The 55,999-nt window shown below is 56.0% G+C and carries 63 protein-coding genes (2 of these 63 cut by a window edge); 50 read left to right on the top strand and 13 right to left on the bottom strand.

Going from position 1 to position 55,999, the window contains the following annotated elements; genetic code table 11:
* The 4 genes from H7B67_RS01655 to H7B67_RS01640 all read left to right on the top strand — a co-directional run.
* Positions 1-594, top strand: the end of a protein-coding gene (locus H7B67_RS01655; RefSeq protein WP_185118059.1) for an ABC transporter substrate-binding protein. Its footprint begins 795 nt before the window's first position; 594 of the gene's 1,389 nt are visible here — the last part of the coding sequence; the start codon falls outside the window, past its left edge; the stop codon is at positions 592-594.
* A gap of 106 nt (positions 595-700) precedes the next feature.
* The gene (locus tag H7B67_RS01650; protein ID WP_185118058.1) at positions 701-1,567 is read left to right on the top strand and encodes a carbohydrate ABC transporter permease; all 867 of its coding nucleotides are present in this window, start codon (positions 701-703) and stop codon (positions 1,565-1,567) included.
* Positions 1,564-2,394 (top strand): carbohydrate ABC transporter permease, encoded by an 831-nt coding sequence (locus H7B67_RS01645; RefSeq protein ID WP_185118057.1) that lies wholly within the window; start codon positions 1,564-1,566, stop codon positions 2,392-2,394. The genes H7B67_RS01650 and H7B67_RS01645 overlap by 4 nt, the downstream gene beginning before the upstream one ends.
* Positions 2,395-2,423: 29 nt before the next feature.
* A complete protein-coding gene (locus H7B67_RS01640) occupies positions 2,424-5,315 on the top strand; it encodes an alpha-L-rhamnosidase (protein WP_185118056.1) in 2,892 nt (963 codons plus the stop codon).
* An 86-nt stretch (positions 5,316-5,401) separates the two neighbouring features.
* Here H7B67_RS01640 and H7B67_RS01635 read toward each other — a convergent pair whose 3' ends face one another.
* Complete coding sequence (locus tag H7B67_RS01635) at positions 5,402-5,896, bottom strand: DinB family protein (protein ID WP_185118055.1); 495 nt, start codon at positions 5,894-5,896, stop codon at positions 5,402-5,404.
* Between the two features lie 477 nt (positions 5,897-6,373).
* Here H7B67_RS01635 and H7B67_RS01630 point away from each other — a divergent pair, with 477 nt between their 5' ends.
* The 3 genes from H7B67_RS01630 to H7B67_RS01620 all read left to right on the top strand — a co-directional run bounded on the left by H7B67_RS01630 (position 6,374) and on the right by H7B67_RS01620 (position 9,473).
* Entirely contained in the window at positions 6,374-7,777 is a 1,404-nt protein-coding gene (locus H7B67_RS01630; RefSeq protein WP_185118054.1) for an MFS transporter, read from the top strand.
* A 331-nt stretch (positions 7,778-8,108) separates the two neighbouring features.
* Complete coding sequence (locus H7B67_RS01625) at positions 8,109-8,777, top strand: hypothetical protein (RefSeq protein ID WP_185118053.1); 669 nt, start codon at positions 8,109-8,111, stop codon at positions 8,775-8,777.
* 60 nt (positions 8,778-8,837) lie between these two features.
* Positions 8,838-9,473, top strand: coding sequence for a TVP38/TMEM64 family protein (locus tag H7B67_RS01620; RefSeq protein WP_245363764.1), 636 nt, complete (start codon positions 8,838-8,840; stop codon positions 9,471-9,473).
* Positions 9,474-9,485: 12 nt separating this feature from the next.
* Here H7B67_RS01620 and H7B67_RS01615 read toward each other — a convergent pair whose 3' ends face one another.
* On the bottom strand, positions 9,486-10,751 hold the full coding sequence (locus H7B67_RS01615; protein ID WP_245363803.1) for an MFS transporter: 1,266 nt from the start codon (positions 10,749-10,751) through the stop codon (positions 9,486-9,488).
* Positions 10,752-10,974: 223 nt separating this feature from the next.
* Between H7B67_RS01615 and H7B67_RS01610 the strand changes: the two genes are divergently transcribed.
* The 3 genes from H7B67_RS01610 to H7B67_RS01600 all read left to right on the top strand — a co-directional run bounded on the left by H7B67_RS01610 (position 10,975) and on the right by H7B67_RS01600 (position 13,043).
* On the top strand, positions 10,975-11,775 hold the full coding sequence (locus tag H7B67_RS01610) for an ATP-grasp domain-containing protein (RefSeq protein WP_185118050.1): 801 nt from the start codon (positions 10,975-10,977) through the stop codon (positions 11,773-11,775).
* Positions 11,776-11,805: 30 nt separating this feature from the next.
* Positions 11,806-12,666: a formyltetrahydrofolate deformylase gene (purU, locus tag H7B67_RS01605; protein WP_185118049.1), complete on the top strand. Its 861-nt coding sequence runs from the start codon at positions 11,806-11,808 to the stop codon at positions 12,664-12,666.
* Positions 12,667-12,761: 95 nt separating this feature from the next.
* A complete protein-coding gene (locus H7B67_RS01600; RefSeq protein ID WP_185118048.1) occupies positions 12,762-13,043 on the top strand; it encodes a HesB/YadR/YfhF family protein in 282 nt (93 codons plus the stop codon).
* Between the two features lie 32 nt (positions 13,044-13,075).
* On the opposite strand, the gene H7B67_RS01595 is transcribed toward H7B67_RS01600, so the two are convergent.
* Positions 13,076-13,684: a TetR/AcrR family transcriptional regulator gene (locus H7B67_RS01595; protein WP_185118047.1), complete on the bottom strand. Its 609-nt coding sequence runs from the start codon at positions 13,682-13,684 to the stop codon at positions 13,076-13,078.
* A 183-nt stretch (positions 13,685-13,867) separates the two neighbouring features.
* Between H7B67_RS01595 and H7B67_RS01590 the strand changes: the two genes are divergently transcribed.
* Positions 13,868-14,599 (top strand): glucose 1-dehydrogenase, encoded by a 732-nt coding sequence (locus H7B67_RS01590; protein ID WP_185118046.1) that lies wholly within the window; start codon positions 13,868-13,870, stop codon positions 14,597-14,599.
* Positions 14,600-14,678: 79 nt separating this feature from the next.
* On the opposite strand, the gene H7B67_RS01585 is transcribed toward H7B67_RS01590, so the two are convergent.
* Positions 14,679-15,083, bottom strand: a complete 405-nt coding sequence (locus H7B67_RS01585; RefSeq protein ID WP_185118045.1) for a MerR family transcriptional regulator — start codon at positions 15,081-15,083, stop codon at positions 14,679-14,681.
* Between the two features lie 99 nt (positions 15,084-15,182).
* Here H7B67_RS01585 and H7B67_RS01580 point away from each other — a divergent pair, with 99 nt between their 5' ends.
* Together H7B67_RS01580 and H7B67_RS01575 are read left to right on the top strand one after the other, a co-directional pair.
* Positions 15,183-16,025 carry an SDR family oxidoreductase gene (locus H7B67_RS01580; RefSeq protein ID WP_185118044.1) on the top strand — a complete coding sequence of 281 codons (843 nt, stop codon included), beginning with the start codon at positions 15,183-15,185 and terminating at the stop codon, positions 16,023-16,025.
* Positions 16,026-16,295: 270 nt separating this feature from the next.
* On the top strand, positions 16,296-16,826 hold the full coding sequence (locus H7B67_RS01575) for a YceI family protein (protein WP_185118043.1): 531 nt from the start codon (positions 16,296-16,298) through the stop codon (positions 16,824-16,826).
* Positions 16,827-16,908: 82 nt separating this feature from the next.
* Here H7B67_RS01575 and H7B67_RS01570 read toward each other — a convergent pair whose 3' ends face one another.
* Complete coding sequence (locus H7B67_RS01570; RefSeq protein ID WP_342592570.1) at positions 16,909-17,400, bottom strand: C40 family peptidase; 492 nt, start codon at positions 17,398-17,400, stop codon at positions 16,909-16,911.
* 367 nt (positions 17,401-17,767) lie between these two features.
* Here H7B67_RS01570 and yunB point away from each other — a divergent pair, with 367 nt between their 5' ends.
* From yunB to rbsK, 6 genes are all read left to right on the top strand, one after another.
* Entirely contained in the window at positions 17,768-18,682 is a 915-nt protein-coding gene (gene yunB, locus H7B67_RS01565) for a sporulation protein YunB (RefSeq protein WP_185118042.1), read from the top strand.
* A 24-nt stretch (positions 18,683-18,706) separates the two neighbouring features.
* Positions 18,707-18,904 carry a hypothetical protein gene (locus H7B67_RS01560; RefSeq protein ID WP_185118041.1) on the top strand — a complete coding sequence of 66 codons (198 nt, stop codon included), beginning with the start codon at positions 18,707-18,709 and terminating at the stop codon, positions 18,902-18,904.
* Between the two features lie 259 nt (positions 18,905-19,163).
* Positions 19,164-19,994 carry a 5-dehydro-4-deoxy-D-glucuronate isomerase gene (gene kduI / locus H7B67_RS01555; protein WP_185118040.1) on the top strand — a complete coding sequence of 277 codons (831 nt, stop codon included), beginning with the start codon at positions 19,164-19,166 and terminating at the stop codon, positions 19,992-19,994.
* A 31-nt stretch (positions 19,995-20,025) separates the two neighbouring features.
* Positions 20,026-20,784 carry a DeoR/GlpR family DNA-binding transcription regulator gene (locus tag H7B67_RS01550; protein ID WP_185118039.1) on the top strand — a complete coding sequence of 253 codons (759 nt, stop codon included), beginning with the start codon at positions 20,026-20,028 and terminating at the stop codon, positions 20,782-20,784.
* Complete coding sequence (kduD, locus tag H7B67_RS01545; RefSeq protein WP_185118038.1) at positions 20,768-21,526, top strand: 2-dehydro-3-deoxy-D-gluconate 5-dehydrogenase KduD; 759 nt, start codon at positions 20,768-20,770, stop codon at positions 21,524-21,526. The genes H7B67_RS01550 and kduD overlap by 17 nt, the downstream gene beginning before the upstream one ends.
* 149 nt (positions 21,527-21,675) lie before the next feature.
* A complete protein-coding gene (rbsK, locus tag H7B67_RS01540; protein WP_185118037.1) occupies positions 21,676-22,593 on the top strand; it encodes a ribokinase in 918 nt (305 codons plus the stop codon).
* Between the two features lie 42 nt (positions 22,594-22,635).
* Here the strand turns inward: rbsK and H7B67_RS01535 are convergent, their stop codons facing one another.
* Complete coding sequence (locus H7B67_RS01535; protein ID WP_185118179.1) at positions 22,636-23,679, bottom strand: M23 family metallopeptidase; 1,044 nt, start codon at positions 23,677-23,679, stop codon at positions 22,636-22,638.
* 109 nt (positions 23,680-23,788) lie between these two features.
* On the opposite strand from H7B67_RS01535, the gene lipA reads away from it, so the two are divergent.
* On the top strand, positions 23,789-24,676 hold the full coding sequence (lipA, locus tag H7B67_RS01530; protein ID WP_185118036.1) for a lipoyl synthase: 888 nt from the start codon (positions 23,789-23,791) through the stop codon (positions 24,674-24,676).
* Positions 24,677-24,769: 93 nt separating this feature from the next.
* Positions 24,770-25,756, top strand: a complete 987-nt coding sequence (locus H7B67_RS01525) for a YutD-like domain-containing protein (protein ID WP_221468645.1) — start codon at positions 24,770-24,772, stop codon at positions 25,754-25,756.
* Positions 25,757-26,110: 354 nt separating this feature from the next.
* Here the strand turns inward: H7B67_RS01525 and H7B67_RS01520 are convergent, their stop codons facing one another.
* Together H7B67_RS01520 and H7B67_RS01515 are read right to left on the bottom strand one after the other, a co-directional pair.
* Complete coding sequence (locus tag H7B67_RS01520) at positions 26,111-26,938, bottom strand: NAD kinase (RefSeq protein ID WP_185118177.1); 828 nt, start codon at positions 26,936-26,938, stop codon at positions 26,111-26,113.
* Between the two features lie 130 nt (positions 26,939-27,068).
* On the bottom strand, positions 27,069-28,217 hold the full coding sequence (locus H7B67_RS01515) for a nucleoside recognition domain-containing protein (protein WP_185118035.1): 1,149 nt from the start codon (positions 28,215-28,217) through the stop codon (positions 27,069-27,071).
* 459 nt (positions 28,218-28,676) lie between these two features.
* On the opposite strand from H7B67_RS01515, the gene H7B67_RS01510 reads away from it, so the two are divergent.
* Positions 28,677-29,048 carry a globin domain-containing protein gene (locus H7B67_RS01510; RefSeq protein WP_185118034.1) on the top strand — a complete coding sequence of 124 codons (372 nt, stop codon included), beginning with the start codon at positions 28,677-28,679 and terminating at the stop codon, positions 29,046-29,048.
* A gap of 52 nt (positions 29,049-29,100) precedes the next feature.
* Positions 29,101-29,802 (top strand): DUF2225 domain-containing protein, encoded by a 702-nt coding sequence (locus H7B67_RS01505; protein ID WP_185118033.1) that lies wholly within the window; start codon positions 29,101-29,103, stop codon positions 29,800-29,802.
* A 112-nt stretch (positions 29,803-29,914) separates the two neighbouring features.
* Here the strand turns inward: H7B67_RS01505 and H7B67_RS01500 are convergent, their stop codons facing one another.
* Positions 29,915-30,154, bottom strand: coding sequence for a hypothetical protein (locus H7B67_RS01500; RefSeq protein ID WP_185118032.1), 240 nt, complete (start codon positions 30,152-30,154; stop codon positions 29,915-29,917).
* A gap of 126 nt (positions 30,155-30,280) precedes the next feature.
* Here H7B67_RS01500 and H7B67_RS01495 point away from each other — a divergent pair, with 126 nt between their 5' ends.
* Both H7B67_RS01495 and H7B67_RS01490 read left to right on the top strand, forming a co-directional pair.
* Entirely contained in the window at positions 30,281-32,068 is a 1,788-nt protein-coding gene (locus H7B67_RS01495; protein WP_185118031.1) for a M3 family oligoendopeptidase, read from the top strand.
* A 264-nt stretch (positions 32,069-32,332) separates the two neighbouring features.
* Positions 32,333-32,695: an O-methyltransferase gene (locus H7B67_RS01490; RefSeq protein WP_185118030.1), complete on the top strand. Its 363-nt coding sequence runs from the start codon at positions 32,333-32,335 to the stop codon at positions 32,693-32,695.
* A gap of 62 nt (positions 32,696-32,757) precedes the next feature.
* Here the strand turns inward: H7B67_RS01490 and H7B67_RS01485 are convergent, their stop codons facing one another.
* From H7B67_RS01485 to H7B67_RS01475, 3 genes are all read right to left on the bottom strand, one after another.
* Complete coding sequence (locus tag H7B67_RS01485) at positions 32,758-33,903, bottom strand: site-specific integrase (RefSeq protein WP_185118029.1); 1,146 nt, start codon at positions 33,901-33,903, stop codon at positions 32,758-32,760.
* A 75-nt stretch (positions 33,904-33,978) separates the two neighbouring features.
* The gene (locus tag H7B67_RS01480; RefSeq protein WP_185118028.1) at positions 33,979-34,389 is read right to left on the bottom strand and encodes an ImmA/IrrE family metallo-endopeptidase; all 411 of its coding nucleotides are present in this window, start codon (positions 34,387-34,389) and stop codon (positions 33,979-33,981) included.
* An 8-nt stretch (positions 34,390-34,397) separates the two neighbouring features.
* The gene (locus H7B67_RS01475) at positions 34,398-34,802 is read right to left on the bottom strand and encodes a helix-turn-helix domain-containing protein (protein WP_185118027.1); all 405 of its coding nucleotides are present in this window, start codon (positions 34,800-34,802) and stop codon (positions 34,398-34,400) included.
* A 209-nt stretch (positions 34,803-35,011) separates the two neighbouring features.
* Here H7B67_RS01475 and H7B67_RS01470 point away from each other — a divergent pair, with 209 nt between their 5' ends.
* From H7B67_RS01470 to H7B67_RS31220, 17 genes are all read left to right on the top strand, one after another.
* A complete protein-coding gene (locus H7B67_RS01470; RefSeq protein ID WP_221468636.1) occupies positions 35,012-35,200 on the top strand; it encodes a helix-turn-helix domain-containing protein in 189 nt (62 codons plus the stop codon).
* 16 nt (positions 35,201-35,216) lie between these two features.
* Positions 35,217-35,480 carry a group-specific protein gene (locus H7B67_RS01465; RefSeq protein ID WP_185118025.1) on the top strand — a complete coding sequence of 88 codons (264 nt, stop codon included), beginning with the start codon at positions 35,217-35,219 and terminating at the stop codon, positions 35,478-35,480.
* 340 nt (positions 35,481-35,820) lie between these two features.
* Positions 35,821-35,967: a hypothetical protein gene (locus H7B67_RS01455; protein WP_185118194.1), complete on the top strand. Its 147-nt coding sequence runs from the start codon at positions 35,821-35,823 to the stop codon at positions 35,965-35,967.
* Between the two features lie 14 nt (positions 35,968-35,981).
* Positions 35,982-36,146 carry a hypothetical protein gene (locus H7B67_RS01450; protein ID WP_185118024.1) on the top strand — a complete coding sequence of 55 codons (165 nt, stop codon included), beginning with the start codon at positions 35,982-35,984 and terminating at the stop codon, positions 36,144-36,146.
* A 52-nt stretch (positions 36,147-36,198) separates the two neighbouring features.
* Positions 36,199-36,453: an AbrB/MazE/SpoVT family DNA-binding domain-containing protein gene (locus H7B67_RS01445; RefSeq protein ID WP_342592579.1), complete on the top strand. Its 255-nt coding sequence runs from the start codon at positions 36,199-36,201 to the stop codon at positions 36,451-36,453.
* Positions 36,450-38,381, top strand: a complete 1,932-nt coding sequence (locus H7B67_RS01440) for a DNA cytosine methyltransferase (protein ID WP_185118022.1) — start codon at positions 36,450-36,452, stop codon at positions 38,379-38,381. The genes H7B67_RS01445 and H7B67_RS01440 overlap by 4 nt, the downstream gene beginning before the upstream one ends.
* 216 nt (positions 38,382-38,597) lie before the next feature.
* Entirely contained in the window at positions 38,598-39,926 is a 1,329-nt protein-coding gene (locus H7B67_RS01435; RefSeq protein ID WP_185118021.1) for an AAA family ATPase, read from the top strand.
* Positions 39,926-41,023, top strand: a complete 1,098-nt coding sequence (locus tag H7B67_RS01430; RefSeq protein WP_185118020.1) for an ATP-binding protein — start codon at positions 39,926-39,928, stop codon at positions 41,021-41,023. The genes H7B67_RS01435 and H7B67_RS01430 overlap by 1 nt, the downstream gene beginning before the upstream one ends.
* Positions 41,024-41,037: 14 nt before the next feature.
* Positions 41,038-41,625: a hypothetical protein gene (locus tag H7B67_RS01425; RefSeq protein ID WP_185118019.1), complete on the top strand. Its 588-nt coding sequence runs from the start codon at positions 41,038-41,040 to the stop codon at positions 41,623-41,625.
* A gap of 9 nt (positions 41,626-41,634) precedes the next feature.
* Positions 41,635-43,215 (top strand): DEAD/DEAH box helicase, encoded by a 1,581-nt coding sequence (locus H7B67_RS01420; protein WP_185118018.1) that lies wholly within the window; start codon positions 41,635-41,637, stop codon positions 43,213-43,215.
* A 367-nt stretch (positions 43,216-43,582) separates the two neighbouring features.
* Positions 43,583-45,856, top strand: coding sequence for an AAA family ATPase (locus H7B67_RS01415; protein WP_185118017.1), 2,274 nt, complete (start codon positions 43,583-43,585; stop codon positions 45,854-45,856).
* A gap of 309 nt (positions 45,857-46,165) precedes the next feature.
* Positions 46,166-46,405, top strand: coding sequence for a hypothetical protein (locus H7B67_RS01410; RefSeq protein WP_185118016.1), 240 nt, complete (start codon positions 46,166-46,168; stop codon positions 46,403-46,405).
* Positions 46,395-46,796, top strand: coding sequence for a RusA family crossover junction endodeoxyribonuclease (locus tag H7B67_RS01405; protein ID WP_185118015.1), 402 nt, complete (start codon positions 46,395-46,397; stop codon positions 46,794-46,796). The genes H7B67_RS01410 and H7B67_RS01405 overlap by 11 nt, the downstream gene beginning before the upstream one ends.
* A 3-nt stretch (positions 46,797-46,799) precedes the next feature.
* Positions 46,800-47,021, top strand: a complete 222-nt coding sequence (locus H7B67_RS01400) for a hypothetical protein (protein ID WP_185118014.1) — start codon at positions 46,800-46,802, stop codon at positions 47,019-47,021.
* A 5-nt stretch (positions 47,022-47,026) separates the two neighbouring features.
* Positions 47,027-47,476: a hypothetical protein gene (locus tag H7B67_RS01395; RefSeq protein WP_185118013.1), complete on the top strand. Its 450-nt coding sequence runs from the start codon at positions 47,027-47,029 to the stop codon at positions 47,474-47,476.
* Positions 47,473-47,850, top strand: coding sequence for a helix-turn-helix transcriptional regulator (locus H7B67_RS01390; RefSeq protein WP_185118012.1), 378 nt, complete (start codon positions 47,473-47,475; stop codon positions 47,848-47,850). The genes H7B67_RS01395 and H7B67_RS01390 overlap by 4 nt, the downstream gene beginning before the upstream one ends.
* 37 nt (positions 47,851-47,887) lie before the next feature.
* Complete coding sequence (locus H7B67_RS31220; protein WP_185118011.1) at positions 47,888-48,361, top strand: sigma factor-like helix-turn-helix DNA-binding protein; 474 nt, start codon at positions 47,888-47,890, stop codon at positions 48,359-48,361.
* A 468-nt stretch (positions 48,362-48,829) separates the two neighbouring features.
* Here H7B67_RS31220 and H7B67_RS01380 read toward each other — a convergent pair whose 3' ends face one another.
* A complete protein-coding gene (locus H7B67_RS01380) occupies positions 48,830-49,024 on the bottom strand; it encodes a hypothetical protein (RefSeq protein ID WP_185118010.1) in 195 nt (64 codons plus the stop codon).
* Positions 49,025-49,103: 79 nt separating this feature from the next.
* On the opposite strand from H7B67_RS01380, the gene H7B67_RS01375 reads away from it, so the two are divergent.
* The 8 genes from H7B67_RS01375 to H7B67_RS01340 form a co-directional block, all read left to right on the top strand.
* On the top strand, positions 49,104-49,307 hold the full coding sequence (locus tag H7B67_RS01375; RefSeq protein WP_185118009.1) for a hypothetical protein: 204 nt from the start codon (positions 49,104-49,106) through the stop codon (positions 49,305-49,307).
* 45 nt (positions 49,308-49,352) lie between these two features.
* Positions 49,353-49,865 carry a terminase small subunit gene (locus H7B67_RS01370; protein ID WP_185118008.1) on the top strand — a complete coding sequence of 171 codons (513 nt, stop codon included), beginning with the start codon at positions 49,353-49,355 and terminating at the stop codon, positions 49,863-49,865.
* A gap of 189 nt (positions 49,866-50,054) precedes the next feature.
* On the top strand, positions 50,055-51,293 hold the full coding sequence (locus H7B67_RS01365) for a PBSX family phage terminase large subunit (RefSeq protein ID WP_185118007.1): 1,239 nt from the start codon (positions 50,055-50,057) through the stop codon (positions 51,291-51,293).
* Between the two features lie 15 nt (positions 51,294-51,308).
* Positions 51,309-52,787, top strand: a complete 1,479-nt coding sequence (locus H7B67_RS01360) for a phage portal protein (protein ID WP_185118006.1) — start codon at positions 51,309-51,311, stop codon at positions 52,785-52,787.
* Positions 52,784-54,391, top strand: a complete 1,608-nt coding sequence (locus tag H7B67_RS01355; RefSeq protein ID WP_185118005.1) for an ADP-ribosyltransferase — start codon at positions 52,784-52,786, stop codon at positions 54,389-54,391. Before H7B67_RS01360 ends, H7B67_RS01355 begins: the two co-directional genes overlap by 4 nt.
* 126 nt (positions 54,392-54,517) lie before the next feature.
* Positions 54,518-54,826, top strand: a complete 309-nt coding sequence (locus H7B67_RS01350) for a hypothetical protein (RefSeq protein WP_185118004.1) — start codon at positions 54,518-54,520, stop codon at positions 54,824-54,826.
* A gap of 75 nt (positions 54,827-54,901) precedes the next feature.
* Positions 54,902-55,549, top strand: coding sequence for a phage scaffolding protein (locus H7B67_RS01345; protein WP_185118003.1), 648 nt, complete (start codon positions 54,902-54,904; stop codon positions 55,547-55,549).
* Positions 55,550-55,555: 6 nt separating this feature from the next.
* A protein-coding gene (locus H7B67_RS01340) for an SU10 major capsid protein (protein ID WP_185118002.1) crosses the window boundary here: on the top strand, positions 55,556-55,999 show its start. 504 nt of this gene lie beyond the right edge of the window; only the first 444 of its 948 coding nucleotides appear in the window; the start codon lies at positions 55,556-55,558; the stop codon falls past the right edge of the window.

Below are 55,999 nucleotides of genomic sequence, written 5' to 3'. Positions count from 1 at the left end.
AGCTTCGAGAAGCTGGAGGAGACGGTCGGCTATTACAACAAGGACTTGCTTGCGACGACTTATGACGCCGGGCTCAAAATGCTCGCGGAGAGCAAGGGAGCCCACTACCCGATGCTGACCTTCGCCGTTCCGGCCATCGTCCAGAACAGTCCGGACCTCATCGACGATATCGGCTTCTTCGCCCAGCCGGGCGACAGCGCGGACAGCAACGGCCTCACGGTGTGGATGCCGGGCGCGGCTTATATCTACAAGAACACGAAGCATGCGGAGGAAGCGAAGCTGTTCGTCAACTTCATCGCTTCGGTCGAAGGAGTGACGGCGCTCTCCAAGGTGTCGAAGCCTTCCGGCCCGTACGTCGTCAAGGGCGCTCAGCTTCCGGACGATACGCCGCAGGTCGTCAAGGATATGCTTCCTTACTACGACAATAACCAGACGGCGCCCGCGCTCGAGTTCCTGTCTCCGATCAAAGGGCCGAGCCTCGAGCAGATCACGGTCGAAGTCGGCTCGGGCAAGCGCAAAGCGGCCTCGGCGGCCGAGCTTTACGACCAGGACGTCAAGAAGCAAGCGCAGCAGCTCGGCCTTGACGGCTGGTAATCGCATCGACCGCCGGTAATCGCGTCGCCCGCTAGCCGCGGGACCCGTCGGCCCTGACGCTTCGGCGCAGGGTCGATCGCTTCGCCGAAACGGGAGGGAGAACGGGATGTCCAAGATCTTCAAGCGCATATACACGTATCAATTCCTGCTGCCTGCAGCGATCGTCTACCTCGTTATTTTTGTCGTGCCGACCGGCTTGTCCTTCTTCTTCAGCCTGACCCGCTGGACGCTGTCCGATTGGGAGCTCATCGGCTTCGACAACTTCGTCACGTTCTTCAAGGAGCCCTCGCTCAGCATCGGGTTCCGGAACACGTTCATCTTCGCCGCCGTCACCTGCTTGGCCAAAGTCGCCGGAGGCCTTCTTCTCGGCGTCTTCCTGACGAGCAAGATTCGTTCCCGCAACTATCTTCGTTCCATCGTCTTTTTCCCGACGCTCGTGAGCACCATCGCCGTCGGCATCGTGTTCAGCATGATGATGCACCCGACGACCGGGCTTCTCAACACGACGCTGGCCTGGCTCGGCTTCGAAGGGCCGGATTGGCTCGGCGATACGCGCATCGCGCTGCTCTCCGTCGCGTTCGTGGACGTCTGGCGGGGAATCGGCTTCGCGACCGTCATCTACATCGCCGGCATTCTGGCCATCCCGGCCGAATATTCCGAAGCGCTTCAGATCGACGGCGGCAACGCCTGGAACAAGTTCTGGAGCATCATCGTGCCGCTCAGCCGTCCCGCGACCAACTCGGTCATTATCCTCAGCTTCATCGGCGGCTTGCGCTCGTTCGACCTGATCTGGGCCATGACGAGAGGGGGCCCCGGCTTCGCCACCGACGTGATCGCCTCCATCATCTATAAGCAGTATCAAGGCGGATTCTACGGACTCGCGACCGCGGGCAACGTTATCCTGTTTATTTTCGTCACCGCGCTCGTGTTCCCGCTGTCCCGCTACCTCAACCGTACGGAGGTGGACCTATGAACCGCCGCTTGAGCCGATGGAGCATCGAAGCGATCGCCGTTCTGGCCAGCGTCGTCATCTTCTGGGTTCCCCTCTACTTCGTCATCCTCACTGCCATGAAAGATCCGCAGGAAGCTTCTTTGATGAACCTGGATTGGCCGTCGAGCTTCCAGCTGTGGAGCAACATCAAGGAGGTCGTCGCCGCCCGGGACTACATGCTGCTCCGCGCGTTCTGGAACAGCTCCCTCATGACCGTTCTGTCTCTCGTTCTCATGATCGTTTTCTGCTCCATGGCCGCCTTCGTGATGCAGAGAAGGAACGACAAGGCTACCCCATGGATCAGCTTCTTCGTCCTGTCGGGGCTCATCATTCCGCCGTCCATCGTGCCGACGATCTGGGTTCTGGACGAGTTGAACCTCTTCAAAACGCTCACCGGAATCGTGCTCGTCGAAGTAGCGCTCGGGATGCCTTTCTGCGTGCTGCTCTATCGGGGCTTCATGGCCACGATCCCCCGGGAGATCGACGAGGCGGCCGTCGTGGACGGGTACGGGGGTTATCGTCTGTTTTTCACGATTATTTTCCCGTTGCTGAAGCCGGTGACCGCGACCGTCGTCGTGACGCAGGCGGTGTTCATCTTCAACGACTTCACGAACCCGCTGTACTTCTTCCCGGGCTCGAAGAACGCGACCGTGCAGCTGACTCTCTATAACTTTACTAGCCAGTTCGTGTCCCAATGGAACCTGCTGTTCACCGACATTCTGCTGATCACGATACCTCCGCTGCTATTGTTTATTTTCTTCAATAAGAGGCTTGTGGCAGGCATGACTTCGGGGTCGGTTAAAGGGTAAAAAAGCCATTCGAACGAGGAGGCACTAGGATGGGCAACTTGCAAGCGACGAATTTAACGTGCGAGTATCGCGCGAACCCTCTCGGGATCGGAGTCCTAAGCCCGAGGCTTAGTTGGCAGCTGGAATCGGACCGGAGAGGCACTCTCCAGCAAGGCTACCGGATTGTCGTCTCGGAAGACGCGGGTGCGCCGGTGACGTCCTTATGGGACACCGGCTATGTGGCGAGCGAGGAGTCCATTCAGATCGAATATGCGGGACCCGAGCTGAATTCTCGTACCCGATACCTTTGGAAGGTAAAGGTATGGGATACGGCAGGCAACGAGTCGGACTGGAGCGGATCGGCTTGGTTCGAGACGACCCTGCTCGGGAAGGAGGAATGGAAGGCGTCGTGGATCACGCCCGCGGCTTCCTTCCTCGCGCCGGAGACGGAAGCGGCCTTCCTGCTGCGGAAGGGCTTCCGCGCGGATCGCCCGATCGCTTCCGCCCGAATCTACGCGACGGCGGCGGGGGCGTACGAGCTGTACGCGAACGGCAACAGGGTTTCGGAGGACGTCCTCGCTCCCGGCTGGACCAGCTACCCGACCCGCCTGCAATACCAAACCTACGACGCGACGGACCTTCTTCGCCAAGGCGACAACGCGATCGGCATTCACCTTGGAGACGGCTGGTATCGAAGCGGAATAGGGTTCGAGGGGAGAAACTTCAAATACGGGGAAAAGAGGGCGGCTCTGCTTCAGCTGCATGTGAGGTATGAGGATGGCGGCGAGGAGATCGTCGTCTCCGACGAGTCGTGGAGCTGCGAGACGAGTCCGGTCGTCTATTCGACGATTTATCACGGCGAAGAGTACGATGCCCGGCTTGAGCAGGAGGGCTGGAGCGAAGCCGGGTTCGAGGACGGAGGCTGGGGGCCGGCCGAAGCGGCCGACCTGCCGATGGATCGGCTGGTGCCGCAGGAGAACTGGCCGACCCGCGTCACCGAGACGATCCGCCCGATTGCCGCGCTCCTGACCCCGGCCGGGGACCGCGTTCTCGACATGGGGCAGAACATGGTCGGGCGCATCCGGATGAGGGTCGAGGCTTCGGCCGGCACCCGGATCGTTCTCCGGCATGCGGAGGTGCTGGATCGGGACGGCAACATTTACTTCGGCAATCTTCGTCCCGCGAGGCAGACCGTCGTCTATACCGCCAAAGGCGAGGGACGGGAGGAGTACGCTCCTCATTTCACGTTTATGGGGTTTCGTTACGTGAAAGTGGAGGGCTATCCGGGCTTGCCCGGCGACGAGCTCCCATTGGATGCCTTCCTCGGAGAGGTGATCCACTCCGACATGGAACCGGCCGGAAGCTTCGAGACGTCCGACGATAGGGTGAACAAGCTCCAGAGCAACATTCGCTGGGGCCAGCGGGGCAACTTCCTCGACGTGCCGACCGACTGCCCGCAGCGGGACGAACGGCTGGGCTGGACGGGGGATGCCCAAGTGTTCATTCGCACGGCGCTGTTCAATTATCACGGCGGCCCGTTCTTCGCGAAGTGGCTGCGGGATTTGAAGGCCGAGCAGCATCCGGACGGAGGGGTGCCGTTCGTCATCCCGGACGTGGCCGGAGGAGCCAGCTCCGCCGCATGGGGGGACGCCGCGGTCATCTGCCCGTGGGAAGTCTATCGCTATTATGGCGACAAGCGGCTGCTGGCCGAGCAGTTCGAGAGCATGAAGGCATGGGTGGACTATATCCGTGCCCAAGGGGACAACGAATACCTGTGGAACACGGGCTTCCACTTCGGGGACTGGCTCGGCCTCGACGCCAAGGAGGGCAGCTATGTCGGCGCGACGCCTCGCGAGCTGATCGCCACGGCTTACTATGCGTATTCCTCCCGTTTGGTCGCCGACGCGGCTCGCGTTCTCGGACGCCCGGAAGAAGAAGCGAAGTACCGGGAGCTGCACGAACGAGTGGTTGGAGCCTACCGGGAGGAGTTCCTGAGCGCAACGGGGCGGGTGGCCTCGCCGACGCAGACGGCCCATGTCCTTACGCTGATGTTCGACTTGGCCGACGAAGCCGTTCGCCCGCGCATCGCGAAGGATCTGAACGACCTTATCGTGGAGAACGGCTACCACCTGACGACCGGTTTTGTCGGAACGCCTTACCTGTGCTTCGTCCTGTCGAATCATGGATACCATCAATCAGCGGTAAAGCTGCTCCTGCAGGAGAGCTATCCGGGCTGGCTCTATTCGGTGGCGATGGGCGCGACGACGATCTGGGAGCATTGGGACAGCCTCAAGCCGGACGGCTCGTTCTGGAGCGACGACATGAACTCGTTTAACCACTACGCCTACGGGGCGATCGGCGACTGGATGTACCGCAAGGTCGCGGGCCTGGACATGGCGGCCGAGGCGCCTGCCTACAAGCGAATCCACATCGAGCCGTTATTCGGCGCCCGAGCTCTTACTTACGCGAAGGCGACGCATCGGTCGCCTTACGGGATCGTCGAATCCGGCTGGACGATTCGCGGCGACGAGATCGAGGTGAACGCCGTCGTTCCGCCGAACGCGTCGGCCGAGATTATCCTGCGCGGAGCGACGGCTGCGGGGCTGACGGAGGGCGGGCTGCCGCTCTCGGAAGCGGAAGGGATTCGTTCCGTAGACGAGCAGGCGGATGGCGTTCGCCTCGTCGTCGGATCGGGCAGCTATACGTTCCGGTACGAGAATGCGGATTTGCTCAGGCAGAAATACACGGAGCATACGGTCGTGCTGGACCTTCTCAGCGACCCGGACGCGAAGGAGCTTCTGCAACGGCACTTGCCGCATCTGTTCGAGGGCGCGCTCATCAACATCGTGAAGTCCTCTTCTCTTAAGCAGCTGTCGGAGAACGGGATGGCACGGGTTCCTCGGGAGACCGTGGATGCTCTTCTGGCCGCGCTGTCGGGATAAACGTAAGAGGCAATCTCGGACCGAAAAAACGAGTCCGGGATTGCCTCTGCTTTATTGAACAATCGTTCCCCGTTTAGTTGAATACGTTACCCAAGTCTTACTAGCTTTTTCAAAAACATCATTTGTCCAATATGATAAGCATTATGGATACACAAATTTGAAACGACATTCCACCACGGAGCATTGAAGTAGGAAGGTATTCTTCTTTCCAGTTTGGACACTTCGCAATTAGCGATAATGTCACGCCATTCGGCAAAGCCATTGCTTAACTGCCGAATGGTTGTACGCCAACTTTCTTCAGTTAACTTCAGGCGATCCAATTCGAAAGTTTCTTCATTGTTTATCTTTCTGCTTTCTATCATGTCCTCGTTAATAAAACGTGATAGCCACATCTCGTTCCAGTAAATGAGGTGGTTCGCGATCTCCCAGATGGAATGGGGATGACCTTCCGTTTTCCAGACTGCCTCAGCAACCGATAGATCATCTAATATCGTTTTAGACGATTTAAACCAACTTTCCTCATCATGACAAGCCGCCAATTGATCGAGCAGAACTTCCTTCGCGCTAGTTATCTTTACCACCTCAAGTCGATTTTTTTACTCAGCATTTAATTAGTTTACAGTTTACATCTACACCTATAAAAAACAAAGACTATATTCAACAACGAGAATTAGAAACGATTATTATTTACAGAATCGATTCTTAGTTATATAATCGATATTATTCTTTGAAAAGGAGGTAATTTACATTGAGTAACAATTCGTTTTCCAAATCGCCAGAAGTCGCCTTTTTTCAGTTAACGCGTAACGACATCTCGGAGGGCCTTCCTCTGCCGCCGGAGCAATACTCAGGGATGTCGGGAGTTCATCAACGTGTATGTCCCATGTGCCAGCAGCCAAATATCATTTTGAAGCATACGATCGTTTGCGGCTGCGGGAGCAAAATCAAAAACAAAAACAAAATCAAATTGCAATAAATTTGTCAGCACTTGAAGAATTGAAGAATACAGGAGCGTTGCCTCGGCAATGCCGTTTTTCCTATAGAAATGAGGTATTCAAATGCAAAACAATCATAGCGTTCCAAAGAATAACGGAGAGTTAATGCTTGGTTTACTTGTCTTTACGCTCATTATCTCTGTTATGAATGCAACCATGTTTAATGTGGTACTTCCTAATATCAGCAAACAGTTTCAGCTTTCTCCTTCGCAAGTGAGTTGGATCATCACTGGCTATATGATCGTATATGCAATCGGCTCGGTAACATACGGGAAATTGACGGACAGGTACAGCTTGAAGAATTTGTTGACGTTCGGTCTGCTATTTTTTGCGGTTGGATCCGTTGTTGGCTTAGTGGCTACTCAATATTGGATGGTCATTGCGGCACGAATTGTACAAGCGGCTGGTGCATCGGTCATTCCGGCGATTGCTATGATCGTGCCGGTTCGTTACTTTTCGCCCGAAAGGCGCGGTCGTGCGTTAGGTACCATTGCAATCGGGTTCGCGCTGGGCTTGGCACTCGGTCCGATCGTTGCTGGTATAGTAAGCAGCGTGTGGAACTGGCGCGTTTTATTTGTTATTTCGCTTTTATCGTTGCTAACGTTGCCGATTTATCGGAGATTTTTGGATGACGCAAAGGGAGCCGCCAGCAAAATGGATTTTATGGGCGGATCGCTTTTGGCGGGCACGGTAGCCATTCTATTGCTTGCTTTGACAAAGGGAAGTAGTTGGCTTGCCTTGGCGGGTGCTTTTTCTATCCTTTTTTTCTTATTACGCATACGCTATGCTTCTGCACCGTTCATAAATCCGGTATTATTTCGAAACAAACCATTTTCATTCGGCTTAATTATTACTTTTGTAATGATCGGAATCAGTTTTGCTTTCCCATTCCTTACCCCTCAGTTGCTTTCTTCCGCGAACCATTTGTCACCGGTATTCATAGGAATAGTTATGTTGCCTTCCTCTTTAATTGCCGCATTTTTGGGTAGGCGCGGCGGCAAATTAGCGGATGAAAAGGGAAATCCGTTCCTTGTGTATACAGCAGCGGCACTGCTTATAATCGGTTTCATCTGTATGTCTTCAGTCGTAGGCATGTCACCGGTCTTTATTGCGATCTTTCTTATTTTCGGTGTCCTTGGACAATCGTTCATGCAAATTGCGATGTCGAACACCGTTTCACGAACGCTATCAAAAGAGCATATAGGAGTGGGAATGGGATTGTTCTCCATGATCACTTTTATTTCAACGGCCGCATCAACAGCTGCTATCGGCAAGATACTGGATTCTGGTATATCGACCGTTCGCTTGAATCCAATTCCGCAAAAAAGCACTACTTTCGTATATAGCAACATCTTTCTCGTACTTGCCATTCTGGTCATTGTGATGGCTGCAGTTTACTCTGTACAATTTGGACGTGGTGCAAAAACGGCTAGGGACGAAAAAATGGAAAGCGAACCGGTTACGTAATGAGTCAGACAGACCTGTTCAAGGCCCCCCAGAGGGTCAGCGTCAAACGCCAAAAAGCCGAGTGGAGCTTCGTCTCTACTCGGTCTTTTTTTCTTTTTACTCTATAATAGTTAGTAATTTACAATGAGATAAAACCGGAAACCAAAGGAGGACCCTCTGTGCAAAAAAAGCCGATTCAACGCCCTTCCATTTCCTACGTCGTATCTCCTCCGCTGCCGGACGACTAAGAGGGAATCGAATTTCTTTTCCGGGAATATAGAAGGCCGTTCCGGGTCGAACTGACAGGGTTGGAGATCGTGTTCCGAATGGACTAGAGGAGGAGGAGAAAAGGATGTACGAATGGTTGACGGAAGGAGAGCCGGAGTTCCGGAAGAGCGGGAGAGGGCCAGCGCCCGGACTCGATAGAGTTCGGTTAGAACGGAAAAGCCTCGATTCGATCGATTTCTTGAGCGCCTCGGCCGTCTTCTTCATTGCTGGCAGCGCGATCCAAGAGGAGGTCATGCTGGTGAACTTGCTTATTCGCAAGCCGAGCACCCGGAAGATGGTGATGGAGGAGATCGCGCCTCATTTTGAAGACGTCAAGCAAATCTATGTCGACGGTCAAGAGGAATCCGTTAATCTGCTCAACCTGAGAAACCGTTCGAAAGAGCTGTTCCTGAGGAATCAATCTCCGATGATGGCACTGGCTAAGGACCTCTATCGGGTGAAGGATATAAGCATGTGGCGGCACGCGGGGCGAAGGGAATTGAAGACTTACACCATCATTCCGGAAAAGCTTCAGAAAGCGAATATCCCCGATGGAGACGAACTGAGACTATTGGTAACGGAAGAGTACTTGGAGCCAAAGGAACTGCTTGCTTTCGTCCCGACGGGATGGACGTTCGCGGACGAGCTCCGAAACTCCCTGTTTCTCCGGTATTTCTCGGCGTTCGTTCCGCGAGTCTACCTTGTCGTCGACAGCAACCGCAACGAAGTCGTACTGGTCGAACTAACTTCATGATAGAATAGACGCAGAATATCGCCGACTTAGTAAACGCCCTATAGAATGGGAGCTCCCGACATGTCCTCGCTGATCGACACCCTGACGTCTTTGACAGAAGACGATATCAAACGTTATCTGCACGATTACCGCTCCCTCGGCCCGCTGCCGGGGATTGCGCTGACCTTCCTGAAGTCGTTCATTCCGCCGTTGCCTACGATCGTCATCGTCGGCGTGAACGCCGCGGTGTACGGCCTTTGGCAGGGATTCTTCTACTCCTGGCTCGGAATGATCCTGGGCTGCCTGACGACCTTCCTGATCTTCCGCAAGCTGGGGAGTCATCCTTACGCCCTGAAGTGGGCGAGCAAATCCAGCGTGCGCAAAGCGATGGTCTGGATCAGGCGCAACGCGTTCAGCTACGTGTTCCTGCTCAGCCTGTTCCCGGTGGGGCCGTTCGTCATCATCAATATCGCCGCGGCTTTGGCCCGAATGCCGCTTCGTTCTTTTCTTATCGCCATTCTGTTCGGCAAGGCCGTGATGGTCCTGTCGGTCTCCTATATCGGTTACGATCTGCACCGATTCGTCGAGGAACCGATTCGGCTGCTCTATGTATTGATCTTTGTGGCCCTTTCCTTCTTCCTTAGCAAAAAACTGGAGTCTGCCTTCACCCGTCCGGAAGCACACGAAGAGCCGCCGGGGGACCCGGCGGCTCGGTAGGAGCGCTTAAGCTTAGACGAGCTCGTTGCGAGCTTTAAGTTTACGGTACAGGATCACGCAGAACGCCGAGCAGAGCAGCGCCATGATCGCGATGAAGCCGTATCCGGCCTGAAGGCCCAGGATGCGGCTTTGTTCTGCTCCTTCTCCGGAGGAGAACAAGGCGCGCGTCCAATCGATGATCGCCCCGATAAGCAGGTTGCCGACGACGCTGCCGACCCCCATCAAGGTGACGGTGAACGTAATCGCCGTATCGGTTCCTTGCGGGTATCTCTTGGCGAGCACGGCCATCACCGTCGGATAGATCGGTGCGATGCCGACGCCGGCGAGGGCGAACAGGATGGCTCCGCCTTCCCCGACCCCGATGGCGACCAGGCTGCACACGCCCGAGAACGCGCTGAATATCAGCACGGACAGCGTGTACCCGATCCGATCGGTGACAGGACCGAGGAAGAGACGGGAGAGCATGAAGAACAGGAAGAACAGCGAGAGCATGCCGGACGCCGATTCGTTCGTCCACCCGTAGGCCTTCTCCAGATAGTTGACGAGCCAGCTTCCGACCGCCATCTCCGAGACGACTCCGCACGACAGGACGAGGACGATCAGCCAGGCGATCGGATCCTTCGCGATTTTTCGCATGGGCAGATGCTCCGTACTCTCCTGCGCCCGCTGTTCGTCCGGGAACCGTCCGAGCAGCGAGGGGATGATCGGCAGCAGGGACAACGCCAGCATCGCGAGGTACATCCCTCTCCAGCCGAACTCTCCGCCGAACAGGTGCCAGCCCATCATGGAGGCGGCGATAATGGGCGCTACCGTGGAGCTAAGCCCATAGAAGAAATGGGATAGATTCATCATCGTTCCCGTGTTGCGGGTGAAGATTCTTGCGGCCATGATGGCGAGCCCGATCTCCAGCATGCCGTTGCCGATGTACATGAGGAAGTAAGAGGCCGAGAGCGTCGCATAATTGACGGATAAGTACATGAGAATGCCCGAAATGAACATCGATCCGAAAGCGGCGATGCCGGTCCACTTGATGCCGATCTTGCGCGTGAGCAGTCCGGTGAAGGAGCAGGCGATCAGGTACCCGAGCGAGTTCAGGGACAGGAGCAAGCCGAGCTGGAATTCGTCCAAGCCGAATTCGGCTTGCATGCGCGGAATCGCGGGACCTTTGACGTTCTCGGAGAAGCCGAAGACGAGGAAGCCGCCGAAGACGACCGCGAGCAGCAGAGCGTAGTTAAAGGAGAAAGAGCGTTTCTCCGAGGGAGTTTGAGCGTGTTGCAGTTCCAAAGTCGTATCCTCCGTGTTGCCGTTATATGAACCGATTTTCCTCATCGTATCATAGGACGCAAGCCGTAGGATACGGCAAACGGCGTTAATTCTTTATTCGATCTTGGTGTCGTTCGCTTGACAGCCCATAATGCAGCTTGCCTATTTCCCGAATGCTCGATTATTGTATAATAAGTTATTAAGCCATTTCCGCACCATCGGACGGAGGATTAAGGGGATGACCGCCGTTAGGCCCTATCTGAGTTTGATTCAGAGAGCGGGAGCAAGCGTGGGGGTCTCGTTCCGAGAGATCGAAGCGGGTCAGATCTACTCTGCTTCTTATGAAGACAAGCAGTTCGCGATGTACAATGTCGATCTCGGACTAAACGACAGTTCGTCGTTTCTTATAGCCAAGAGCAAAGCCTCGACCCATTCCGTTCTCGCCTCCGCCGGAATTCCTTCCGTCGAGCATCGGTTTCTGCTGAACCCGAATTCGAAATATTCGTCGGAGGATGCGTTCCGTAAGGCGGAAAGGCTGTTCGAGCAATATGGTTCGGATGCCGTCGTTAAACGGGATGACGGAGCGCAAGGAGAGAACGTGTTCCGGGTAACGAGCCTAGGGGAACTGCGGGAACGACTGGCGCGGCTATTCTCCCTCGAGCTGAACGCCGCGATCTCGCCCTATCGGTCATCCGAATTGGAATATCGCGTCGTGGTGCTGAACGACGAAGTCCGGCTTGCGTTCTCCAAGAGCAGGACAAGCTCCTGGAAGCACAACCTGTCCGGCGGCGCTTCCGTCGGCGGGATCGAACCGTCTCTGGAAGACGCGTTGTTCAAGCTGGCTGCCGACGCCGCGAACGCGGTCGGCCTCGCCTTCTGCAGCGTCGATATCTTGAATACGTCCGAAGGGCTTCAAGTTCTAGAGGTAAACGGCACGGTTTTCCTTAGCGAGTTTATCAAGGGGAATGCCGAGCGGGAGAAGCGGGCGTTCCGGCTCTTCCAGGATGCGTTCCGAACGAAATTTCGAATGCGCGATTAAAATCTGCCAAGAGAGAGGTTAGTTTCCACTATGTCGAACGATAAAGCCGTTCTGCTCATTTCCTGTACCGACAAGCCGGGGATCGTGGCCGCCGTATCCACGTATCTGTACGAGAAGGGCGCCAATATTATTTCTTCCGACCAATACAGCACCAATTATCAGGAAGGCTTGTTCTTTATGCGGGTCGAGTTCTCGATTCCGAACCTGGACCGGCACTTCCCGGCGATAGAAGAGGATTTCCGGCCGATCGCGAACAAATACGAGATGAAGTGGAACCTGTTCCTTAACTCGAAGAAGAAGCGGGTCGCGATTTTTGTCTCGAAAGAAGATCATTGCCTGGTCGAGCTGCTCTGGCAGTGGAAGGCCGGCGACTTCGAATGCGACATCGTCATGGTCGTCAGCAACCACGAGGACCTTCGCGCCACCGCGACCGGCTTCGGGCTTCCGTTCTACCACTTCCCGGTGACGAAGGAGAACAAGCCGGAGGTCGAGAAGCGGCACATCGAGCTGCTTAAGGAGCATAATATCGACGTCATCGTGCTCGCCAAGTACATGCAGATCGTCTCTCCGGGCTTCATCGAGCCGTTCCGCAATAAGATCATCAACATCCATCACTCCTTCCTGCCGGCGTTCGTCGGCGCGAAGCCGTACGACCGCGCGTACGAGCGCGGGGTGAAGATCATCGGCGCGACCGCGCACTTCGTCACGGAGGAGCTGGACGCCGGCCCGATCATCGAGCAGGATATCATTCGCGTCAGCCACGATTATTCCGCTGCGGAGCTCAAGAGAGTCGGCCGCATGGTGGAGAGATCGGTTATCGCCCGCGCGCTCCAATGGTACCTTCAGAACCGCGTCATTATTTTCGATAACAAGACCGTCGTCTTCAAATAAGGACAAGCGCCTCTCCTTGTGGGGAGGTGCTCTCCGGCATTATAATGAGAATGGAATCGCTTCCAAAAAGCGGTTAGAGAGGGGTGTATCGCCAGGTGGAGCTCGTTATTTCGCCTACTGCGGTTTCCTGCTTCAAGAACGACTGGGGTTACAACAATGGCGACCAAGTGCGCATCTTCGTTCGGTACGTGAGCGGAGGAACGGAGCCGTACGGGTTCGGCATCATGAAGGACGATCCGATGGACCCGGCAGCCGTGGTCGAAGCCGATCGAGTCACTTTCTACATGGAGAACAAAGACGTCTGGTTCCTGGAATCGAAGCAGCTCAAGATCGATTGCCTGAACGGGGATATCGTGTTTCTGGTCGGAGATGCCTGACAGTCCATATATGAGATATGCATTCAGAGGGTTCAGCCTTGGCTCTGCGCGACGATGTCGGTGGGGCGATGGGCATGGACCCTTGTTATTTGTTCGCACATATAGTCCGCGGAGTATTTGAAGTCCGATTGAATCCAATACTTGACCGTGCCGATCATCGCGTGGATCTGATAGCTCATGGTCATCTCGTCGTCGATGGCGAGCGTGGGATCCTTGCGGTAGAAGTGGTAACGTCCCCGGAACAGCTCGAAATACATCTGCTCTAACCGTTCGTAGAGAGAATCGCTTCGGCGAATGGAGTGCAGCGCTTTGAACAGCTTTTTGTTCCTCTCGACATGCTCGAAGGAAAGACGGGTCGTGGGGGCAACCTCGTCGAGGTTGATGGACCGGACATGCCGGAAGGTCGATTCGACCGCGCTGCGGAAGCCGCCGATAGCGTCCCGGAACAGCTCCTCGAGCAATTCGTTCTTATCCTTGTAGTGGAAGTAGAACGTGCTGCGGTTATAATCCGCCCGCCCGGCGATCTCGGATACGGTAATCGAATCCGCGTCGTTGCCCTCGAGAAGCAGATCGATAAGGGCGGCTTTCAGGTCGTTCGTGGATTGCATTCGTTTGCGAAGCTGCCTTGAAGGGTTAGCCATCGATATCACGTCCTCTGCATGAATTGAGCGGAATTCCAACACTTTCGGGCGATTTGTCGGACGTCCGACACATTCGGCCGCGCTGATGATTGTAATCGTTTCCCTCTATTCCTATTATAAATTTGTCGAGTTTGGTTTCTCAACCATAGCGACCAGCCATTTGGGGAAAAGGAGACGTTGGCGATGTCCAGATTAAGCGGCAAGGTTGTTGTCATTACGGGAGCGGCGAGAGGCATGGGAGCGGCTCATGTGCGGAGATTCGTTGCCGAAGGCGCTAAGGTCGTCTTCACCGATATATTGGAAGAGGAAGGCCGCAAGCTTCAAGCGGAGCTAGGGGCGAACTCGTTGTTCATCCAGCATAACGTAACGAACGAGAGCGAGTGGAAGGCGGTCATCGAACAGGCGGAAGCGGCGTTCGGGCCGGTCGACGTTCTCGTCAATAACGCGGGAATCGACCTGCCTCCGGCGGATCTGGACGCGGTGCCGGTCGAGCAGTACCGGAAGGTGATCGACGTCAACCAGCTGTCCGTGTTCCTGGGCATGCGCTATGTCGTGCCTTCCATGAAGAAGGCGGGAGGCGGCTCCATCGTCAACGTCTCTTCGCTTGCCGGAATCGTCGGCGCTTATAAGAAGATCGCCTACACCGCGTCCAAATTCGCCGTACGGGGCATGACCAAGGCGGCCGCGCTTGAACTGGGCGAATTCGGCATCCGCGTGAATTCCGTGCATCCGGGCTTCATTCGCACGCCGATGACCGAAGCGCTCATCAATCCGGAGCTGGAAGCGAGCTTCCCGATCCGCCGCGTGGGCCAGCCGGAGGAAGTCACGAACCTGGTGCTGTACCTGGCTTCGGACGAGTCCAGCTATTCGACCGGCTCCGAGTTCGTGATCGACGGCGGCCTGGGCGCTCAATAAGAGGCTTAACATAAGCAGGCGTTGCCTCCCGTTTGAAGGGGCGATGCCTGCTTCTTGTTTGCGGAGATCGCCGAGCGAATTAATCCCGATGCTGCTTCTCCATCATCGCAAGAGCCTTCTGCGGATCTTCCTTCAAAGCCAGCCTGTACTCCAGCATCCAGTCAAGGGTTTCGAGCATCTGATCGTATTCTTCCTTCTTGCGTTCGATCTCCCTTATCTTCGAGCGTATCCATTCGATGATCTCGTCATTGGTGCGCGTCCCGGAATCGTGATCCTGCAGCACTTCCTTTAATTCCGCAAGCGAGCAGCCGATGCCTTGGAATTTCTTGACGAGCTTCAAGCGCTCGAACGCTTCTTCGGAATAGGCGCGATAGTTGTTGTCTTCTCTTCGGACATGCCGGCTGTCCAACAGGCCTTCCTTCTCATAGTAACGGATCGTATGAACGCTTAAGCCCGTTCGGTCCGCTAACTCCTGAATTTTCATCCGAATCTCTCCCCGAAAAAAAGACTTGCCTTAGAGTTCACTCTATAGTTTAAGCTCGAATTGTTCAAGCAAACAACACTATTTAAGGAGGAACTCATTATGCGCGTTTTTGTAACAGGAGCGACAGGCTACGTCGGCACCGCCGTCGTTCGCGAGCTTATCGATGCCGGCCATCGGGTCGTAGGCCTTGCCCGTTCGGATAAAGGCGCTGCCGCTCTAATGGAAGCGGGAGCCGAGGCGATCCGCGGAGCCGTCGAAGACCTCGACATCCTTCGCGGGGCCGCCGCCGATGCGGATGGCGTCATTCACTTGGCGTTCACGCCCGACTTCTCGAAATTCGCGGAAGCGCAAGAAACCGACCTGCTCGCCATCCAGGCGATGGGGGCCGCGCTCGAAGGCACGGGCAAGCCTCTTGCGATCACCGTCCACGTTGGCGGGGAGTCTTCGATCAACGAAGCCGTCGTGCTCGCCGGCCGCGGAGTACGGACGTCGATCGTGGCGCTGTCTCCGTCCGTGCATGGAGAGGGCGACAAAGCCTTCGTGCCGAGACTGATCCATATTGCCCGAGCGAAGGGCTTCTCGGCTTATGTGGGAGACGGGACCAATCGTTGGCCGGCCGTGCACCGGTTCGATGCCGCCAACCTCTACCGGCTCGCCCTGGAGAAGGCGCCGGCCGGATCGATGTTGTACGGGCGCGCCGAAGAAGGAGTGGCTTTCCGCGACATCGCCGAGGTTATCGGCCGGTACCTGAACGTGCCGACGGTCAGCCTATCGCGCGAAGAAGCGGAAGCCCACTTCGGGATGGACGTCCCCATCGCGGGTCTCGACATTCCGAGCCTTATGCCGGGGTCGGGGGAGCGAACGAAGGAATTGTTGGGCTGGAATCCGGTGCATTCCGGGCTGATCGAGGATCTTGAGCAGGGGCACTATTTTAACGAATAACCGAAAGAATGTCATTCCTAAACAACGGCAGTTCCGGACGATTCGGGTCCGGTGCTGCCGTTTTCTTATCCATGAAGGCATTGGAATGAGGAACGCCTAACGCGCATAAGCTCGGTATCGGAGCAGCGACGAAGGGAGCACAACATAATTTTCATTATTTTAAAATTAAGGGATTGACACTGACGAAAACATGGTTTATATTATGGTCATAGCAAATATAAATTAGTTATTCAATTTAATTAAGTAAGTAACTATGAGGAGGAAATAACAATGGCAAAGACGAACTGGAACGTAGACGTATCCCACAGCGCAATCGAATTCTCGGTGAAGCACATGATGATCGCGAAGGTGAAGGGCTCCTTCCACGACTTCCAAGCCCAGATCGAAGCGGATCCGAACGACTTGACGACGGCAAGCATCTCGGTCCAAATCGAGCTGGCATCGGTCGACACCCGCAACAAGGATCGGGACGCTCACCTTCGTTCCGCCGACTTCTTCAATGTCGAGAGCCATCCGAAGCTTGAGTTCAAGGCAACGAAGATCGTCAAGAACGGGGACGGCGAGTATGTCGTGACCGGCGACGTAACGCTGCATGGCGTCACTCGGCCCGAGACGTTCAACGTGACGTACGAAGGAGCCGGCAAGGATCCTTGGGGCAATCAGAAGGTCGGCTTCAGCGCGACGGGAAGCCTGAAGCGCAGCGACTACGGCTTGACGTACAACGCGGCGCTCGAGACGGGCGGCGTCCTGATCGGCGACGAAGTGAAGATCAGCATCGAGATCGAAGCGGCTACGGCTTAAGGCGGCGCATACCGCAACTAATGAAACGGCACTCCCTGTCCGGAAGGACGGAGAGTGCCGTTTTTTTTTTGCAGCGTATGAATTAATAATGGCGACCCATGATGAAGCGGCTGCCCCAATAGCCTGTCCAGATGCTGTTGATGGATACGCCGCCGCTCTTCGTGTTGCTGATGAACTGGCCGTTCCCGATATAAATGCCCACGTGGTTAATGACGCCGGGAGTGCCGACGCTGAACATAACCAGGTCGCCGATGGCCAAGTTGGACTTGCTGCCGACTCTCGTTCCGAACTTGGCTTGGGCTTTGGAGCCCCACGGAAGGTTGATGCCGTTCTTCTTGAAGACGAGCTTCGTGAAGGCGGAGCAATCCATAATGAGACGGGACGTGTCGTTCACCCCGAAACGGTATGTAACCCTGCCGATATAAGATTTTGCCGTGTTCACGAATTTGTGGCCGTTGGTCGCGTAGATCTCGGCCGCGGAAGCGGAAGGAGCCGGAACGGCGACGGTGGAGACGGCGGTCAGGAGCGACAGGGCGATAGCAGATGCTGCAAGCAGTTTTTTCAGAGCAATCACACATCCTTAAAGTTATTCGGACTCGAATGCCCGGTTACGAAGCTTAATTTACAATAAAATTTCGCGTTATTCGTTAGTGGATAATTGGAAACGAAGTCAACAAATGCCCAATTCTTGTGCGGATTAGGATTCTCTTAGAAAATAGGGACTTTCCGCCCATTGCTAGCGCCGGGAGCGCTTTTCTGGGACTTCATGCCGTGGAAAATGGCTCGAGGATTGGCACGAAACGGCTGCCGGAGGGAGGATCTTCTTTAAACTTTTTTAATAATCGAGGAAGCGCAAGGAATGCCGTTCTCGGGGGCTTTCTTCTGTTTTGGCGAACGACCGCATATGGATGGAGAAAGAGGGAGACAAGGAGGGGGAGAACATGCCAAGACGATGGGGAAGGCCGCTCGCGCGTTGGAAGTGGCCGCAGCCCGTCCGCAGCCGAGGCTTCCGGGCAGCGCCGCGCAGATGGAACCCGGGGGGCTACGCTTCCGTTTCCCGCAGCAAAGGATGGCGCAGCCGGAGGAGGAAAAGCTCCGGCTCGTATGCGGCCGCTTCCCAATCGACCGGTTGGGTAACCCGCCCCAGGAAACGCATGAAGAGAAGGACGTTCTGGCTGCTTATGCTGCTTGTCTTCGTTTTGGCCACGATACAGTCTTTCGCTTTGCTGGATAAGCATTTGCGCGGTCCGCTCATGTTCTTGGCCAAGGTTAAAATCATGCAGAGCGCGACGGAAGCGGTCAACCAGGCGATGCTCGACAATCTGGCGCAGGACGCGGACAGCAGCAAAATGATCCAATGGAAGACGAACGAAGCCGGCAAGATCACCGGTTTTCTTATCGATTACAAGGAGCAGATGAGAATCACCTCGGAGACGATCCGGATCGTCGAGGCGGCCTTGAAGAAGCATGAAGAGCTCGATGAGCGCATTCCGATCGGCCATGCCCTGAACAGTCCGCTGCTCTCTTCCCTAGGGCCGAGCGTCTCGGTCAAGTTTCATCCGGTCAGCGCCGTACAGGCGGAGGTTCGCACTAGGCAGACGAGCGCGGGAATCAACATGCTGCAGGTGGAGATCTACGTCCACGTGAAAACCCAGATCGCGGTGGTCATCCCGTTCGATCAGGAGCCGAGCACGCTGGAGACGGATATCCCCTTGTCTTATATGATGGTAGTCGGCGACGTTCCGATGTATTACTACGACGGGAAAGGGAACCCGGTCGGAAGCGGCGCGGCTCAAGCTCCCGCGCTTACGCTTCCCGGCGCCGCGAACCAAACGACGGCCGAACCGGAAAGCTAAGTCTATAATGAAGGGGCGTTCGCCTTGGCGGCGGGAATAGGAGTGGAGGCATGGGTTCGGATTCGTTCGGCGGAAGGAGCCGAGATGGCGATCAAGAGTCCAAAGGATGCGAATACGGTGGCGAAGGCGAGTATGGTCTCCATGGCGCGTCCTCCGGACTGCTACATTGACGTCGGAACGAAGAACGGGGCGTATGGATACGCGATCGAGGATATTTTATGAAGCGTGGATTTCTCCGCAGAAGGATAGTCTTGAACTCGTAAATGGGGCGACGAGTCAATACGTCCATTTAACGGCCGAAGAGAGCAAACCCGTTCTTAAGCTCCTCAAGTCCCTTTAAGGGGCTTGGGGGCGAGCGGCTGCTGCGGCGTTTTTTTCATGCGTACGAATAAAAATTTCGATTTGGTTCGTATTCGTTCGAAAATGTGTGTTATAATAAAAACGAACGTAAACAAACGAACGATTCGAGGAGGACTTATTCATGGAAATTCGTCATTCCACGCACCCATCCGATGCCAAGCATTACGATACGGCCCAGCTCCGCAAGCACTTCCTGATCGAGAAGCTGTTCGAAGCCGATCAAGTTCATATGGTATATACCCACGAAGACAGAATGGTCATCGGCGGAGCCCAGCCCGTTAAGGAAGCGCTCTCCATCGAAGCTCCCGATACCTTGAAGACCGATTACTTCCTGGAACGCCGCGAGATCGGGTTCGTCAACATCGCGGGCGATGCCGTGATCACGGTCGACGGCGAGAAGTACGAGCTGAGCAAGCTGGATACTCTTTATGTGGGCAAGGGGAACAAGGAGATCAAGCTGGAGAGCAAGGATGCGAGCAACCCGGCCAAGCTCTACTTCTGTTCGGCTCTCGCGCATGCCGTTTACCCGACCCGCAAGCTCGCCATCGCGGAAGCCGATACTCGTTACCTGGGCTCTCAGCTGACGTCCAACGAACGCGAGCTGAACCGCGTTCTGCATGCGGACGGCATTAACACCTGCCAATTGATGATGGGCATCACGGTGCTGAAGCCGGGCAGCGTATGGAACACGATGCCTTCCCACGTTCACGACCGCCGCATGGAAGCGTACCTGTACTTCGACATCAACGACGACGCCCGCGTTTTCCACATGATGGGGGAACCGAACGAGACCCGTCACCTGGTCGTGGCGAACGAGCAAGCGATCATCTCTCCGCCGTGGTCCATCCACTCCGGCGTGGGAACGAGCAACTATACCTTCATCTGGTCGATGGCCGGAGAGAACTATACGTTCGACGACATGGATACCGTGCCGGCGAGCGAGATGAAGTAAGACGAACGAGGGACGGGAAGGAGCGCAACGCATGCTGGCAGCCGCACGACACCAGGCGATCTTGGACCTGCTTTTGGCCGACGGGAACGTCCAGGTCTCCCAGCTGAGCGAGCGATTCGGCGTCACTCCGAAGACGATTCGGGAGGATCTGGAGAAGCTGGAGGAGAAGGGGCTGCTGAGGCGCACGCACGGAGGCGCCGTCTCCTCCCAGGACGAAACGGAGTCCATGCTTCCGCTGCAGATCCCGGATACGAAGCGGCTCACGGAGAAGGAAGCCATCGCGGAGAGGGCGCTTCGCTATATTCGCCAAGACGACATCATCGCGCTGGATGCGGGCAGCACGACCCTGGAGATTGCCAAGAGATTGCCGAACGAACCGCTAACCGTGCTGACGAACGACCTTCTCATTATGAGAGAACTGATCGGGAAGGATCGGATTCGGCTCGTCGTACCGGGCGGGTACCGCCAGCGCAACGTGCTTATCGGCAATGAAGCGATCGATTGGATCGGCAAGCTGAACGTGCAGAAGCTGTTCCTGTCGACGACGGGCATTCACGAGAAATTCGGTCTGACCGTGTTTACGGGAGAGCTGATCGAGCTCAAGAAAGCCTACATGGCGAATGCCAAGGAGATCTACTGCGTGGCCGACCATGCCAAGTTCGACCGCGCGGCCCTGCTTACGTTCGCCTCGCTGGACGATATTCAAACGATCATTACCGACGCCGGATTGGACATGGATACCGCGCGTCGATACGAGAGGGGTTCGCTGACCATTGAAAGGGCTATTTGATCTGACAGGACGCGTGGCAGTCGTGACGGGAGCGGGGCGCGGATTGGGACAAGCGATCTCGATCGGCCTCGCGGAAGCGGGCGCCGACGTGGTGCTCGTGACGAACCGCACCCCGGCCGAAGAGACGAAGAAGGCCGTCGAAGCTCACGGCCGCCGCGCCGCGATCGTGACCGCCGACGTGGGCGATCGCGAGCAGCTTCCGGGCATTATCGACCATACGATCGCCGAATTCGGCCGCATCGACATTCTGGTCAACAACGCCGGCATCATCCGCCGGACTCCGGCGGCAGAGCACTCCTATGCCGACTGGCAAGACGTGCTGGACGTCAACTTGAACTCCGTGTTCGTGCTGAGCCAGCTGGCGGGCCGCAAGATGATCGAGCAAGGCTCGGGCAAAATCATCAACATCGCTTCGATGCTCTCGTTCCAGGGCGGCGTCAACGTTCCCGGCTATACGGCGAGCAAGCATGCGGTAGCCGGCCTGACGAAGTCGTTCGCCAACGAATGGGCGCCGAAGGGCGTTCAAGTGAACGCCATCGCGCCGGGCTATATGGCGACCGACAACACCGAAGCGCTTCGCAACGACGAGAACCGCAGCCGCCAGATCCTGGAGAGAATTCCGGCCGGGCGCTGGGGACAGGACACGGACCTCGTCGGTCCGGCTATCTTCCTCGCGTCGAGCGCGTCGGATTACATGTCCGGCCACGTGCTGTGCGTGGACGGCGGCTGGATGACGCGTTAATCGGAATCGCGTTAAATGAAACGGCATTCTTCCTTGGCCATTCGGCCAACCGAGGAATGCCGTTTTTATGCCGCGGGAACGCTCGTCTGGTTCTTCTCCGCGCGGATATGGTAACATGAAGGAAAAATCGGCGGGGAGAAGAGATCAGCATGAGTCGAATCGTTGTCGTAGGCAGCATCAATATGGATATCGTCAATCAGGTGGAGAAATTCCCTTTGCCGGGAGAGACGATTCACGGCAAAGGCGTGGATTATTTGCCGGGGGGCAAAGGAGCGAATCAGGCGGTCGCGGCCGCTCTGGCGGGCGGACAAGTCGAGATGCTGGGAGCTGTCGGAGAGGATTCCTTCGCTCCGGCGCTGCTCGAGTCGCTCGGCCGGTACGGAGTCGGAACGAAGCATGTTCTCCGCAAGCCGGGAACGTCGGGGCTTGCCTTCATTACGGTGGCGGACAGCGGGGAGAATCAAATCATTCTGGCGGAAGGCAGCAACGGCCAAGTGCGCCCGGAGGATGCGGACGAATCCCTGCTCGCCGGAGCGCATGCGGTCATCCTGCAGAACGAGATTCCATGGGAGACGAATCTTCGCGTCATGCAGGCCTGCCGCCGGCTCGGCGGCGTTCGGCTGGTCTATAATCCGGCCCCGGTCCATCCGATTCCGGAGGAAGCTTACGGGCTTATCGACCTGCTCGTCGTCAACGAGACGGAGGCTGAAGGCCTGAGCGGCTTGCCGGTGACTAACGCGGAGGAAGCCTCCGCCGCGGCGGAAGAGCTCGTCCGCCGGGGAGCGGGCAGCGTTCTCGTGACGCTCGGCAGCAAGGGAGCGGTCTACTCGGACGCGGAAGGCGAGAGCCTGTTCGCGCCCGCTCGCAAGGTGCGCGCCGTCGATACGACGGCGGCGGGAGATACCTTCATCGGGGCGCTCGTCGCCGCCGGCTCGAACGGCATGCCGATCGCGGAGGCGATGAGCTTCGCGGCCGCGGCGGCCGCGATCGCCGTCACCCGGCCGGGAGCGCAGGCGTCTATTCCCAGCCGGGAAGAGATCGAAAGGTCGCTCGCGAAGAACGACTGATTTCGAGGACCTGCCTCAAGCGGGGCGTAGACGGGATCGGGGTTATTCCTTGTGCGCTCGCAGGGAGCGATGCTCGGCGCGTTCCCAGCGGCGAAGCATCGGATAAGGATCGAAAGCCCATTCGACCAAGCCGCGATCCCGGTAGACCCCGTAATGCAGATGAGGCGGGAATTTGCCCGACGTGCCGGGCTTGCCGTAACCGGAGTTGCCGACCCAGCCGATCGTTTGTCCGGGCTTCACGATGGAACCGACCTTCAGATTTTTCTCGAAGCCGCTAAGGTGCGCGTAGTAATGGTACAGGTTGTCGAGATCCCGAATGCCCACTCGCCACCCGCCGAACGGGTTCCAGCCCTTGACCTCGACGATTCCGTAGGTGGTGCTTCGTACCGGAACGCCGTGCCGGGCGAAGATATCGGTGCCTTCGTGGATTCTCGCTCCGCCCCAGCCGCGGCTGTTGCCCCACGTGCTTCGGTAAGCATAAACGGAACCGAGCGGAAGCGGGAAAACGTGCTGCGAGAGATCGAGCTTGTTAAAGGCGGAATAAATTTTCTCGAATTGCAGGATCCGCTGTACGGCCCGGGTATTCTGGTAATAATCCCATAGCCCGATCGCGAAGTCGTCGCCCGCGCTTCCTCCGATGCGAACGAGATGCGTCACGGTATACAGCAGGTCGATATCGTTCTCGCGGTCGGCCAGCCCATCCCCCGATCCGTCAAGGCCGATGCCGCCGAACACCCGGATGGAAGACGGGTTTTGGTCCGATTGGTCGGGGTTCAGGTAGCCTGCCCAGCGTTCCGGCGAGATGTAAATCCCCACGGTCGTTCGCTCGCTTAGAGGGCGAGTCTTCGGATGAGTGCGGGAGAGCATCGTTTCGTATCGGTCGATCGCGGCGACGGATTGCCAGGTAAGCCCCGTCAGAAACGCGATATGGTCATAAAGCTCTTGCAGCCTGCGATAATCCGTCGTTTCCGCGGGCGCGGCTCGCATCGGAGTCCCGGGCAGCAGAGCCGTCGCCAAGAGCCATCCGGCTGCGGCAAGAGTCAAGATTCGTTTGCATCGAACGCCTCTCCAATGTGGCCAGAACATCATGTAAGCGAGCCTCCCCATCTTGTGCTATGAGGTTTAGAGTTAGCAGAACATTGGTTTTTATGTGAAACCTGCTATAATAAGGTGACAGAAAACAGGGGGTATTGCGATGACATCGAACTCCAAGCCTAAGAAACCGGATTGGCTGCGAATCAAGCTGACGACTGGGGAGAACTACCAGGAGATCAAGGACATGATGAGGAGCAAAACTCTTCATACCGTCTGCGAAGAAGCTCGCTGTCCGAATATATATGAATGCTGGGCGAACCGCACGGCTACTTTTATGATTCTGGGCGATATTTGCACGCGGGCCTGCCGGTTCTGCGCGGTGAAGACCGGCCTGCCGACCGAACTCGACCTGGGCGAGCCGGAACGCGTGGCGGACGCCGCGGTTCAGATGAACCTGCGCCACTGCGTGGTGACTTCAGTCGCCCGCGACGACTTGAAGGACGGAGGCGCCTCTATCTTCGCGGAGACGATCAAGGCGATTCGCCGCAAGCTGCCGTTCTGCAGCGTGGAAGTGCTCATTCCCGACTTCCTCGGCAACTGGGACGCCCTGAAGGTCGTCATGGACGCCAAGCCGGACATCCTTAATCACAACGTCGAGACGGTCGAGAGGCTGTCCAACCGGGTACGCGCCAAGGCGAAGTACCATCGCACCTTGGAGCTGCTGCGCAGAGCCAAGGAGATGCAGCCGAACATTCCGACCAAGTCCTCCATCATGCTCGGACTCGGCGAGACGATCGAGGAGGTCCATCGCACGATGGATGATCTCCGAGCCGTCGACTGCAACATTCTGACGCTCGGACAATACCTTCAGCCTTCGTCTTCGCATATCAAGATCGAGCGTTACGTCCATCCGGACGAATTCGCCCAATTGAAGCTCGACGGATTGGCCAAGGGCTTCTCCCACGTGGAATCGGCCCCGCTCGTCAGAAGCTCGTACCATGCGCACGAGCAAGTCCAATCGGCCGCGGCTAACGTCGTTCATTCTTGATCTTCGATCGAGTATCGTCATAACGGAGTTTATCCGGCATCATTTTAATCGTACCTTAGCGGGCATTCGAGAGGAGAACCATTCGTGATCTACATGGCAGGCGGAATCGCGTACGCGCTCGTGCACGACTACAAGAACGGGTGGAACCCCGAAGCGTTCCGCGAACGGTTCAGCGAGGTGCTGGAGCGGTACGACTACGTCGTCGGAGACTGGGGCTACAATCAGCTTCGGCTGAAGGGCTTCTTCCGGGAGCCGCAGCCCAAGGGCTCCAGGGATGCGGTCATCACGAGCTTGATCGATTATATTAACGAATATTGCAATTTCGGCTGCGCGTACTTCGTGCTGGAGAAGCTCGATCCGAGCTCCATCCCCGAAGACGCTGTCATCTTCGCGAGCCCGACGCCGGCCGAACCGGCTGCGGGGGAGGCGGAACCGACGGAAGCGGGCGAAGCGCCCGCCGCCGCGTCGGCGGCGAATCCGTCCGGGCCGCTGCTGCGCTGGCCGCTGAAGGAACGGCCGGGCGGACGCGTGCCGGGGACAAGCCCGTCGGCCGTTGCCCGGGCCGTATCCGAAGGCGCGGAACGCCGCGCGGCCGCCGCTCAGGCGAACGCGGCCGCCCGGTCGGATTCGTCCTTCGGGCGAGGCTACTCCGACGGCTACGGCGGCAATCGCTCGAAGTCCGGGGGAGCGGACTCCCAAGGGCGAGAGCGCCGCTCCGGCGGCAATCAGGGGCATCACAACGGCCCTCGCCCAGGGGGCGGAGGCTCCGATCGGCGTCATAGCGGACAAGACCGCAAGCAAGGCGGCGGAGGAGGCGGCGGAGGCGGAGGCCATCGCCATTCGAACGCTCACCACTCTTCGCCTTCCAAGGACAACCCCGATCGCCATAACGGCTCGGGAGCGGAAGGGGAGAACTCCTCCCGTTCGTCCGGCGGCGGAGGCCGCTGGGCCGGCAAGAACCGGCGCCGCGGAGGCTTCCACGGCAAGCCGAACCGTCCGCGCCAGGAAGGCGCGCCTCGCGGCGGCGGAGGCCATCGCTCGGATAACGGCGCCGGACATACGGGCGGCGAACGAACGTAACGCAGCATAACGATAAAAGCTGTTCCTAAGCAAGCGCTCGCTTGCTCCGGGAACAGCTTTTTATTCGATACGGGCTTTGTGATGTAACGGAAATAATGGCCCTTATTTTGGCACGGATGCCCAACTTTGAATCTAACGGTTCTTAGCGACGTTATTTGTTGAATTTCAACTCCTAACAAGGGGAAATTCCAGAATAAGGTCTCACACTTCCGTTAGGTTATAAATTGGCCTTTTTTCCGGCAATTAAGGTCTCTCGCTTCCGTTAAATTAAGGAGGGAACGATCCGGGAGGAGCGTCGCAGGCCCGGGCCCTTTCAGCCATTCGTCCCCTCGCAATCTCCTTGTCTCCCTTTCGTTACCTCGGCCGTTTCTTGGCGGGGCCCTTGTCGTTCTCGTCGAAGCCGATGAACGCGTCGCGAACCCGGTTCCAGAACGGGAAGGGACGATACCTGGCGAAATGGACTTTCTCCTCGGCGACCGAGCAGACGATCGAACGAACCTCCCGGAATTGCAGGACGAGGTGGTCGATGCCGACGGCGAGCGGCTCGTCGGGATCGGTCACGATGTCGCAATGATGATGCTTCGGCAGAATAAAGGAGGAGCCCAGCGTCCGGTAGACCCGGTTGTTGATCGAGGCGATCTCGGCGATCTGCATCGCTTCCAGGTGGGGGTGGAGGATGGCCCCGTTGACGCTCTTGTTGTAGCCGGTACTCCCCGACGGGGTGGATACGACGATGCCGTCGCCGCGGAACATCTCGAACGGCTCGTCATTGATATTAAGCTGGGCGACAAGCGTTCCCTCGACGCTCTTGAGCGTGAATTCGTTAAGGGCGAGATAAGAGGAGGTTCCTCCATCCGTGGAGATCTCCACCTTAAGCAACGGATAGCTGACGGTCGTCGGAGTCGTGGCGGACATGAGCTCGACAAGCTCGTTCAGCTCGTTCTTTTTCCAATCCGCATAGAAGCCGAGATGGCCGGTATGGACGCCGACGAAGCTGATCTTGCCGACTTGGTCCCGATACCGATGGAACGCTTGAAGAAGCGTCCCGTCTCCGCCGATGGACAGGACGATCCGGGGGGACTTGTCGTCGCGAATCAGGCCGCGCGCGTCGGCCATTTCGTGGAATTGATCCGCCAGCTCCCGGCTCAGCCGGTCTCCGCGGTCAAGCAATGCGTATTTCAAAGGCTCCAAGAGAGTGCTCCTTCCCGAGTCCGTGAAACTTTCTTTGATCAGGGTGCTAGTACGATCATAAACAATAAATACGGGGAAAACAATCCTGATCAAGTCCCGTTTCGGCTTCGGGGTTCATGGCTTAACCGCCGTATAGATACGGCCAAAGCAGATAAACGAGCAGAACGGCCAAAACCCCATGGATGAGGCGCGCTCTTAGAAAAGGAACATATCTCCAGCTCGTCCGGCTCATGAGTCCCGCCACTTGCGCGTGTACCGACAATCCGGCCCAGGAGAGAACGAAGGCGGCCGCCGCCACCTGGTCGATCAGAGGAGGCGAGGAAGCCGCGGCGCTGGACAGGGAGCCGGCATCGGCGGCGGCGTTCGCGCCGAGCGTGACCTCGAACGTCCCTCTGACGATGGAATCCGCCAGATGAGGGGATAGCCCGAGAAGCGGCATCAGCCAAGCGAGCAGGTCTCGAAGGCCGGTGAGGAGGCCGCTGTGCAGAAGGAGCTCCAACGTCGCTGAGAAGAAGACGACCAGCCCGCCCACGACGATCATCAGCTGGATGGAAGACCGAAGGGATTGCTGCAGCATGATCGAGAACGGACGGCCGTCTGCCGCTCTGGCCTGCCGCATGGCGGCGAACGCCCTGGCCATGATTCCGCCTGTCGGCTTGCCTTTCCGGTTCTTTCGGCTTTTCCCGTCGGTCGGAAGCTCCTCGGACCCATCGACGTCCTTGCGAGAGCCCGTCCAACGAAGCATAAATCCCAGCAGCATCGCTCCTCCATAATGCGCGGCTGCCAGAACCGGAACGATGTCGGAACGGCCGAAGAAGCCGATGCAGACGGCGCCGATAAGGAAGATCGGGTCGGAGGAGGTGGTCATCGCGACGAGACGCTCTCCTTCGCTGCGATTGACGAGTTTCTCCTCCATAAGGCGGGAAGTCAGCTTCGCGCCGACCGGATAGCCGGATGCGAAGCCCATGGCCACGACGAAGCCGCCGACGCCGGGGATGCGGAAGAGAGGCCGCATCAAGGGGTCGAGCAGCGTGCCGGTCAGGTGGACGATTCCGAGCCCGAGCAGCAGTTCGGATAGGACGAAGAAAGGAAACAAGGCAGGGAACAGAACGTCCCACCAGACGGCGAGCCCTTTAAGGGAAGCGGCCAGCGCGACTTGGGGCATGTGTAGCGTCAGAGAACCGAGCAGAAGAACGACTGAGGCGATCAAGAAGGCGGCCAGCAGGCCGTTCAGGCGGCCGGAGCCTTTGGCGATGACGGTGCGCTGCAAACCCGTTCCCTCCCTCATAGGCTTGACCCGCGAGGGGCTCTTGTCCACTATATGCAAACGGATAATCGCATATTTCCATTAAATATCATGTAACCGTTTGCAAATTTCGAGTCGCGCCGTCTTTCATTCTGTGATACAATAAACACAGTATCGGCGAGCCAGACGGACTTCCTAGATTCCCCGAGCGGAGTGATGCAGTATGACAGGAATAGCGGCCGGCTTTCTCGTTTGCGCATTCGTATTTGTCATCCGAGAGTCGTTGACTCCAACGAATAGAAAAGATTTCTGAGACTTTGGTCCTATGTTCCCGCGCCATCGAATCGAGACTTTCCTCATCGTCCTTTAGGGCGATTTTTTTATTGGCTAATGGAGATATGTTCCTTGTCGATTATGTTATAATGGGATGAAAATAAGGATGAAAGTCCTGCGCGATATGGATATTTAGGAGGGTTGCCACCTATGAGCTATACGACTATCTACGAAGCAGCCGGCGGAGCTCCGGCGATCCGCGAAATCGTCGAACGATTCTACCCGAAGGTTCAGGCGCATCCTTTGCTGGCGCCTCTATTCCCGGCCGATATTCGTCCGGTTCAGGAGAAGCAATACGAATTCCTGACCCAGTTCTTCGGCGGTCCAAGCCTTTATTCGGACAAGCATGGCCATCCGATGATGAGAGGGCGGCATTTGCCTTTCCCGATTACGACGGAGCGCGCCGAAGCTTGGCTCGATTGCATGAGAAGAGCGCTCGCGGAGACCGACTTGACGCCGGAACTGCAGGAGATCATTCTGGATCGGCTATCGGGTCCCGCCCATCATTTCGTTAACTCCTAGATCGCGTTCATATACCCCTGTCCGCCGGAGGACAGATTCGGAGGGAAACATCATGGACCCCTTATATGCATCCAAGATTACTTGCTCTTGCTGCGAAGCGACGTTCCAGACCTCGCGGGTTCGGCCCAGCTTCAAGAAAGCGCTCAGGACGGATACGGATTTCTGCTGCTACTTCGGGGAAGTCAACCCGGATTACTACGTCGTGAGAATCTGCCCTTATTGCGGCTTCGCTTCGACGGAGAATTTCAAGCCGAAGCTTCTGGAGCGGGAGAAGCGGGCGTATCTGGACAAAATCGGCACCCACTGGGTTCGCCGCGACTACGGCGGACAGAGAACGGCGGAGGTCGCGCTGGAGACCTACAAGCTTGCTTTGCTTACCGCGCAGACGGTCAAGGAGAGCGACCGGATTATCGCGGGCCTACTTCACCATATTGCCTGGCTTTATCGGTATGACGGCAACAAGGCGATGGAGGACAAGTTCCTCGGCTTCGCTCTGGAAGCCTACGTGGACGTGTACAAGAGCGAGACGATTTCCTACAACAACGCCCGTCTGCTCTATCTGATCGGGGAGCTGTACCGCAGGCTTGGGAATTATAACGAGGCGGTTCGTTGGTTCTCGAGGGTTATTCACGATAAGCGCATTACCGACAGCTCCATGATTCGCGCTTCCCGCGAGCAGTGGATGGTTATTCGCGAGGATATGACCCGCAGCGGACAGGAGCTGCCGGAAGAGATGAAGCTAAGCGGAGCGTAAGCACCGCGATAAGCCGATTGACGCCGAAAGGGCGGCTAGGGAGCATGGCTCCCTGCCGCCCTTTTCGATATTCTCGTTTACCGCTAAGCCGGCTGAATCCGGGGGAGATGGTCTATCGCCGTTTCAAGGCGCGGTCCGCCATCAAGTAGTCCGAATCGGCGTCGACCAGCTGAATTCTCGTCCGGCAGCAAGGGAATACGATCGCCATCTTGCGCCGTCCCCCTCGCAATTCCGAGACGTCTTCCGGCTTAAGGGGGAGCGGCACGTGATCTTGTCCGCAGAAAGGGCAATGGGTGGCGAATACTTCGTTCATCTGGATATCATAAGGCAGGCTGTTCTGCAACGGGATCAAGCTCAATACCTCCGATCTGCTGATTGCTATAACGATACAACAGTTGTTCCCGCCTTCGCAATGTTGTAGCATTAGGTGCGAAAGGAACTTTTTCCCGAAATCACAATAGAAGGGTTGGATACATACATGAATACGCCGTCGTTGACCTGGGATTTGGAGGTTCTGTTCCCGGGCGGATCGGAATCCAAGGCGTTCGCTGCCTTCATGGAAGAGAGCGACAAGCTGGTGCAGGAGCTGCTTCAAGAGCTTAAACGATCGGTCGGCGCCGCGGACGAAGAGCAGCTTGCGGGCTGGACCGGCAGGCTTCAGGAAGCGAATCTGCGCATTCGCCAAGCCGATTCCTTCACCGCGTGCCTGACGTCGCAGAACACGGACGACAAGCGGGCAGCCGCGTGGACGGAGAAGGTACAGACGTTATCCTCCCGTTATTCGCAGGCTTCGAATCTGTTCGACGTGAAGCTGTCCGAGCTGCCGGACGACCGTTGGGAGAAGTGGGTAACGGCGGAAGAAAGGAAGGAGATCTCCTTCCTGCTGAACGAGCGGAGAGAAGCGGTTCGCGAGAAGCTGCCTCCGGAGCTGGAGGGCCTCGCAAGCGAGCTGGCCATCAACGGCTATCACGGCTGGGGAGATCATTATTCCCTCATCGTCAGCCGGATCGGCATTCCTTGGGAGGAGAACGGCGAGGCCAAGAAGCTGTCGGTCGGGCAAGCCTCCAACAAGCTGAGCCATCCGAGCCAAGAGGTGCGCGACAGGATGGCGGCCCGCTGGGAGGAAGCGTGGACCGAGCAGGAGGATCTGGCGGCGGACGTGCTGAACCGGCTGTCGGGCTTCCGCCTGAAGCTGTACGGCAAGCGCGGCTGGGACAGCGTATTGCAAGAGCCGCTGCGAATCAACCGGATGAGCAGGGAGACGCTCGAATCGATGTGGGCCGCGGTAGAGGGAAGCATCGAACCGTTGCAAAAGTACCTGTCGGTCAAAGCCGGTCTATTGGGCAAAGAAAAGCTGGGCTGGCACGATGTCGGAGCGCCGGTCGGCAAGCAAGGCGAGTCGATCGCTTACGGCGAGGCGGCCAAGCTAATCTACGAAGCGTTCTCCCAATTCTCCCCGTCGATGGCCGGATTGGCGGAGCGGGCCTTCGCCGAGCGTTGGATCGAAGTGGAGGATCGCGCGGGCAAGCGTCCGGGCGGGTTCTGCACGGACTTCCCGATCAATCGCCAGACGCGGATCTTCATGACGTATTCGGGCACGATGGACAACGTCTCCACCCTTGCCCATGAGTTGGGTCACGCCTATCACAGCTCGCTGGTCGACGGGCTGGCGCCGTTCGCGCAGGATTACGCGATGAACGTGGCCGAGACCGCGTCCACCTTCGCGGAAGCGATCGTCAGCGACGCGCTGCTGCGCAAGGCGGACGGCGCCGCGGAGAAGCTGGCGCTGCTGAACGTCAGGCTGGAGAGCGCCGTCGCGTTCTGCATGAACATTCGCGCGCGCTTCCTGTTCGAAACTCGGTTCTACGAGAAGCGCAAGGAAGGAATGCTTGAAGCGGAGCAGATCAAGCAGCTGATGATCGAGGCGCAGAAGGAAGCGTACGGCGACTCTCTGGAATCGTGGCATCCGACGTTCTGGGCTTCGAAGCTTCACTTCTACATTACGGACGTCCCGTTCTACAACTTCCCGTACAGCTTCGGCTACCTGTTCAGCACGGGCATCCTGGCCGCGGCCGAGAAGGAAGGCCCTTCGTTCAACGAGCGTTACGACGCGCTGCTGAAGGATACGGCCGTCATGACCGTGGAGGATCTGGCCCGCAAGCATCTGGGCGTCGACCTGACCAAGCCGGACTTCTGGGAAGCTGCCGTTGCCAAGGCCGTTTCCGATGTCGAGCTGTTCGCGAAATACGCGGTGGAAATATCGTAAAATACGATTCCTTAATTTCCGATTGTGGAATATCCGCCGGCGCATTATAATAGCGTTAAATAGGTCGTGAAGAACACGCCGCTCCTTCGCAGGAAGAGCCTAATCTACGGATTGGGCCCCTGCGGACGGGCGGCTTTTTGTATCTCGCGCAACGGCGACAAATTTAGACATTTCTCATTGCCAATTCATAGATATTACCATATAATTCATATATAGATTATATAAGTAAAATTTATCATAATACTCAGGAAGAGGGGAATATGGATGTCGCAAGAGATGGTTCCTTTGGCCCGGCAGGTAGATGTCGCTCTTCGCAAGCTCGAGGAGGAATTGCGCGGGTTGTCCGCCGGCACGATCGTCCTGCAGATTCGCAATGACGCGATCGGCAAGTTTGGAATTCGGCACTTGCCGCTCGATTGCGAGGAGCGAAGCGCGCCCGGACAGAAGCAAGCGGGGATGAGCGCGGCTCAGGTAGACTCGCTGAGGCGAATGGCCGTGGAAGCCCTTGCCCATAAGAGAAGCTGGACGCATGGCGAAATCTCCTACGACTTCGTCTTGCGGCAAGGCAAGGTCTACCTGAGCGTACAATTCGAATCCAACTACAATATGGCGAATAAAGCCGTGTAATATCAACGGTTATTGCCCTCTCCATACTCACTTGACCACAATTTGACCACAATCGACCAAAATCAGAAGTTGATCGATGCTCCCAACTGATCTGAAAGCGCCTCTTGCATATTGGGCAGGACGTGCGTATAGGTGTTAAGCGTGGTGCTTGTTTTGGCATGTCCAAGTCGCTCAGAGACAGCTTTGATCGCCTGACCAAGACCAAACGGCGGAGGCGAAAGCAGGTAAGTGGCGTGAGTGTGCCGGAGGTCGTGCGGCGTGATTAGCGGCAAACCGGTATTCGTTATATCTGTTTTCATGATTTGATTTATAACGGAATTGTACATCAGGTCGTGTTTCACACCTTGAATCACTGTGTTCAGTCCATTTGGTTGCTGGGCGACTTTATATTCGCGAAGGTAGTTCACAACATAGTCGGGAATCGTAATGGTTCTTCTGGACGCATCATTCTTAGGTGAATTTTTAATATGGATTCCTTTCTGTTTTGTCCACGCCACTGTTTGTTCAACCCGAATCGTCTTTTTCTTAAAGTTGATATGCTCCCAGGTCAAGGCTGTTATTTCCCCCGGCCGCATACCAGTCATGAGCGCAATCAAATAGAAAGGGTATAGCCTGCTCTTCTTGGTATTTTTCAGGAAATGCTCGAACTGCTGCTTTGTCCACACAGTGAACTTCTCTGGTTTGTATCGCGGTTTGCTCGCCATGGGAACAACATTCCTTGCAACATACCCCCATTCAACGGCTTTGTTCAACGTCTGATTCAGTAACCGCATTATATTTCCAATTGTCCCCGCGTTGAGATCCTCGCCAATCAAATAATTGATAAAACTTTGTACCTGTAAGGGTGTCAACTTTTTCAGTTTTAATTTGCCGAGTTCCGGAACGATATGACGGTCCATAATCGCGAGCTTCTGCTCATAAGTTGCTGCTTCAATTTCATGGATCAAGGTATTTTCCAAATACTTACCCATGAAGCTCTGAATTGTTTCATCCTTCGCTTCCGCAGATAGTAGCCCAGTTTCATATTGCATTTTCAGTTTAGCCGCAGCTGCTTCGGCTTCTGGCTTTGTCGCGAATCCCCCTTCACTGGGTTGAATGCGTTCTCCGGTAGTTGGATCGGTAACGCTGATCCGAAACTCCCATGTTGCTCCGCATGAGCATTTTTTTTTATTTTTGCATTTACATCCACGCTTGCGAAAGGAAGCCATTACCTTCACCTCCCACAATATTAGAATATATGTTCGGTTCGATAGGTGCTTAAACCCACGAACAAGGAACCATGTTTAGAAATAGAATCTAGACATTTCTTCTGGAACATTATTTCTTCTTAACATTTCTACTATGGATTCACCTCGACTAGGCGAGTCGCCGGAGGTCAAAAGTCGAACTGCAAACTTATTCGCTTGCCGTTCGAATTTGCCTACGTTGAAGAGTGAATGATCATCGAGCCAGAAACGATTAAGTCCCGGATGAAGACGATCATGACCAAGTTCATGGGCACATACAAAGCGCTGCCATTCCTCGGATAGATCCTCATGGACGACGATAAAGCGACGTCGTAGCTTGCGGAAATAAAGCCCTTTGATGTTATCCCCCAAGTCGGCGTAACGGATGTTAATGTTTAACCCCTCAGCTATTACGAAGGGGTTATTTGTCTTATATCGTCTGACAAACTTCTGGATGATCTTATCCATGGCGTCACCTATTTGTCGTCGCTTGGATTCTTTTTGCGCTTATTCATTTGTTTAGCTTCCCAGAACAATCCGGTTAGCACGTCCATCACACGCTGCTTATCTTCCTGAGTGAGTGGAACTCCATCAAACATGATTTCAGTATCTTCCTCAAGAAGTTTTTTGAAATCTCGTTCATCCTTTTTCGTGGCCCAAGTCGGAATAGGAGAATTGCTAGTTTGCGACCCTACGAAAACTTCAATTCCAACGCCAAAATAGTCAGCGATTTTTTGGAGTTTGTCTTGCTTTGGGGTGTATTTTCCCTGCTTCCAACTCGTAAGCGTTGCGGTAGTAATGCCGGTCGCTTTAGAAACCCGGTACGGTGTGACTTTATGCTCGCGCAACAATCGTTCAAATGTTTCATAGGCGTCAGACATTAGTAATCATCAGTCCCTAAAAAATAGAATAGAAATCTGAGCTATTACTGTTGACTGACTTAGAAACCTATGCTAGTATACAAACATAGCTTAGATTTCTGAGCTATACAACAGAATAACTTAGGTTGCTTATATAACTTAGTTGGCCCTTTGATTATATAAGAAACCTTAGTTATCTGTCAACATTTGTTATAAGAAATGAGGTGGTGATGGTGTACGAAAAGTTCCAGCAATTGTTGAATGAGTCGCAGAAGACTCCTTATCGGGTTTCTAAAGAAACCGGAATTTCCACTGCGACACTGTCGAACTGGAAGCATGGGAATTATACCCCGAAGCAAAACAAGCTAAAAGTTCTAGCTGACTATTTCGGAGTTTCTGTTGATTATTTTGTCAGCTAGAAAGGAGTGATTGAACTTGATCGCGATTCAAATTGATGAAGCAGAAGTTAAACAACTAGCTCGACAACGGATCGCGGAACTCGTCACTGAGGTAGACGCTGAACTCGTATTTTGGGATGCAACGGAACTAAAGAGGCGTACCTGTATGAGTTGGAATTTTATTCAGGAGCAATTTTTCTTCGATCCTCGTTTTCCTAAAAGCAAGATTGGTTCTAAGTGGTACTTCCCGGCAAGGGAGACAAGGAAGTTCTTGGAGATGTGGCTTGACGAACAGAAATGAAAGGAGCTAAACCATGACTGTAATCACCGGAACACCCATCCGCCAGGATGCGGAAAGTTTCACGGTCCAAGAGGGCGACGCGGTCGCAACATACAACCGCCGCTACTATCGCTTAGACACCAGGCCCGAGGCTGAGCCAATCGTGACTCGCCTGGAGCGCCAGCTTCCGATCGAGCTGATCGGGTCGCGGGAGCAATTCGCGTCACCAGCAGGTAGAGCTACAAGATGCTGACCTTCATCAGCGGGTTGTTCGTCGGAGCAATGATAGGCGTCGCAATCTTAGTTATTCTGACCAGCGCCAAGCAGGCAGACAAGTACATGAGGGGAGGTGAGACAAGCGATGGGAGAAGCGAGACGCCGCAAACTGGCCGGGAACACCGCGCCGAGTAAGCAATGGCAAGCCGACAAGGCGGCCAAGAAGCATGAGAAGAAGCTGGAAAGCGAAAGACGCGCGCAGAACAGAGCCATGAATCCGGCCCTGAGATGAAGGGAGCTGCAGGTATGAATCAGCCGTGGAGACAGGAACCGATGTGGGTTCAGCGAAACGAAGCCGGCATCATCATCGCGGTTCAGGACAAGCCGCCGAAGTGGACCGAGTTGGCCCAAGAATGGAAAAGGCCCAATCACGGGGTAGGAGCCGTGAAGGGCCAGCGCAAAGCAAAATGAACATATTCAGCCCCATCATACCGCATCGCGGCTTTAGGGGCAAGGGGGACTTATTTTGAAGGCTACTGGAATCACTCGTAAAGTGGACGAGCTCGGCCGCATTGTGCTGCCGAAGGAACTTCGCAGGACGATGGGCATTAACGAAAAAGATCCGATCGAGATCTTCGTGCACGGGGAGACGATCGTTCTCCGGAAGTACGCGCCGGGCTGCACATTCTGCGGCAATGAGGCTGACGTTCAAATTCATTTTAATAAGCCGATCTGTAGCAAGTGCGTTCAGGATATCGGTCGGAAGGCGCGAGCATGACGGCAGCCGCGGCTATCAACAATGTGCAGTTCAAGACGGCCGCGATCCTTTTCGGCGGAATTGGCGGGGAGTCCTCCGGACTCCTCGAGTCGATGCAAGAATACGGCGGCAAGGTCTACAAGTTCAAGATTCTCTGCTCGATTGATAGTGACCCAATCGCCTGCCATAACCATGACTTGATCACTGGTGGGCAGACGTCGGTTGTCATGGACCTGTTCCGCCGTTGGCAATACAAGGCATGGCACGGCCATGAGCCGCCGGCGGAATGGCGGGAGATGACGACGTGGGATATCTGGCAGGCGTTCAAAGAGCAAGTGCCGTTCTTCTTGTTTACCTCACCGCCCTGTAAGGGGCTAAGCGGACTACTCCCGCAAGCCACGTCAGAAAGTGACAAGTACCAGGCATTGAACTACTTGACCATCAGTGGCCTCGAATTATCGCTGGAGGCGTGCGTCGAGTTCGGTGGCGCTATACCTGCAATCATCCAGTTGGAGAACGTCCCGCGCATTACGAGCCGGGGGAAGCCGTTGTTGCAAAAGATCAAGAAATTGCTGAAGAAATTCGGTTACGAGGTCAGCATCCGCGCGGACCACAATCTTGGTGAGATCGGCGGGCTCGGCCAGAATCGCGTTCGTTTTCTAATCATGGCTCGCGATCCGAAACAAATCCCGAACTTCATCTATTATCCCGAGAAGAAGCCGCTGCGAACGATCGGCGACGTGCTCGGCCCGCTGCCGGCGCCGGGAGACACAGAGGCAGGCGGCCCGTTGAACAAACTGCCGAAACTCCACTGGAAGACTTGGATGCGACTTGCGCTCATCCCGGCGGGTGGGGACTGGCGAGACCTTAACAAGGTGGACTATCAGAATCTGCGCGTTGTTCACGAGCCGCGAGCGGGCGCTTACGGCGTGGCCGAGTGGAACAAAGCATGTGGGGCGGTCACCAGTACGGCCGGCCCCGGGCGGAGCAACGGAGTATCGGCGGTCGCCGACCCGCGGCTCCGACTCGGTGAGCGCGGCAAGACTAACATCCTGCGGGTTCAGCCAGCGGGTCGGACAGGCATGTGTGTGACGGGCGTTCCCGGGCCTTTTCAGGGCGGCGCATGCATCGCGGACCCGGAGCTTTCGGAGCGGCCCGGCCGACATCCGGCGCAATATCGGATTGTTCACGTAGACGAGACGGCGCCATGCGTCACTGGCTCGCGGATAGGGAGCGGTGGAATCGCCATCGCCGATCCTCGAGTCGGGACTTCACTCATGCCGGATAGCTATGGCATACAGGATTGGGATGCGGCTGCAAAAACGGTTCGTTCCGCCAACCGTATCATGCAATCGGCCGGCAGCGTAGCCGATCCTCGAATTGCCGAACGCCTCGGACGCTATACGGATAAGTTCCGGATGCAGTCCGCGGACGTCCCTGCTGCAACGGTAACGGGTGTTACTGATGTGCAGAGTGGAGCTCAACTCATTGCCGACCCTTCCTATAAGTGCTCACCGCGCGCCGACACCTTAGGGGTGCAGGAGTGGGAAAGCGCTGCGAAGACCGTGATCGGCAGCGCGGATGTGCATGCAGGGGCTGCAGCGGTCGCCGACCCCCGACCAATCCCGGCGGACAACGATCGCGGTGTCTGGATTATTCGAACGTTGGACGGCACATGGCACCGCCCACTGACTACGTTTGAGCTTGCCATGTTGCAGAGCTTCCCGCAGTACCTACCTGACGGGCGGCCGTTCCAACTTGAAGGGTGCTCTGATGCCAAGGCCCGCGAATACATCGGCAATGCTGTACCGCGTGACGCTGCCGAACAAATGGGCAACGTGATTCTACTGGCAGGAGCAATGGCGGAAGCGCAGGAAACTTTCAGGCTGAGCTGGGACGAGGTTTGGGTAGCGCCAGCTGAAATGCAATGGCCGGAAGTGGTTCATTGAACGACGTAAAGTTACTCCTTAAATCTGATGTGGTCCGTCTTCATGACGGCCGACAGGTCGAAGTTATCGACACATGGGGCGTCGCGCGAAATCACGCCAAGGTGAGGGACGCGAGCGGTGAAGCGTCGCTGATCATTGCCGAGAACGACGTCGAATCTATCATCCGGCGCCCCGCCATTAGGAAGCCTAATCATAGTTTCTGAGAGGAGATCCGACGTGATCAAAATCAATAAATTGGAGATCGAGAACGTCAAGCGCGTCAAGGCGGTTAAGGTCGAGCCGGCGCAGTCCGGCCTGACCGTTGTTGGTGGGAAGAACAAGCAAGGGAAATCTAGCATTTTGGACGCCATCGCTTGGGCGCTTGGCGGGAACAAGTATCGTCCATCTCAGCCGGAGCGAACCGGCTCCGCGGTGCCTCCCTACCTCCACCTGGTTCTGTCCAACGGCCTAATCGTCGAGCGGAAGGGCAAGAATTCGGACCTCAAGGTCATCGACCCGAACGGACAGAAGGGTGGCCAGCAGCTTCTCGACAGCTTCGTAGAAGAGCTCGCGATCGACCTGCCAAAATTCATGAACGCCAGCTCCAAGGAGAAGGCGAACATCCTGCTCCGAATCATCGGCGTCGGCCAGCAGCTCGCAGAGCTGGAGCTGAAAGAGAACGACGTCTACAACCGCCGGCATGCCATCGGCCAGATCGCGGACCAAAAAGCCAAGTTCGCCAAGGAACAACCGTACCATCCGGACGCGCCGAAAGAGCCGGTCTCCGCGTCGGAACTTATCCGACAGCAGCAAGAGATCCTCGCCCGAAACGGTGAGAATCAGCGCAAGCGGCAGCGCGTGACGCAGATTCAGGCAGCCCATGCTCAGCAGTACCAAGAAATCGAACGGTTGAGGGCTCTGCTTGATGAAGCTAACTCTAAGTATGAGATTCTCTCGGCCGATCTAGCGACCGCCAAGAAAGACGCTATCGACCTGCATGACGAATCGACCGCGGAGCTCGAGGCCAACATCCGGCAAATCGACGAGATTAACCGGAAAGTCCGCGCGAACCTGGACAAGGACAAGGCCGAGACGGACGCCAACGAATACCGCCAGCAATACGACGTGCTGACTACCGAGATCAATGCCGTCCGTCAGCAAAAGACGGATCTTCTGACCAATGCGAACCTGCCGCTCCCGGGACTGTCTGTCGAGGACGGCGAGCTGACGTACAACGGACAGCGTTGGGACAACATGAGCGGCGCCGAGCAGCTCAAGGTCTCCACGGCCATCGTCCGGAGGCTCAAGCCGAATTGCGGGTTTATCTTGTTGGACAAGCTCGAGCAGATGGACCTCGATACGCTGAAGGAGTTCGGGGAGTGGCTGGAACAAGAAGGGCTGCAGGCGATCGCGACGCGCGTCAGCACCGGCGAGGAGTGTTCGATCATCATCGAGGACGGCTACGTTGCCGGCCAGGAAGGCATTCAGATTCAGCAGCCGCCGGGCGAAATCGACCCAGGCCCAACGTGGGGCGGCTCGACAACATGGAAAGCAGGTGAATTCTGATGCAAGTCATCAGCGGCAAGGTTCAGAAAGCGAAGAAGGTCGTCATCTACGGCCCAGAAGGAGTCGGGAAGTCTTCGCTTGCTGCCCGGTTCCCGCGGCCAATCTTCATCGATACGGAAGGCTCGACGACGGAAATGGACGTTGAGCGGCTCGCGAAGCCGTCCAGTTGGGAATTGATGCGACAACAAGTTGAATGGGTTAAGGCACAGGGAAGCAGCCGGTACAGGTCGCTCGTCATCGACACGATCGACTGGGCGGAAATGCTTTGCATGGATAGCGTCTGCGCGAAGCACGGCAAGAACGGAATCGAGGACTTCGGCTATGGCAACGGCTACGTTTACACGAAAGAGGAGTTCGGTCGCTTCCTAAACTTCTTGAGCGACGTCGTCGAAGCCGGCATTCACGTCATCCTCGTGGCGCATGCACAGATCATCAAATTCGAGCAGCCGGATGAGATGGGGGCTTATGACCGATACCAGCTCAAACTCGGGAAGAAGACCAGCAGCCAGACCGCGCCACTCGTCAAAGAATGGGCTGACATGGTCCTTTTCATCAACTACAAAACGTTCAGCGTGGCGGCCGATCAGAAGGGAACAAAGCATAAGGGACAGGGCGGCCAGCGAACGGTATTCGCGACGCATCATCCGGCATGGGACGCGAAAAACCGTCACGGGCTCCCGGACGAGTTTCCTCTGGACTATTCATATATCGCCCATATCTTCGCTGGAAATACCGCGAGCGCTCCAACTTCCCCGCCGCCTGCAGCGAAAACTGCGCCGCCAGCATCACCACCAGTTCCGCCACCGCCTGTAGAGACCCGTGCGGAGCAAGCTCCACCGACGACGACAACGTCGCCAGAGACGGGGGCTGGATTGAATCCGCACATCCCGCAGGCGTTGCGTGATCTGATGATTCAGCACGGCGTCCAAGAATTCGAGATTCAGGGTGTCGTTGGAAAGAAGGGATACTATCCATCTGATACGCCGATCGCGAATTACGATCCCGGCTTCATTCATGGGGTACTTGTCGGCGGGTGGCAGCAAGTCTTCGGCATGATTCAAGAAGCGAGAAATAGCATTCCATTTTCTACTAACTAAAGGAGGGCTCATACATGAGTAACCAACAAGAACGCGAATTAGGCTGGGACGACACAATCCAAAAGGACGGCGGTGGCGATTTCGTCGTCCTTCCGTCAGGCGAATACAACTTCACGGTTAAGAAATTCGAACGTGGCCGCTTCGCCGGAAGCGAGAAGATGCCGGCTTGCAATCAGGCCAAACTGGAATTGGCCGTCCACTCCCCGGAACATGGGGACGTCACCATCAGTCATACCCTTCTGCTCCATACGAAGACGGAGGGCTTCCTGTCCAACTTCTTCGCCGGCATTGGTCAAAAGCGGAAAGGTGAGCCGCTTCGCATGAACTGGAACGCAGTCACCGGCGCACGCGGTCGCCTGAAGCTGGGGATTAGGACGTACAAGGACAAGGAAGGCCAGGAACGTCAAGGCAATGAGGTCAAGACCTTCATCGCAGCCGAAGAGGTTCACCCGGGAGCTCAGCAGCAACCACCGTTTCCACCAGCTCAACAAGGTGGGAACTGGAACGTCGGACAACAAGGCGGAAACTGGAACGCTGGGCAGCAAAATGGGAATTGGAACGCTGGACAGCAAGGCGGCGGATGGAATGCCGGCCAGTTCTAAGGAGGGCCTATGAATCTCAGACCCTATCAACAACAAGCGCGGGAATCCATTCAAGCGCAATGGGAGGGCGGCGTCCGACGGACGCTGCTTGTCCTCCCGACGGGCTGCGGCAAGACGATCGTCTTTTCCCGGGTGACGGAGGATCGAGTGAGAATGGGAGAGCGCGTGCTCATTCTCGCTCACCGCGGGGAGCTGCTGGACCAAGCCGCGGATAAACTGGCGAAGTCGACCGGCCTCGGCTGCGCGACGGAGAAGGCGGAGCAGACGTCGATCGGGAGCTGGTTCCGGGTCGTGGTCGGCAGCGTGCAGACCATGATGCGAGATAAGCGCCTTGAACAATTTAGCCGGGACCATTTCGACACGATCATCATCGACGAAGCCCATCATTGCTTATCGGACAGCTATCAGCGAGTGCTGCAGTATTTCGAAGGGGCCAATGTTCTGGGCGTCACGGCGACGCCGGACCGCGGCGACATGCGGAATCTGGGCAGCTACTTCGAATCGCTTGCCTTCGAGTACACGCTGCCAAAAGCGATCAAGGAAGGATACCTCAGCCCGATCAAGGCGATGACGATTCCCCTCTCGATCAACCTATCCGCAGTCGGGCAGCAGGCCGGCGACTTCAAGTCGCAGGACTTGGGGACGGCACTTGATCCGTACCTCGACTCGATCGCCGCGGAGATGTGGAAAGTCGCGAAGGATCGGAAGATCGTCGTCTTCCTCCCGTTGGTCAAGACGAGCCAGAAGTTTACCCGGATCCTGAACGAGATCGGATTCCGCGCCGCAGAGGTTAACGGCGACTCCCAGGATCGTTCCGAGATATTAGAAGATTTCGATAACGGCAAGTACAACGTGCTGTGTAATAGCATGCTGCTGACGGAAGGCTGGGATTGCCCGAGCGTCGACTGCGTCGTCGTGTTGCGGCCGACGAAGGTTCGCAGCCTCTACAGCCAGATGGTCGGGCGTGGTACCCGGCTCCATCCCGGCAAAACGGAACTTCTCCTGCTAGATTTCCTCTGGCACACTGAACGGCATGAACTCTGCCACCCTGCACACCTGATTGCGGAAAACGAGGAGATCGCGCAGGCGATGACTAAGCAGATCGAGGAGGCCGGCATCCCGCTGGATCTCGAACAGGTTGAGAAGCAGGCGGCCGAGGACGTCATCGCGCAACGTGAAGAGGCGCTCGCGAAGCAACTCGAGGAAATGAAGCGGCGGAAGCGCGCACTCGTCGATCCGTTGCAATTCGAGATGAGCATCCAGGCGGAGGACTTGTCCAGCTATGTCCCGGCGTTCGGCTGGGAGATGGCACCGCCAAGTGACAAGCAGTTGAAGACGCTCGAGAAGCTAGGGATCCTCCCCGAAGCGGTCGACAATGCCGGCAAGGCGACGAAGTTGCTCGAACGCCTGGATAAGCGACGCGCCGAGGGGCTCACGACGCCGAAGCAGATCCGCTTCCTTGAGGGCCGAGGGTTCGAGCACGTCGGGACGTGGCAGTTTGAGACAGCCAAGAACATGATCGACCGAATCGCCGCAAACGGGTGGAAGCTTCCGGATGGAGTCAATCCGAGAGAATACCGCGGTGATTGATTAATGATTTATGAATGAATGTGAAAATGAATAAGGAGGTGAGGGATTGTGTGATTAGGGAAGTGGCGGCTCAGCCGATGCAACAATACTAGTTCCTACAGCCCACGCTGTTTTTAATACAGCAAATCCTAATAACATCTTATTTTCACTGTTATTTTTCATGGGCATTCCCCCTTTATTGTCATTAGTACGAGTAGTGAATTTGTCGATGACAAACTGTACAAGTATAAGAACAGCGAAGAGTGTAGGAACCCAGATGCCCAGGGAGTCGAACCCTAGTGCCGCCACTAGCCTAATCACACAATAAGGATATTAATTATATCTATTTCAATTACTTATTTCAACAAAAATATGGAAGGACAAGATAATGGAGCATAAAATCGACCTCATCGCATTGCTAGAATACGTCGACCCGGCCTATCTCTCTTATCAGGAATGGGTCAATGTCGGCATGGCTCTGAAATACGAGGGCTATACGGCCAGCGACTGGGACGCGTGGAGCCGCCGTGACGCCGGGCGCTACCATCCGGGCGAATGCTTTAAGAAGTGGACCTCGTTTGAGGGATCGGCGGCGCCGGTCACGGGGGCCACGATCACGCAACTCGCCAAGGACAACGGCTGGACACCGCGGGGCGGCCGGGACGATAGGGATCACCACGAGCTCGGCTGGGACGATGAGATCGCCGGGGATTACGTCGTCGTCGATAAGCGCTGGATCGAAGGCAAGGAGATCCACGAGCCCGCCGTATGGAACCCGGTTCAGCAGCTCACCACGTACCTGAGTGCGTTGTTCGAGTCGACGGAGAATGTCGGATACGTCACGGAGACGTGGCAAAACGAAGAAGGCAAGTACCTGCCGACCAAAGGGGCATGGGACCGGACCGCCGGCGAGCTCATTCAGCGGCTTAACCAATGCGATGGGGATCTCGGTTCTGTGCTTGGCGACTACAATCCGGAGGCCGGCGCCTGGATCCGCTTCAACCCGCTGGACGGCCACGGCGTGAAGAACGAGAACGTGACGGAATTCCGCTACGCGCTCGTTGAGTCCGACGAGATGGACATCGAGAAGCAGAACGCGATCATGCGCGAGCTCGAGCTGCCGATCGCCGTCATGGTCTACAGCGGGGGCAAGAGCCTGCATGCCATCGTCCGCGTCGAGGCGGCCAACTATGACGAATACCGCAAGCGCGTCGACTACCTGTACAACGTGTGCAAGAAGAACGGGATCAACGTCGACACGCAGAACCGGAACCCGTCGCGGCTGTCGCGCATGCCGGGCGTCGAGCGAAAAGGTAAGAAGCAGTTCATCGTGGACACGAATATCGGCAAGGCGAGCTGGGCCGAGTGGCATGAATGGATCGAAGGCGTCAACGATGACCTTCCGGATCCGGAGAGCCTCAAGGACTACTGGGACAATATGCCGACTCTGGCGCCGCCGCTGATCCATGGCGTATTGAGGCAAGGGCACAAGATGCTTATCGCAGGTCCATCGAAGGCCGGTAAGTCGTTCGCGCTGATTGAGCTCTCCATCGCCATTGCCGAGGGCATCAAGTGGTTGTCATGGGTTTGCGCACAGGGAAAAGTCCTGTACGTCAATCTTGAGCTGGACCGGGCCAGCTGCTTGCATCGCTTCAAGGAAGTGTATCAGGCGCTGGGAATGCCTCCGCGGAACATCGCCAACGTCGACATATGGAACCTTCGGGGCAAATCGGTACCGATGGACAAGCTGGCGCCGAAGCTGATCCGGCGCGCGGCCAAGAAGGGCTATATCGCCGTCATCATCGACCCGATCTATAAGGTCCTGACGGGCGACGAGAACAGCGCCGACCAGATGGCCCACTTCACAAACCAGTTTGACAAGATCGCGACGGAGCTAGGCGCGAGCGTCATCTACTGCCACCATCACTCCAAGGGCGCCCAGGGTGGGAAGAAGTCCATGGACCGGGCGTCGGGCTCCGGCGTATTCGCCCGGGATCCGGACGCGCTGATCGACCTCGTCGAGTTGGACGTGACGGAAGCGCTGCTGAAGCAAGAAGAGAACAAGGCGATCTGCGCGGTCTACGAGCGGTTCTTCCGGCAGTACAATCCCAAATACCTCGAAGAGTCGGTCTCCCAGGACGACCTGCTCAGCGCTCATCAGATGGAGGAGCACGCCAAGCGCGCCATCTACAACACGGAGCAGACCGCAGCCAAGGAAGAGATTAAGCAGGTGCTCGAGGCCGTCCGCGGGCGCTCAGCGTGGCGTGTAGAGGGGACGCTTCGGGAATATGCCAAGTTCGAGCCGGTTAATATGTGGTTCGCCTATCCGGTCCATAAGGTCGACACCGTAGGCAGCTTGAAGGATATCGATCCGGAAGGGGAGGCGGCGCCGCCGTGGAAGAAAGCGACAGGCAAGCGGAAAGAGAAGGCGAAGGAAGAGCGGCGAAGCAAGGAAGACGAATTCACTGACGCGGTGGCGAACTGCAACATGGGCGAGCCTCCGACGGTGAAGGACCTGCAGGAGTGGTTTTCGTCGACAGGCAAGGAGATTCCCGAGCGGACGGTTCGGAGCTGGGTCACGAAATACGGATTCAAGATCGATCGGAACAACGGGAATGTCATCGTCAAGTCGGACGAATACAACGGCAACGACCATGATTGATGCCGATTGCCGAAGTACTGCCGAGCGGCAACGACCATGGTCGACGTACATTATGCCGTACGGCAACAATCATCATTTTTATGGTCATTGCCGAACGGCAAGCATCATAAATTCATGGTCATTGCCGATTGCCGAAAGCCCCTTATATATACGCGCGATGTAATAAATAAAACTATGACTAATCTACTAGTGTAAACGTAAGTGAGTGAGAAGGGGATTTGCCGCCTCCCCTTATCGGTCGGCTATCCCCCCTACACTCACGTTTGTCTTACGTTGGCGCGAGAGTGAAGAGGAAAGAGGTCGAATTCCATGACGAAAAAATATTGGGAGATTGAAACGCCTGAAACGGTAGAGTTCGGAAATTACTTCATGCGTTGTTTTGATAAAGCTGGAAAACTTCAATTCGGCGTCAAAATGGACGGCAAGTTCATTGTCAAATTCGTTTTGGACAGAGGGGCGTTATTTGCCGATGACCAGGCTGCCAGCTACCTCCGCGGGACACTCGATGAATGGGAAGAGATGCTCGAGGAACAAGGCGATGGCAACTGAATTCTTCATGCCGATGAAGCCGCCGACCGCCACGCACCAGGAGAAGCAGGTAGCCATCGTGAACGGGAAGCCGGTCTTCTATGAGCCCGACGATCTGAAGGCGGCTCGGGCGAAGCTGACGGCGCACCTTGGGCAGCATGTACCGGCGAAGAAGTATACCGGCGCGCTCCGGGTCGTCGTGAAGTGGTTATTCCCGATCAAGGAAGGCAGCAAACATTATGACGGCGAGTGGAAGACGACAAAGCCGGACACGCACAACCTGAACAAGCTGCCTTTCGATATCATGACCGACCTGGGTTTCTGGAAAGACGACGCGATCGTCGCCTCCGAGATCATCGAGAAATTCTGGGCGGCGAAGCCGGGCATTTACGTCAGGATCGAGGAGCTGTAGGCGATGGACTATAAAGCGTTCTTCGCGGACGTGGAGAGGTGGATTCAGGCGGCCAACCAGGCGGCCATGCAGCACGGGATGGAGAGCGCAGCCTTCTGGCAATGGGTCGCGGACTCCGCGGGGGCATTGTGCCGGAAGTATGGCGAGCACCGGCTGGCGATCCTGCAGATGATGATGATGGTCGAATGGCTGGAGGAAGTATACGACAAGCGGAAGGCAGGGTGAGCGACATGAAGCTCAGCATAGAGATCAAGCATTCGGACGGAAAGGACAAGCTGCACCTGATCGACCCGACGGAAGCCGTGCAAGAATTCGCGGTGTCGGCGTTCTTCGGCTACTGCCGGGAAATGAACGGGGAAGGCACGCTCGTCATACAGCGGGAGAGGCCAAAGCCCGACGAAAAGAACACGCCTCGGCCGGAGTGGTACGAGACCGGGATCAAGTTTAAGAATGGCATCCCGCATTACCGGACGCGTTACTGGTGCCCGAATCCCAATTGCAATCATTCCGGAAACCAATACATCGGGCTGCACGACAAGACGACCGAATGCCACGAGTGCTACACGGTCATGGAGGTTAATCCGGCGACTAGAGAAGTCGACGAGAACGGCATTCCGAAGAGAGATCGGTTCGGCAACTTCTTCCGAGCTGAGAAGCTGGCGGGGGTGACGGTGTCATGATGTTGACGAAGAAGGAATCCTACATCGTGGAGATGCTCCGGGTCAACATGACGCGCAAGGAAATCGCCCAAAAGCTCGGAATCAGCATCTACGAGGTCGGGGGCATTGTGACAAGACTCGTTGAACGATCTGTAATCCAGCGATCGGAGACGGGGAAAGGGGCCTGCAAGGTTCTTCTTGATACCTACGACATTGCCGGGGATAACGAAGTGCCTATCGAACCGAAGAAGGGGATTACACTGGTAATCCCTGACGGGTACGAGGATTACATCCGGGGGCATTATGGGATTATCCCTCGCAGGGAGCTCGCCCGACGCCTGAATTTGGACAAGGTGACGCTGAACCTGATGATCATTCAACTTGGGTTAGCGTGATGGAAGCGAATATGAAGGGGCGAGGCGAGGTGAGGACGTGACCTGGATCAAGGAGTTGAGAAAAGAATACGCGGAAAGCGAGCGACGCCTTCGGCAATACCGGGAGCGGCTGAACCCAGATGCAGAGGGGGAGCCCCATCCGGACCTGAAGGTAGTCGACGACATGCTTGCCGACCTGCATTATGGCATCGAGTGGCTGCGGACAGGCAGGCAGCCGAACCGGCGCCGCGGCATCGATATCCATGACGCGTACAGCCGGGCGATCCTGATGGATATGGACCTCTTGCCGAAGCAGCAAGTCGAGCGTCAGGAGCTGCAGGTTACCGAGGAGCAGAAGGTCCGGCTTGTCCGGATCCTGATGAAGCTGTCGGCGCGGGAGAGGCAATGCTTTCTGCTTCATACGGCGCATGGGATGAGCTTAGCCGACATCGCTGAGGAATTGAAGCTGAAAAAACGGTCGGTTCAGTATTACGTCGATAACGCCAAATCCAAGGTAGCACAAGGGCTCTGAGGTTTTATCCCGTACGATATCCCGTACGAAACGGCATTATAGGTAGGGAAACACAATCGTCCACAGGCACACGGCAACGGCCGGATTACAAGATCCTGAAGAGGCGATTCGAGCCCGCGGCTTCAGCTGCGGGTTTTCCCTCTACCCTGACAATCCCTCATTTTCCAGTCACGCCGCAAGGTTACGGGAACAGAGCCGTATTCCTTCCTCCTGCCGCGAATGGGCGGTGCGGCGTGGCTCCATACAAAATGTAGATTTATGTAAAATCCTGATTGATGTAATATCTTTCCAAGGGCGTTTATTTTTGAGAGTTTACTATCTTGCATACAACGGCAAGCGCGTAGGCTCGCCGATGCCGCGAGAGGAAGCAATTCAACTTCTCTTTTCGATAAGGGGGAAGATCAAGGGGCTTTCTATTCAGGTATGGAAGAATGGCCGGATGGTCAAGCAGATCCCGAGGCGGCCGCGTTAACGGATCCGGAACTCGTGCTGCTGGCTGTTGTAGTAAATCCCGCCGATCCGAACGAATTCGTCTTTAATGGCTTCGATCGGACCGCCATAGTCCGCAATCTTACCGTTCTCCCATATTGTGACGTTCGAGCCGTTGAACATGGCGGCACGGAGTTTTTCGGGAGTGTCTAGCAGGAAGCCTGGCTTGAACAAAGCGATCACCTCTCTCTATCTTTATCACACATTGGCGAATTATGGAAGATGATGTATGATAGGTTCGGGAGGTGAGACCGTGTCAAAACTGTACAAGCTTACTTATCATTTTAATGACGGAACATCATGGAGCTATGAGCAAACTAACGTAGCGCTGTCAGCAGAGCAAATTGCATTTGTTCTTAACGATCAACAAAAAAACTCCTCAATGGTTGTAGTGAACAACGCGACTAAAGAGGCGAAAAAGGTTTCGGAAATTAGATCAATTGAGGTAGGATTCTAAGCACCTTCGGGTGCTTTTTATTTTGACCGAAAGGAGGCTATGCGAATGAGCTTGACGGAGAAACAGCAAAGGTTCGCTGACGAGTACCTAGTTGATCTTAATGCCACTCAGGCAGCTATTCGAGCTGGATACAGTTCAAATTCAGCCGAACAGCAAGGAAGTAGATTGTTGAGCAATGCGAAGGTTCGCGCGTACATAGACGAGCGAATGGCCGAGCACTCAAGGCGAACGGGAGTCAACCAGGAACGGATCATCCGAGAGCTCGCCCGCATCGCCTTCTTGGATCCGACCAAATTGGTGAGCATGGGCAATGCGACAATTATGGAAGATGCTTCAGAAGATGACACCGCCGCAATTGCCTCGGTTAAGGTGAAGACGATCCCATTCGAGGAAGGCGAAGGTGTCGAGCGTGAAGTCCGCTTCGCTGACAAGATCAAGGCGCTCGAGCTGCTTGGCAAGCGGTTCGGCATGTGGATCGACAAGCAGCAGGTCGACGTACAGGGGGCCGTTCAGATCGTCGACGACGTGCCAAACAAGTCGCCGCCTAAAACGGAGTAAGGCGGAGTAAACGCGAGATACGCACTTTTGCACTTTCTGTACTATTTCTGCATCGGGAACGACTCGAAGTACCGGGTGCTAATCGCCACAGACGGCCGAAAATGGCTGAATACGAGAATCGGACGATTAGACATATGCACAAAATCGGGAATTTGATACAGATGTCCGCCCGGAGGTGGTTGATTTGAAATGCAGGTGAAGCTTACAGAACTCATCGCGCCGAGCTTTTACGAAGTCCATCACGCTGTGAAGAACGGCGCGGCTACGCATTTCTTGCTGAGCGGCGGACGCGGCTCGACAAAGTCATCGTTCACTCCGACAGAGATCGTTCTCGGGATGATCGCCGACCCGGATGCGAATGCGATTGCGCTTCGCAAAGTCAAGGACACGCTTCGCGAGTCCGTGTACGAGTCGTACGTTTGGGCGATCGACAAGCTCGGCGTTCCCCATCTCTTCGACGCACGAGTCTCGCCGATGCAAATCGTCTACAAGCCGACCGGGCAGCGGATTATATTCCGAGGCGCAGACAACCCGATCAAGATCAAGTCCTTGCGGCTTCGCAAGGGCTTTTTCAAATACGTTTGGTACGAGGAAGCGGATGAGTTCGGGGTTGAGGATATTCGATCGATCAACCAGACGTTACTCCGCGGCGGGCACGACTACCGGGTGTTCTACTCCTACAACCCGCCGAAGAGCCGGAAACGCTGGGTTCACGAGTACCGGAAGAATCCGCCGAAGGACTGGCTGGCCCATCACAGCGATTATCGCAGCGTCCCGCGACATTGGCTCGGCGAGCAGTTCTTCCTCGAAGCCGAGAGCCTACGAGAGCGTAACGAGTTGGCGTATCGGCACGAGTACCTCGGCGAGGACACGGGGACCGGCGGTGAGGTGTTCCGTAACCTTACGTTGCGCCGGATCAGCGACGAGGAGATCGCGTCGTTCGACCGCATCAAACGCGGGCTCGACTTCGGGTTCGCTTCGCATCCATCACATTACGGAGTCATGCACTTCGACGCCACTCGTAGGCGTCTTTTTATTTTTCACGAGCTGCACAAGGCAGGGATGTCTAACCGGAAGCTGGCCGATGGCATCAACGCCGAGAACAAGTCCAATCGACAAGTCACGGCCGATAGCGCGGAGCCGCGGACGATTGCAGAATTGCGGAATCTCGGCGTGAACATCAAGGGCGCTAAGAAAGGCCCGGACAGCGTCGACCACGGGATGAAGTTCCTCGAGGATCTGGACGAGATCATCATCGACCCGGTCCGCTGCCCGAATACGGCTCGGGAGTTCGATGGATACGAGCTCGATCCGGATGGCAATGGAGGCTGGAAAGAGGGGTATCCGGACCGTGATAACCACTCGATCGACGCGGTTCGTTACGCGCTCGAGGATGAGATGAAGCGACCAGGAATCTCATTCAACTAGGAAAGGAGGAGACCCATGTTATTCGGACCCACTCAGACCGATGCCATACTGGCCAACTTGGCGGCGAACGCCCCGATGGGCCAGGACCGGATCGTCTACAACGCCGTCAAGGACTGGCTAGGCTCGGAAGAGCTCTCTTGGATGATGACCGGCGAGCGCTACTACCGCAACAAGCCTGACATCTTGTACCGTAAGAAGTACGCGATCGGCCCAGATGGGGAGCCTGTCGAGGTCAAGAACGTGGCGAACAACAAGTTGGTCAATGGCTTTATGAAGAAGCTGACAGATCAGAAGGTTGGATATCTGCTATCGAAGTTGATCTCGGTTCAGGCTGAAAACAAGGCGTATTTGGACATTCTGACCGAGGACTATGTGAACGACGACTTTCAACGTCAACTGCAGAATCTCGGAAAAGAATGCATCCAGAAGGGGCGAGCCTGGCTGCATCCGTACTACGATGAGGACGGAGCGTTTCGCCTGAAGCGGTTTCCGTCTCAAGAGCTGATTCCGCTATGGCGAGACAACGATCATACGGAGCTGGACGCCATGATCCGCGTCTACTCGATCATTACGTATGAAGCCGATGCCCGCAAGAAAGTGACCAAGGTCGAATACTGGGACAGCAGCGGCGTTTACCGCTACGTGTACGAGGATAAGCAGGCGATCCCGGATATCGAATGCGGCGCATACAGCCCGCACTTCGTCATCGTAAATCCAGATGGAGCGGAGCTGCCGTACAACTGGACAAAGGTTCCGTTCATCTGCTTCAAGTACAACGCCGAGGAGCAGGGGTTGCTCGAGCAGATCAAGACGCTGATCGACGACTATGACCGTCAGAAGTCCGATAACTCGAACAAGCTAGAGGACACGCCGGACGACATCCTGATTCTGAAGAATTACGACGGGACCAACCTCGGGGAATTCCGGAAAAACCTGCTGGCCTACAGGGCGGTCAAGGTGTCTGACGATGGCGGCCTTGATTCTCTCTCTGCCGATTTGAACCCGGAAGCGCATAAGCAGCATCAAGAGCAGAGCCGAAAGGATATTTACGAGTTTGGCCGCGGGGTTGATACCCAGTCCGACCGGTTCGGCGGGGATCCATCGGGTATCGCGCTCAAATTCCTGTATGCGGATCTCGACATGGATTGCAATATGATCGAGACCGAATTCCAGTTTGCGCTGCGGCAGCTGCTCTGGTTTATCAATGCCCATCTGGCAAATAGCGGAGCTGGAGATTTCGAGGGCGAGAAGGTCACGTTTATCTTTAACCGCGACATCTTGATCAACGAGACTGAGGCAATCAACAACGCGAAGTCAAGCGTCGGTGTGATCTCCGACGAGACGATCGTCGCCAATCATCCTTGGGTAACCGATGCCCAGGACGAGCTCGATCGAATCAAAGAAGAGCGCGAGACGGCTATGGACGACTATGGCACGCTCGGAGCCCGTCGGACAGGCACCGAAGAACCCAATCCAGCAGGTGAAGCAGTATGAAGCCGGCTGATTACTGGCAAAGGCGTAGCGAAGAGGTAGCAGCCCGGCAGTTTGCCAAAGCTGACGCCTACGATGCGACGATGCAACGGGAGTATGCGAGGGCGGCCGAGGAGATCCAGCGAGCGATCGAGGTATTCTACCAGAGGTATGCAGAGAACGGCGAGGTCAGCTTCGCCGAGGCGCGCCGACAACTCTCTGGCCGTGAGCTCGGGCAGTTTAAGCTGACGCTGGAAGAGTTCATCGAGAAGGCTAAGGACAATGCAGACGGCCGATGGACCAAGCAGCTCAACGAGGCTTATTACCGCGTCCGCGTGAGCCGCTATGAAGCGCTCATGACGGAGGTGCGACAATCTGTCGAGCTACTCGCCGGAAAGCGCCAGGCAGGCACAGGCGAGCTCCTGGGAGATGTCTACACCGATACCTATTACCGGACAATTTTCGAGTTGCAGAAGGGGATCGGTATCGGGGCAACGTTCGCCAAGATCGACCAGGAAGGGCTACAGACGGTTCTCGGTACAGAGTTTGCCGGCAGTAACTGGAGCAAGCGAATTTGGGGCTACCGGGACAAGCTGGTCACGGAGCTGCGGACAAAGCTTGCTCAAGCCTTCATCCGGGGAGAGAGCGCGGAGAAGACGATTCAGGATGTCTCGGCTCGCATGGATGTCTCCTATTCGAACGCTGAGCGCCTCGTCCAGACGGAAAGCGCCTTTTTCGCGGGACAGGCTACCATGGCCGGATACAAGGCTAGCAATGTCGTTGATGATTACGAACTTCTCGCAACGTTAGACAACAAAACGAGCGAGACCTGCCGGGCGATGGATGGCAAGGTGTTCAAGCTCTCCGAGATGGAAGTCGGCGTCAATTACCCGCCGCTCCATGCCCGCTGCCGGACGACGACGGTTCCGTTCTTCGAGGACGAGATCGACCCGGGCGAGCGGATAGCGCGTGGCGAAGACGGCATGACGTATACCGTACCGGGGAATATGACATACGAGGACTGGTACGAAAAATACGTTTCTTCCACAGATTCGCCAAAAAGTGGTATAATTGATCAAATCGAATACCGATCATTCGGCAACGCCAAGGAAGTGAAGGATTGGGAAGCGAAGGTTACTCCGAAATGGCTCGAAAGCTTGACGGAGGAAGAAGAGCAGGCGATCCGGCGATACACGGGCAGCTCCTATAGGGAGATTAACCAGAACCTACGTCAAGCTGAGGGCGATGAACAGCTCGATCGTATCGCTGAGCTGATCAGCTCGGGCATTCGAAAGTTCAATTTAACCGAGAACATCACCGCGTATCGAGGGCTCTCGCAGAATATATTCGGCGCGCCGGCGGCGGATCTCCCGGGAGTCGAATTCACGGATGCAGCCTTCTGGTCCACGACGTTGCTCTCCGATCGGCAATTCAGCGGCATGATTCAGATGGAGATCCACGTCCCCGCTGGAACGAAGGGCGCCATGATTAATCCGCTGAGCAGTTTTAAGGATAGCGAGTACGAGTTCCTGCTGGATAAGGGGATGCTTTACCGGATCGAAAGTGCCGAAGAAGAAAACGGCAAGATAAATCTTATCGTGGAGGTGCTGGGGTATGCCGATCGATAATGACCGGCTCGACCGGTTCGTGAGCAAGCCAGGCGAAATCGTCATTACGAAGCCGCCAGCCAATAAGGATCAGAACAAAGATAAGCCAAGCAAATAAGTGAGCACTCTCAATTTGGAGGGTGCTTTTTGTTTGCTCAAAAAAAAAAAATAGGGGGAGGCGAAGGTGTGATTAAACAGTATCGGCGCAGCTATTATTTCGATGCCATCAAATTTGAGAGCACCGAAACATCACATATTCAGGAAATCATTGAATTCGTTGGGTTGCCGATCTCCGTCGACTATACGGGTGACGGCGTCAAACTTCGAGTTATTCGCGGCTCGTTGGACGTCTTGGTTGCGGCCGTTGGCGATTACATCGTGAAAGACAAGGACGGTAAACTCGCCGCGGTAAAGGCCGCTGACTTTGAAGGAACATACGAAGAAATCACCGCCTAATGGGCCTTGGCTGAGACTGCCGGGGCCCATTTAAATTACCGGACACAACCGGGCTAAAAAGTGAGGATGATCAAGATGGAATGGCTAAAGAAACTGCTAGAAGCTCAAGGGCTGAGCGGGGACCAGATCAAGGCAATCACCGAGGGGGTGGAGACGAACTATAAGGACTGGATCCCGAAGCATCGATTCGATGAAGTCAATACGGCCAAAAAGAAGGCTGAGGACGAGTTGAAGGATCGCGACAAGCAGCTCGAAGACCTGAAAAAATCGGTCGGCGATAACGAGGAGCTGAAGAAGCAAATCGAGACGTTGCAGGGCGAGAACAAGACGGCCAAGCAGAACTATGAGAACGAGATCAAGGACCTGCGGATGTCGACGGCCCTAAAGTTAGCGCTTGCCGCAGATACCCATGATCCTGATCTGGTCGTCGGCCTCTTGGACAAGACCAAGATCGAGCTGGACGAAGCCGGCAACGTAAAGACAGGTCTCGATGACCAGTTGAAGGGGCTCCGGACTGGCAAGCCGTTCTTATTCAAGGAACAACAAAAGCCGCAGTTTAAGGGCGCCAAGCCGCCGAGCGGAAGCGACCCGGATTTTAGTACGTCGCCGGAGCTAACCGCGCTTCAAGACGCTTATACGAAAGCGGTAGAGAGCAAGAACATGCCGCTGCAGATTTCGATCAAAAATCAGATCCACGCCTTGCAGGTGTCGGAGAAAGGATGATTTTAAATGCCTACAAACGTTAGCGGACAAGGTACTGTCTGGAACCTTCCGAACTATTCCGGAGAGCTCTTCACGGCCGACGCGGAGAATACGCCATTCCTGCAGATGATCGGCGGGCTTACTGGCGGCGGCCTCCAGACGCAGAACTTCGAATTCGCGACAAGTTCGCTCTACGAATATCCGGAAGCCACTCAGCCGGCTATCTCGGAGTCGGCATCGGTGACTGCGCCGACTGCCATCAACTATGTGCGTGACCAATCCAAGAACGTTACGCAGATCTTCCAAGAATCTGTTTCGCTGACGTATGCGAAGCAGTCCAACGGAGGGCGACTTAGCGGCATTAACACCGCGGGCGCGCAGAACAACGCACCGAGCGAGAAGGACTTCCAAATCGCTAGGCAGCTCGGAAAGATCGGCCGCGATGTCGAATGGACGTTCCTTAACGGCACC

The sequence above is a fragment of the Cohnella thailandensis genome, assembly GCF_014212135.1.
GTDB lineage: Bacteria > Bacillota > Bacilli > Paenibacillales > Paenibacillaceae > Cohnella > Cohnella thailandensis.
This window is presented reverse-complemented; position numbering and strand designations above follow the sequence as displayed.

Excerpts from the sequence above, each read along its gene's own strand:
- H7B67_RS01650 (WP_185118058.1), top strand. The coding sequence starts at position 701 with ATGTCCAAGATCTTCAAGCGCATATACACGTATCAATTCCTGCTGCCT.
- H7B67_RS01645 (WP_185118057.1), top strand. The coding sequence starts at position 1,564 with ATGAACCGCCGCTTGAGCCGATGGAGCATCGAAGCGATCGCCGTTCTG.
- H7B67_RS01640 (WP_185118056.1), top strand. The coding sequence starts at position 2,424 with ATGGGCAACTTGCAAGCGACGAATTTAACGTGCGAGTATCGCGCGAAC.
- H7B67_RS01630 (WP_185118054.1), top strand. The coding sequence starts at position 6,374 with ATGCAAAACAATCATAGCGTTCCAAAGAATAACGGAGAGTTAATGCTT.
- H7B67_RS01625 (WP_185118053.1), top strand. The coding sequence starts at position 8,109 with ATGTACGAATGGTTGACGGAAGGAGAGCCGGAGTTCCGGAAGAGCGGG.
- H7B67_RS01620 (WP_245363764.1), top strand. The coding sequence starts at position 8,838 with ATGTCCTCGCTGATCGACACCCTGACGTCTTTGACAGAAGACGATATC.
- H7B67_RS01610 (WP_185118050.1), top strand. The coding sequence starts at position 10,975 with ATGACCGCCGTTAGGCCCTATCTGAGTTTGATTCAGAGAGCGGGAGCA.
- purU (WP_185118049.1), top strand. The coding sequence starts at position 11,806 with ATGTCGAACGATAAAGCCGTTCTGCTCATTTCCTGTACCGACAAGCCG.
- H7B67_RS01595 (WP_185118047.1), bottom strand. The coding sequence starts at position 13,684 with ATGGCTAACCCTTCAAGGCAGCTTCGCAAACGAATGCAATCCACGAAC.
- H7B67_RS01590 (WP_185118046.1), top strand. The coding sequence starts at position 13,868 with ATGTCCAGATTAAGCGGCAAGGTTGTTGTCATTACGGGAGCGGCGAGA.
- H7B67_RS01585 (WP_185118045.1), bottom strand. The coding sequence starts at position 15,083 with ATGAAAATTCAGGAGTTAGCGGACCGAACGGGCTTAAGCGTTCATACG.
- H7B67_RS01580 (WP_185118044.1), top strand. The coding sequence starts at position 15,183 with ATGCGCGTTTTTGTAACAGGAGCGACAGGCTACGTCGGCACCGCCGTC.
- H7B67_RS01575 (WP_185118043.1), top strand. The coding sequence starts at position 16,296 with ATGGCAAAGACGAACTGGAACGTAGACGTATCCCACAGCGCAATCGAA.
- yunB (WP_185118042.1), top strand. The coding sequence starts at position 17,768 with ATGCCAAGACGATGGGGAAGGCCGCTCGCGCGTTGGAAGTGGCCGCAG.
- kduI (WP_185118040.1), top strand. The coding sequence starts at position 19,164 with ATGGAAATTCGTCATTCCACGCACCCATCCGATGCCAAGCATTACGAT.
- H7B67_RS01550 (WP_185118039.1), top strand. The coding sequence starts at position 20,026 with ATGCTGGCAGCCGCACGACACCAGGCGATCTTGGACCTGCTTTTGGCC.
- rbsK (WP_185118037.1), top strand. The coding sequence starts at position 21,676 with ATGAGTCGAATCGTTGTCGTAGGCAGCATCAATATGGATATCGTCAAT.
- H7B67_RS01535 (WP_185118179.1), bottom strand. The coding sequence starts at position 23,679 with ATGTTCTGGCCACATTGGAGAGGCGTTCGATGCAAACGAATCTTGACT.
- lipA (WP_185118036.1), top strand. The coding sequence starts at position 23,789 with ATGACATCGAACTCCAAGCCTAAGAAACCGGATTGGCTGCGAATCAAG.
- H7B67_RS01525 (WP_221468645.1), top strand. The coding sequence starts at position 24,770 with ATGGCAGGCGGAATCGCGTACGCGCTCGTGCACGACTACAAGAACGGG.
- H7B67_RS01510 (WP_185118034.1), top strand. The coding sequence starts at position 28,677 with ATGAGCTATACGACTATCTACGAAGCAGCCGGCGGAGCTCCGGCGATC.
- H7B67_RS01505 (WP_185118033.1), top strand. The coding sequence starts at position 29,101 with ATGGACCCCTTATATGCATCCAAGATTACTTGCTCTTGCTGCGAAGCG.
- H7B67_RS01495 (WP_185118031.1), top strand. The coding sequence starts at position 30,281 with ATGAATACGCCGTCGTTGACCTGGGATTTGGAGGTTCTGTTCCCGGGC.
- H7B67_RS01490 (WP_185118030.1), top strand. The coding sequence starts at position 32,333 with ATGTCGCAAGAGATGGTTCCTTTGGCCCGGCAGGTAGATGTCGCTCTT.
- H7B67_RS01485 (WP_185118029.1), bottom strand. The coding sequence starts at position 33,903 with ATGGCTTCCTTTCGCAAGCGTGGATGTAAATGCAAAAATAAAAAAAAA.
- H7B67_RS01480 (WP_185118028.1), bottom strand. The coding sequence starts at position 34,389 with ATGGATAAGATCATCCAGAAGTTTGTCAGACGATATAAGACAAATAAC.
- H7B67_RS01475 (WP_185118027.1), bottom strand. The coding sequence starts at position 34,802 with ATGTCTGACGCCTATGAAACATTTGAACGATTGTTGCGCGAGCATAAA.
- H7B67_RS01470 (WP_221468636.1), top strand. The coding sequence starts at position 35,012 with ATGGTGTACGAAAAGTTCCAGCAATTGTTGAATGAGTCGCAGAAGACT.
- H7B67_RS01455 (WP_185118194.1), top strand. The coding sequence starts at position 35,821 with ATGGGAGAAGCGAGACGCCGCAAACTGGCCGGGAACACCGCGCCGAGT.
- H7B67_RS01450 (WP_185118024.1), top strand. The coding sequence starts at position 35,982 with ATGAATCAGCCGTGGAGACAGGAACCGATGTGGGTTCAGCGAAACGAA.
- H7B67_RS01440 (WP_185118022.1), top strand. The coding sequence starts at position 36,450 with ATGACGGCAGCCGCGGCTATCAACAATGTGCAGTTCAAGACGGCCGCG.
- H7B67_RS01430 (WP_185118020.1), top strand. The coding sequence starts at position 39,926 with ATGCAAGTCATCAGCGGCAAGGTTCAGAAAGCGAAGAAGGTCGTCATC.
- H7B67_RS01425 (WP_185118019.1), top strand. The coding sequence starts at position 41,038 with ATGAGTAACCAACAAGAACGCGAATTAGGCTGGGACGACACAATCCAA.
- H7B67_RS01420 (WP_185118018.1), top strand. The coding sequence starts at position 41,635 with ATGAATCTCAGACCCTATCAACAACAAGCGCGGGAATCCATTCAAGCG.
- H7B67_RS01415 (WP_185118017.1), top strand. The coding sequence starts at position 43,583 with ATGGAGCATAAAATCGACCTCATCGCATTGCTAGAATACGTCGACCCG.
- H7B67_RS01410 (WP_185118016.1), top strand. The coding sequence starts at position 46,166 with ATGACGAAAAAATATTGGGAGATTGAAACGCCTGAAACGGTAGAGTTC.
- H7B67_RS01405 (WP_185118015.1), top strand. The coding sequence starts at position 46,395 with ATGGCAACTGAATTCTTCATGCCGATGAAGCCGCCGACCGCCACGCAC.
- H7B67_RS01400 (WP_185118014.1), top strand. The coding sequence starts at position 46,800 with ATGGACTATAAAGCGTTCTTCGCGGACGTGGAGAGGTGGATTCAGGCG.
- H7B67_RS01395 (WP_185118013.1), top strand. The coding sequence starts at position 47,027 with ATGAAGCTCAGCATAGAGATCAAGCATTCGGACGGAAAGGACAAGCTG.
- H7B67_RS01390 (WP_185118012.1), top strand. The coding sequence starts at position 47,473 with ATGATGTTGACGAAGAAGGAATCCTACATCGTGGAGATGCTCCGGGTC.
- H7B67_RS01370 (WP_185118008.1), top strand. The coding sequence starts at position 49,353 with ATGAGCTTGACGGAGAAACAGCAAAGGTTCGCTGACGAGTACCTAGTT.
- H7B67_RS01365 (WP_185118007.1), top strand. The coding sequence starts at position 50,055 with ATGCAGGTGAAGCTTACAGAACTCATCGCGCCGAGCTTTTACGAAGTC.
- H7B67_RS01360 (WP_185118006.1), top strand. The coding sequence starts at position 51,309 with ATGTTATTCGGACCCACTCAGACCGATGCCATACTGGCCAACTTGGCG.
- H7B67_RS01355 (WP_185118005.1), top strand. The coding sequence starts at position 52,784 with ATGAAGCCGGCTGATTACTGGCAAAGGCGTAGCGAAGAGGTAGCAGCC.
- H7B67_RS01345 (WP_185118003.1), top strand. The coding sequence starts at position 54,902 with ATGGAATGGCTAAAGAAACTGCTAGAAGCTCAAGGGCTGAGCGGGGAC.